The organism is Streptococcus australis (genome assembly GCF_901543175.1).
Classification (GTDB): Bacteria; Bacillota; Bacilli; order Lactobacillales; family Streptococcaceae; genus Streptococcus; species Streptococcus australis_A.
This window is the reverse complement of record NZ_LR594040.1, coordinates 922,744-978,961: the sequence shown is the minus strand read 5'-3', so window position 1 is coordinate 978,961 and position 56,218 is coordinate 922,744. Positions and strand designations below refer to the sequence as shown.

Annotated in this window: 76 protein-coding genes and 3 pseudogenes (2 of these 79 running past the window's edge); 3 read left to right on the top strand and 76 right to left on the bottom strand. The window is 37.2% G+C overall.

The genetic code is table 11. The annotated features are described in order from the left end of the window. Positions 1-524, bottom strand: partial view of a TraX family protein gene (locus FGK98_RS04915; RefSeq protein WP_138100292.1) — the 5' portion only. Its footprint begins 214 nt before the window's first position; the window shows 524 of its 738 coding nt (coding positions 1-524); it begins with the start codon at positions 522-524; its stop codon lies beyond the left edge, outside the window. Positions 525-985: 461 nt separating this feature from the next. Between FGK98_RS04915 and FGK98_RS04905 the strand changes: the two are divergent. Both FGK98_RS04905 and FGK98_RS04900 read left to right on the top strand, forming a co-directional pair. After that, a pseudogene (locus FGK98_RS04905) lies at positions 986-2,364 on the top strand (YobI family P-loop NTPase). Then, positions 2,357-3,928, top strand: a complete 1,572-nt coding sequence (locus FGK98_RS04900) for a hypothetical protein (RefSeq protein WP_138100289.1) — start codon at positions 2,357-2,359, stop codon at positions 3,926-3,928. The pseudogene FGK98_RS04905 and the gene FGK98_RS04900 overlap by 8 nt, the downstream one beginning before the upstream one ends. A gap of 119 nt (positions 3,929-4,047) precedes the next feature. Here the strand turns inward: FGK98_RS04900 and FGK98_RS04895 are convergent, their stop codons facing one another. From FGK98_RS04895 to FGK98_RS04840, 12 genes are all read right to left on the bottom strand, one after another. Beyond that, positions 4,048-5,805, bottom strand: a complete 1,758-nt coding sequence (locus tag FGK98_RS04895; RefSeq protein WP_138101042.1) for a glycoside hydrolase family 13 protein — start codon at positions 5,803-5,805, stop codon at positions 4,048-4,050. Between the two features lie 174 nt (positions 5,806-5,979). Then, positions 5,980-6,471 (bottom strand): phosphoribosylanthranilate isomerase, encoded by a 492-nt coding sequence (locus tag FGK98_RS04890; protein ID WP_138100288.1) that lies wholly within the window; start codon positions 6,469-6,471, stop codon positions 5,980-5,982. 63 nt (positions 6,472-6,534) lie between these two features. After that, the gene (locus FGK98_RS04885; protein WP_138100287.1) at positions 6,535-7,416 is read right to left on the bottom strand and encodes a diacylglycerol/lipid kinase family protein; all 882 of its coding nucleotides are present in this window, start codon (positions 7,414-7,416) and stop codon (positions 6,535-6,537) included. Positions 7,417-7,636: 220 nt separating this feature from the next. After that, positions 7,637-8,026 carry a DUF7668 domain-containing protein gene (locus FGK98_RS04880; RefSeq protein ID WP_138100286.1) on the bottom strand — a complete coding sequence of 130 codons (390 nt, stop codon included), beginning with the start codon at positions 8,024-8,026 and terminating at the stop codon, positions 7,637-7,639. Between the two features lie 29 nt (positions 8,027-8,055). Continuing rightward, a complete protein-coding gene (locus tag FGK98_RS04875; protein WP_138100285.1) occupies positions 8,056-8,910 on the bottom strand; it encodes an ADP-ribosylglycohydrolase family protein in 855 nt (284 codons plus the stop codon). 11 nt (positions 8,911-8,921) lie between these two features. Further along, positions 8,922-9,728 (bottom strand): alpha/beta fold hydrolase, encoded by an 807-nt coding sequence (locus FGK98_RS04870; protein ID WP_138100284.1) that lies wholly within the window; start codon positions 9,726-9,728, stop codon positions 8,922-8,924. 167 nt (positions 9,729-9,895) lie between these two features. Next, entirely contained in the window at positions 9,896-10,297 is a 402-nt protein-coding gene (locus FGK98_RS10010) for a hypothetical protein (RefSeq protein ID WP_197733258.1), read from the bottom strand. Further along, positions 10,279-11,037, bottom strand: a complete 759-nt coding sequence (locus FGK98_RS04865; protein ID WP_197733257.1) for a hypothetical protein — start codon at positions 11,035-11,037, stop codon at positions 10,279-10,281. The genes FGK98_RS10010 and FGK98_RS04865 overlap by 19 nt, the downstream gene beginning before the upstream one ends. 101 nt (positions 11,038-11,138) lie before the next feature. Beyond that, positions 11,139-11,327, bottom strand: a complete 189-nt coding sequence (locus FGK98_RS04860; protein WP_138100283.1) for a hypothetical protein — start codon at positions 11,325-11,327, stop codon at positions 11,139-11,141. A gap of 54 nt (positions 11,328-11,381) precedes the next feature. Next, positions 11,382-11,969, bottom strand: coding sequence for a hypothetical protein (locus FGK98_RS10120; RefSeq protein WP_241993344.1), 588 nt, complete (start codon positions 11,967-11,969; stop codon positions 11,382-11,384). 130 nt (positions 11,970-12,099) lie between these two features. After that, positions 12,100-12,471, bottom strand: coding sequence for an immunity 22 family protein (locus tag FGK98_RS04845; RefSeq protein ID WP_138100282.1), 372 nt, complete (start codon positions 12,469-12,471; stop codon positions 12,100-12,102). A gap of 2 nt (positions 12,472-12,473) precedes the next feature. Continuing rightward, positions 12,474-12,698 (bottom strand): hypothetical protein, encoded by a 225-nt coding sequence (locus FGK98_RS04840; protein WP_197733256.1) that lies wholly within the window; start codon positions 12,696-12,698, stop codon positions 12,474-12,476. Between the two features lie 200 nt (positions 12,699-12,898). On the opposite strand from FGK98_RS04840, the pseudogene FGK98_RS10115 reads away from it, so the two are divergent. Beyond that, a pseudogene (locus FGK98_RS10115) lies at positions 12,899-13,317 on the top strand (transposase family protein); the annotation flags it as partial. 60 nt (positions 13,318-13,377) lie between these two features. Here FGK98_RS10115 and FGK98_RS04830 read toward each other — a convergent pair. From FGK98_RS04830 to FGK98_RS04485, 63 genes and pseudogenes are all read right to left on the bottom strand, one after another. Next, positions 13,378-13,860 (bottom strand): DUF6985 domain-containing protein, encoded by a 483-nt coding sequence (locus FGK98_RS04830; protein ID WP_138100281.1) that lies wholly within the window; start codon positions 13,858-13,860, stop codon positions 13,378-13,380. Positions 13,861-13,875: 15 nt separating this feature from the next. Next, entirely contained in the window at positions 13,876-14,025 is a 150-nt protein-coding gene (locus FGK98_RS10255) for an HNH endonuclease (protein WP_197733260.1), read from the bottom strand. A 3-nt stretch (positions 14,026-14,028) separates the two neighbouring features. Continuing rightward, positions 14,029-14,457: a hypothetical protein gene (locus FGK98_RS10110; protein WP_241993343.1), complete on the bottom strand. Its 429-nt coding sequence runs from the start codon at positions 14,455-14,457 to the stop codon at positions 14,029-14,031. A gap of 159 nt (positions 14,458-14,616) precedes the next feature. Then, positions 14,617-15,069: a YrhA family protein gene (locus FGK98_RS04815; protein WP_138100280.1), complete on the bottom strand. Its 453-nt coding sequence runs from the start codon at positions 15,067-15,069 to the stop codon at positions 14,617-14,619. A gap of 19 nt (positions 15,070-15,088) precedes the next feature. Next, positions 15,089-16,231 (bottom strand): HNH endonuclease, encoded by a 1,143-nt coding sequence (locus FGK98_RS09920; RefSeq protein ID WP_171011115.1) that lies wholly within the window; start codon positions 16,229-16,231, stop codon positions 15,089-15,091. 234 nt (positions 16,232-16,465) lie between these two features. Further along, a complete protein-coding gene (locus FGK98_RS04805; protein WP_000782943.1) occupies positions 16,466-16,807 on the bottom strand; it encodes an immunity protein Imm33 domain-containing protein in 342 nt (113 codons plus the stop codon). A 93-nt stretch (positions 16,808-16,900) separates the two neighbouring features. Continuing rightward, on the bottom strand, positions 16,901-17,167 hold the full coding sequence (locus FGK98_RS04795; RefSeq protein ID WP_138100279.1) for a disulfide bond formation protein: 267 nt from the start codon (positions 17,165-17,167) through the stop codon (positions 16,901-16,903). 33 nt (positions 17,168-17,200) lie between these two features. Continuing rightward, positions 17,201-17,482, bottom strand: coding sequence for a hypothetical protein (locus FGK98_RS04790; RefSeq protein ID WP_138100278.1), 282 nt, complete (start codon positions 17,480-17,482; stop codon positions 17,201-17,203). After that, the gene (locus FGK98_RS04785) at positions 17,449-18,054 is read right to left on the bottom strand and encodes a DUF4176 domain-containing protein (RefSeq protein ID WP_241993342.1); all 606 of its coding nucleotides are present in this window, start codon (positions 18,052-18,054) and stop codon (positions 17,449-17,451) included. The genes FGK98_RS04790 and FGK98_RS04785 overlap by 34 nt, the downstream gene beginning before the upstream one ends. A gap of 68 nt (positions 18,055-18,122) precedes the next feature. Next, positions 18,123-18,458 carry an SMI1/KNR4 family protein gene (locus FGK98_RS04780; protein WP_241993341.1) on the bottom strand — a complete coding sequence of 112 codons (336 nt, stop codon included), beginning with the start codon at positions 18,456-18,458 and terminating at the stop codon, positions 18,123-18,125. 153 nt (positions 18,459-18,611) lie between these two features. Then, positions 18,612-18,995, bottom strand: coding sequence for an Imm48 family immunity protein (gene imm48 / locus FGK98_RS04775; RefSeq protein WP_138100277.1), 384 nt, complete (start codon positions 18,993-18,995; stop codon positions 18,612-18,614). 181 nt (positions 18,996-19,176) lie between these two features. Continuing rightward, positions 19,177-19,485, bottom strand: a complete 309-nt coding sequence (locus FGK98_RS04770) for a hypothetical protein (RefSeq protein WP_241993340.1) — start codon at positions 19,483-19,485, stop codon at positions 19,177-19,179. 255 nt (positions 19,486-19,740) lie between these two features. Further along, positions 19,741-20,184: a hypothetical protein gene (locus FGK98_RS04765; protein ID WP_138100276.1), complete on the bottom strand. Its 444-nt coding sequence runs from the start codon at positions 20,182-20,184 to the stop codon at positions 19,741-19,743. Between the two features lie 160 nt (positions 20,185-20,344). Then, complete coding sequence (locus FGK98_RS04760) at positions 20,345-20,671, bottom strand: Imm59 family immunity protein (protein ID WP_138100275.1); 327 nt, start codon at positions 20,669-20,671, stop codon at positions 20,345-20,347. Then, a complete protein-coding gene (locus FGK98_RS04755; protein WP_171011149.1) occupies positions 20,668-21,066 on the bottom strand; it encodes a TNT domain-containing protein in 399 nt (132 codons plus the stop codon). The genes FGK98_RS04760 and FGK98_RS04755 overlap by 4 nt, the downstream gene beginning before the upstream one ends. A 45-nt stretch (positions 21,067-21,111) precedes the next feature. Continuing rightward, positions 21,112-21,441 (bottom strand): hypothetical protein, encoded by a 330-nt coding sequence (locus FGK98_RS10105; protein WP_241993338.1) that lies wholly within the window; start codon positions 21,439-21,441, stop codon positions 21,112-21,114. Next, positions 21,399-22,091, bottom strand: a complete 693-nt coding sequence (locus FGK98_RS10100) for a hypothetical protein (protein WP_241993337.1) — start codon at positions 22,089-22,091, stop codon at positions 21,399-21,401. Before FGK98_RS10100 ends, FGK98_RS10105 begins: the two co-directional genes overlap by 43 nt. A gap of 216 nt (positions 22,092-22,307) precedes the next feature. Next, complete coding sequence (locus FGK98_RS04740; RefSeq protein ID WP_138100274.1) at positions 22,308-23,000, bottom strand: hypothetical protein; 693 nt, start codon at positions 22,998-23,000, stop codon at positions 22,308-22,310. A 19-nt stretch (positions 23,001-23,019) separates the two neighbouring features. Next, complete coding sequence (locus FGK98_RS10095; RefSeq protein WP_241993336.1) at positions 23,020-24,261, bottom strand: hypothetical protein; 1,242 nt, start codon at positions 24,259-24,261, stop codon at positions 23,020-23,022. A gap of 130 nt (positions 24,262-24,391) precedes the next feature. Next, positions 24,392-24,769, bottom strand: a complete 378-nt coding sequence (locus FGK98_RS04720; protein WP_138100273.1) for an immunity 22 family protein — start codon at positions 24,767-24,769, stop codon at positions 24,392-24,394. Positions 24,770-25,333: 564 nt separating this feature from the next. Then, positions 25,334-25,723: a hypothetical protein gene (locus tag FGK98_RS04710; protein ID WP_000656834.1), complete on the bottom strand. Its 390-nt coding sequence runs from the start codon at positions 25,721-25,723 to the stop codon at positions 25,334-25,336. Continuing rightward, a complete protein-coding gene (locus tag FGK98_RS10090) occupies positions 25,720-26,493 on the bottom strand; it encodes a hypothetical protein (protein WP_241993335.1) in 774 nt (257 codons plus the stop codon). The genes FGK98_RS04710 and FGK98_RS10090 overlap by 4 nt, the downstream gene beginning before the upstream one ends. A gap of 153 nt (positions 26,494-26,646) precedes the next feature. Then, positions 26,647-27,186, bottom strand: a complete 540-nt coding sequence (locus tag FGK98_RS04695; protein WP_004263621.1) for a T6SS immunity protein Tdi1 domain-containing protein — start codon at positions 27,184-27,186, stop codon at positions 26,647-26,649. Positions 27,187-27,190: 4 nt separating this feature from the next. Next, positions 27,191-29,341, bottom strand: coding sequence for a polymorphic toxin type 15 domain-containing protein (locus FGK98_RS04690; RefSeq protein WP_138100272.1), 2,151 nt, complete (start codon positions 29,339-29,341; stop codon positions 27,191-27,193). A gap of 49 nt (positions 29,342-29,390) precedes the next feature. Beyond that, positions 29,391-29,789: a hypothetical protein gene (locus FGK98_RS04685; RefSeq protein ID WP_138100271.1), complete on the bottom strand. Its 399-nt coding sequence runs from the start codon at positions 29,787-29,789 to the stop codon at positions 29,391-29,393. Continuing rightward, entirely contained in the window at positions 29,786-31,690 is a 1,905-nt protein-coding gene (locus FGK98_RS10085) for a T7SS effector LXG polymorphic toxin (protein WP_241993334.1), read from the bottom strand. Before FGK98_RS10085 ends, FGK98_RS04685 begins: the two co-directional genes overlap by 4 nt. A 140-nt stretch (positions 31,691-31,830) precedes the next feature. Next, entirely contained in the window at positions 31,831-31,917 is an 87-nt protein-coding gene (locus tag FGK98_RS10250; RefSeq protein WP_455164709.1) for a hypothetical protein, read from the bottom strand. A gap of 44 nt (positions 31,918-31,961) precedes the next feature. Beyond that, positions 31,962-32,627: an enhanced serine sensitivity protein SseB C-terminal domain-containing protein gene (locus FGK98_RS04660; protein ID WP_138100270.1), complete on the bottom strand. Its 666-nt coding sequence runs from the start codon at positions 32,625-32,627 to the stop codon at positions 31,962-31,964. After that, complete coding sequence (locus FGK98_RS04655) at positions 32,611-32,877, bottom strand: hypothetical protein (RefSeq protein ID WP_000062142.1); 267 nt, start codon at positions 32,875-32,877, stop codon at positions 32,611-32,613. The genes FGK98_RS04660 and FGK98_RS04655 overlap by 17 nt, the downstream gene beginning before the upstream one ends. A 10-nt stretch (positions 32,878-32,887) precedes the next feature. Then, complete coding sequence (locus FGK98_RS10080; RefSeq protein ID WP_241993333.1) at positions 32,888-33,871, bottom strand: hypothetical protein; 984 nt, start codon at positions 33,869-33,871, stop codon at positions 32,888-32,890. 16 nt (positions 33,872-33,887) lie between these two features. Continuing rightward, entirely contained in the window at positions 33,888-34,451 is a 564-nt protein-coding gene (locus tag FGK98_RS04645) for a suppressor of fused domain protein (RefSeq protein ID WP_138100269.1), read from the bottom strand. A gap of 21 nt (positions 34,452-34,472) precedes the next feature. After that, a complete protein-coding gene (locus tag FGK98_RS10150; protein ID WP_138100268.1) occupies positions 34,473-36,431 on the bottom strand; it encodes a GH-E family nuclease in 1,959 nt (652 codons plus the stop codon). After that, the gene (locus tag FGK98_RS04635) at positions 36,431-37,135 is read right to left on the bottom strand and encodes a DUF4176 domain-containing protein (RefSeq protein ID WP_138100267.1); all 705 of its coding nucleotides are present in this window, start codon (positions 37,133-37,135) and stop codon (positions 36,431-36,433) included. Before FGK98_RS04635 ends, FGK98_RS10150 begins: the two co-directional genes overlap by 1 nt. Beyond that, positions 37,135-37,428, bottom strand: coding sequence for a hypothetical protein (locus FGK98_RS04630; RefSeq protein ID WP_000357787.1), 294 nt, complete (start codon positions 37,426-37,428; stop codon positions 37,135-37,137). Before FGK98_RS04630 ends, FGK98_RS04635 begins: the two co-directional genes overlap by 1 nt. A 12-nt stretch (positions 37,429-37,440) precedes the next feature. Beyond that, positions 37,441-37,869 carry a DUF5082 domain-containing protein gene (locus FGK98_RS04625; protein WP_138100266.1) on the bottom strand — a complete coding sequence of 143 codons (429 nt, stop codon included), beginning with the start codon at positions 37,867-37,869 and terminating at the stop codon, positions 37,441-37,443. Positions 37,870-38,106: 237 nt separating this feature from the next. Beyond that, a complete protein-coding gene (locus FGK98_RS04620) occupies positions 38,107-38,400 on the bottom strand; it encodes a DUF4176 domain-containing protein (RefSeq protein ID WP_084948591.1) in 294 nt (97 codons plus the stop codon). A gap of 1 nt (position 38,401) precedes the next feature. Continuing rightward, positions 38,402-39,082 (bottom strand): hypothetical protein, encoded by a 681-nt coding sequence (locus tag FGK98_RS04615; protein WP_138100265.1) that lies wholly within the window; start codon positions 39,080-39,082, stop codon positions 38,402-38,404. After that, positions 39,082-39,675: a hypothetical protein gene (locus FGK98_RS10065; RefSeq protein ID WP_241993332.1), complete on the bottom strand. Its 594-nt coding sequence runs from the start codon at positions 39,673-39,675 to the stop codon at positions 39,082-39,084. Before FGK98_RS10065 ends, FGK98_RS04615 begins: the two co-directional genes overlap by 1 nt. 134 nt (positions 39,676-39,809) lie before the next feature. Further along, positions 39,810-40,004, bottom strand: a pseudogene (locus FGK98_RS04605) (DUF4176 domain-containing protein); the annotation flags it as partial. Further along, a complete protein-coding gene (locus FGK98_RS04600) occupies positions 39,997-40,578 on the bottom strand; it encodes a hypothetical protein (protein ID WP_241993331.1) in 582 nt (193 codons plus the stop codon). The gene FGK98_RS04600 and the pseudogene FGK98_RS04605, both read right to left, overlap by 8 nt. A 279-nt stretch (positions 40,579-40,857) precedes the next feature. Next, positions 40,858-41,166, bottom strand: a complete 309-nt coding sequence (locus FGK98_RS04595; protein WP_138100263.1) for a DUF4176 domain-containing protein — start codon at positions 41,164-41,166, stop codon at positions 40,858-40,860. After that, the gene (locus FGK98_RS04590; protein WP_138100262.1) at positions 41,167-41,814 is read right to left on the bottom strand and encodes a hypothetical protein; all 648 of its coding nucleotides are present in this window, start codon (positions 41,812-41,814) and stop codon (positions 41,167-41,169) included. Between the two features lie 6 nt (positions 41,815-41,820). Further along, complete coding sequence (locus FGK98_RS10060; protein WP_138100261.1) at positions 41,821-42,969, bottom strand: T7SS effector LXG polymorphic toxin; 1,149 nt, start codon at positions 42,967-42,969, stop codon at positions 41,821-41,823. 474 nt (positions 42,970-43,443) lie between these two features. Further along, entirely contained in the window at positions 43,444-44,103 is a 660-nt protein-coding gene (locus FGK98_RS04580; RefSeq protein WP_241993329.1) for a hypothetical protein, read from the bottom strand. Positions 44,104-44,177: 74 nt separating this feature from the next. Continuing rightward, a complete protein-coding gene (locus FGK98_RS04575; protein WP_138100260.1) occupies positions 44,178-44,678 on the bottom strand; it encodes an SMI1/KNR4 family protein in 501 nt (166 codons plus the stop codon). Positions 44,679-44,754: 76 nt separating this feature from the next. Next, on the bottom strand, positions 44,755-45,249 hold the full coding sequence (locus tag FGK98_RS04570; protein ID WP_138100259.1) for an SMI1/KNR4 family protein: 495 nt from the start codon (positions 45,247-45,249) through the stop codon (positions 44,755-44,757). A gap of 109 nt (positions 45,250-45,358) precedes the next feature. Continuing rightward, positions 45,359-46,357 carry an HNH endonuclease signature motif containing protein gene (locus FGK98_RS04565; RefSeq protein WP_241993328.1) on the bottom strand — a complete coding sequence of 333 codons (999 nt, stop codon included), beginning with the start codon at positions 46,355-46,357 and terminating at the stop codon, positions 45,359-45,361. A gap of 112 nt (positions 46,358-46,469) precedes the next feature. Further along, entirely contained in the window at positions 46,470-46,793 is a 324-nt protein-coding gene (locus FGK98_RS04560) for an Imm59 family immunity protein (protein WP_138100258.1), read from the bottom strand. A gap of 2 nt (positions 46,794-46,795) precedes the next feature. After that, a complete protein-coding gene (locus tag FGK98_RS04555; protein WP_171011113.1) occupies positions 46,796-47,017 on the bottom strand; it encodes a hypothetical protein in 222 nt (73 codons plus the stop codon). 131 nt (positions 47,018-47,148) lie between these two features. Next, the gene (locus tag FGK98_RS04550) at positions 47,149-47,451 is read right to left on the bottom strand and encodes an Imm59 family immunity protein (RefSeq protein WP_277871364.1); all 303 of its coding nucleotides are present in this window, start codon (positions 47,449-47,451) and stop codon (positions 47,149-47,151) included. A 29-nt stretch (positions 47,452-47,480) separates the two neighbouring features. Continuing rightward, positions 47,481-47,669 carry a hypothetical protein gene (locus FGK98_RS09985; RefSeq protein ID WP_197733262.1) on the bottom strand — a complete coding sequence of 63 codons (189 nt, stop codon included), beginning with the start codon at positions 47,667-47,669 and terminating at the stop codon, positions 47,481-47,483. Between the two features lie 161 nt (positions 47,670-47,830). Further along, positions 47,831-48,217, bottom strand: a complete 387-nt coding sequence (locus FGK98_RS04540) for a hypothetical protein (protein WP_138100254.1) — start codon at positions 48,215-48,217, stop codon at positions 47,831-47,833. A gap of 45 nt (positions 48,218-48,262) precedes the next feature. Beyond that, positions 48,263-48,691 (bottom strand): hypothetical protein, encoded by a 429-nt coding sequence (locus FGK98_RS04535; protein ID WP_004263618.1) that lies wholly within the window; start codon positions 48,689-48,691, stop codon positions 48,263-48,265. Further along, positions 48,673-50,901 carry a T7SS effector LXG polymorphic toxin gene (locus FGK98_RS04530; RefSeq protein WP_138100253.1) on the bottom strand — a complete coding sequence of 743 codons (2,229 nt, stop codon included), beginning with the start codon at positions 50,899-50,901 and terminating at the stop codon, positions 48,673-48,675. The genes FGK98_RS04535 and FGK98_RS04530 overlap by 19 nt, the downstream gene beginning before the upstream one ends. Beyond that, positions 50,901-51,605 carry a DUF4176 domain-containing protein gene (locus FGK98_RS04525; protein WP_138100252.1) on the bottom strand — a complete coding sequence of 235 codons (705 nt, stop codon included), beginning with the start codon at positions 51,603-51,605 and terminating at the stop codon, positions 50,901-50,903. Before FGK98_RS04525 ends, FGK98_RS04530 begins: the two co-directional genes overlap by 1 nt. Next, the gene (locus FGK98_RS04520; protein ID WP_084972345.1) at positions 51,605-51,898 is read right to left on the bottom strand and encodes a type VII secretion protein; all 294 of its coding nucleotides are present in this window, start codon (positions 51,896-51,898) and stop codon (positions 51,605-51,607) included. The genes FGK98_RS04525 and FGK98_RS04520 overlap by 1 nt, the downstream gene beginning before the upstream one ends. 12 nt (positions 51,899-51,910) lie before the next feature. Beyond that, positions 51,911-52,339 carry a DUF5082 domain-containing protein gene (locus FGK98_RS04515; RefSeq protein ID WP_138100251.1) on the bottom strand — a complete coding sequence of 143 codons (429 nt, stop codon included), beginning with the start codon at positions 52,337-52,339 and terminating at the stop codon, positions 51,911-51,913. A gap of 225 nt (positions 52,340-52,564) precedes the next feature. Further along, positions 52,565-52,858, bottom strand: coding sequence for a DUF4176 domain-containing protein (locus FGK98_RS04510; RefSeq protein ID WP_084948591.1), 294 nt, complete (start codon positions 52,856-52,858; stop codon positions 52,565-52,567). Position 52,859: 1 nt separating this feature from the next. Beyond that, positions 52,860-53,546 carry a hypothetical protein gene (locus FGK98_RS04505; protein ID WP_138100250.1) on the bottom strand — a complete coding sequence of 229 codons (687 nt, stop codon included), beginning with the start codon at positions 53,544-53,546 and terminating at the stop codon, positions 52,860-52,862. Beyond that, on the bottom strand, positions 53,546-54,988 hold the full coding sequence (locus FGK98_RS04500; RefSeq protein ID WP_138100249.1) for a T7SS effector LXG polymorphic toxin: 1,443 nt from the start codon (positions 54,986-54,988) through the stop codon (positions 53,546-53,548). Before FGK98_RS04500 ends, FGK98_RS04505 begins: the two co-directional genes overlap by 1 nt. Further along, entirely contained in the window at positions 54,972-55,628 is a 657-nt protein-coding gene (locus FGK98_RS04495) for a DUF4176 domain-containing protein (RefSeq protein ID WP_138100248.1), read from the bottom strand. Before FGK98_RS04495 ends, FGK98_RS04500 begins: the two co-directional genes overlap by 17 nt. Beyond that, entirely contained in the window at positions 55,625-55,918 is a 294-nt protein-coding gene (locus FGK98_RS04490; RefSeq protein ID WP_138100247.1) for a penicillin-binding protein, read from the bottom strand. Before FGK98_RS04490 ends, FGK98_RS04495 begins: the two co-directional genes overlap by 4 nt. A 1-nt stretch (position 55,919) precedes the next feature. Then, a protein-coding gene (locus FGK98_RS04485) for a YwqH-like family protein (RefSeq protein ID WP_138100246.1) crosses the window boundary here: on the bottom strand, positions 55,920-56,218 show its 3' portion. Its footprint extends 103 nt past the window's final position; 299 of the gene's 402 nt are visible here — the last part of the coding sequence; its start codon lies beyond the right edge, outside the window; its stop codon occupies positions 55,920-55,922.

The window sequence follows — 56,218 nt, the reverse complement described above, 5'->3', positions numbered from 1 at the left end:
AGGAAAGCCCAAAGTAGAGTATAGAGGAGATTTCGCAATCCCTTGCGATTTCGACAAGAGTAACTAATCAAGAGAAATGGTAGCATGGTGATACCACCCTCAGTAAAAAGACAACCGAAAATCAAAAGCCCAGCAACTCCAATCCAACGCCACAACTTCTCTTTTTGATCCAACTCTTTTCGAGGAAAACCAATCCAAAGCATGGTGACACCGATAGCCAAAGTCAGAAAAATGTTATTAGTGACCATTACTCCTTTAGATGCAAATAGGGTATTGAGGAGGCTATTGCCTGCGAACATGATAAGCGCCCAACTCCAGAGGCGGATGAGATAGTCTTTCAGATTTCGAGTATGGATAAAACCTTCCATAGCCATATACGCAAACCAAACTCCCACGCAACGTGTCATAGCGTGGAAAATACCTTCCCACAGAGGAGAAACAATCCCTGTGATATGAGGGATATGGTCTAGAACCATTACTGCCGCCATCAGATACTTCAACTGCGTTGCATTCCATTTTTTCATAATAAACCTCTTTCTTTTTGATCTACATAGAGTATAGCATATATTTCCACGCATAATCGTACACCTATCTTACATTTAAAAAGCCTATCTTACATTTTTGTAAGACAGGCGTGAATATCAAAAAATGATATCAAGAAATAATAGAAAACAGAAAAAATCAAGTTTGAATTGAAACTGCTTTAATATTAACATTATTTCAGAACTATAAATTAATTTTATTAAACAGACACAATTCTCAACGAAACTAGTTCGACAATCTATTGTCATCTTCATGTTTTAGGAACTTATGGATTTAAATCCACTTTTCACCTAATTATATACCGTTTATAGAATAATCATAAGCATTAAACTGTTGATTATCTTTGATTTAAAATCATTATTATAAACTTTAATTTAGGTATCTTTAGCAACTTACAATATGATATAATTAACTATAAGAATATTAGTTAAGGACAACATAAATGGAAAATCATTTGCTCAATAGTTTAGCTTCTCTATTACATATAAATAAATCTTCTAACGAGAATTCGAATGTAAAACTTGAAAGTCTAGCTCCAATAGACTACACTCAAATTGCTTCTGATGAATTTGAAACAAATTACTATAAAATTTATAAAGATGTATTGAATAATGTAACTCAAGATAAGCTTATAAAAAATGTTGGGGTAACTGGTGGATATGGAACTGGAAAAAGCTCAATAATTCATAGTTATTTTAATGAATTAAAGAGTAAAACAAGTATTTATATCTCATTAGCACATTTTGATAGTTTAGCAGGAAATACTATTCCTACTTCCCAAGATGATAAAGCAATAAATAGTCAGATAGATAACATTTTAGAGATGAAAATTGTCAACCAATTAGTAAATCAAATCAAACCAAATAAAATACCAAAAGCAAACTTTTTGACTAAAAAAATATCAAAAATTATAAAATTTTCTTTTATTTATTATTAATTATTTATTTAATCCTTTATTATAAATTTTTATTACCAGTTATAACTGAAAAAATTACATATGGCATTAAAAATTTCCCACCTAATCTTGAATCTAATGATTACATTCTCATCTTTATATCTGTCATAGCTATGATTATCTTATATTACCTTTTATCAAATACAATTAAGAAAATAATATATAAAGGAAATTGGTCAAAACTGACAATAAATACCATGGGAATTAACGTAAACATGGAAAATAGAGACTTTTCTACAGTCTCATATTTTGATAATTTTCTATCTGATGTTATTTATCTTTTTGATGAATCTGATGCAGATTTTGTAATTTTTGAAGACTTAGATAGATTTAACGACCATTCAATATTCGAAAAATTAAGAGAAATTAACTTAATGGTAAACCAAAGAAGGAATTCTTCAAACGATAAGAAATTGATGTTTTTCTATGTAATAAGTGATGAAGTATTTTCTGAAAAAAATGTTGATCCTACAAATAACAGTAAAAATATTTCAGCAACAGAGAAAACAAAATTTTTTGATGTAATTATTCCAATCATCCCTATTATAAACAATACAAATTCATTTGATTATCTAAAATCAAGGTTGCTAGGAGACATAGAAAATACAGATAAAAATGAATTCGAGACTTTTTTATATCAAATTTCCATATTTATTGATGACCTTAGAGTTCTTAAAAATATAGTAAATGAATTTAAAATTTACAAAAAAATTCATAAAAATAATATTAAAAAAATAGATTACAAACAACTACTTGCACTGATAATATATAAAACACTAAACTCCAGTGATTTTAATGACCTAGTTAAATCTAAAGGAGACTTGTACACTCAAATAAAAAATTCATTGGAGGATAACGATGAGTGAGATTGCAAAATTTTTGATAAAAAATAATCTTATTAATGAAACATATACAGATTACTTAGTTAGACAATCCCCAGATGGTCTTCGTGAAGATGAAAAAAAATTTTTTATGTCTGTATTATTAAAGGATAGGGAGGAATTAAAGAAAATAAAAGTTCTTAAACAGGATAAAATTTATGAAATATTCTTAAAATTATCCGATCATCACTTTTCTGTTGATAATTTTTTTAATGAAGCAATTTATGATTATTTTAATAAAGCATTTGCTGATAACAATGAAAATATTATTAAAGGTATAGAAGATTACTTTAAAAAAATAATCTTCCTTCAAGATGTAAATGACCCCCAAAAAATTACACTAAATATAAATAGCATATCTAGAATACTTTATAATAAATTGGTAAATCCACAAGAAGATCATCTCTTCACCAAAATGAAGAGCTATGTTTTAGAGAGTCAAATAAGCGATAATATAAATGATGATGTAAAATTACTACTATTAATTCTAGATAAAAAAATAAATTTAGACGTCATTGTTAATACTTTTAATTTAGACGACAGTGTTAATATTCTTAATTTAGACGTCAGTGTTAATACTCTTCTTGAAAAAATACAGAATATTTCCAAGGAAGCAGATAAACAGACTCTAGAAAAGGAATTATTATATTTAATTAGTAAAAAAATAAATAATAAAATACCAATAATAATGTTTGATCCCTCTGATTTCCAAAAAGTTAGATCGGAGCAAAAGGAATTTTACAAGACTTTGTGGGAGAAGGAAAAGATTTCATTAAATTCTTCAACTTTATTAGCTATTTTATCCATTTTTGAAGATAAACAAATCGATAGCTATGAAAATATTTATGATAAACTAAACACTCTTGATGCAAAAAAGACTATAATAAAATTATTAAATTATATAGATTCTAATATTTTCAGCAATATCGAAATTTACTCACATGAATCAAATAACTTGTACATTACCTCTAATATTAATTCTTTCAGATCTATAATCCGGACCTACATGAATCACGAGGATAAAAAGATCCCATTTAATCTTTTCAACCCTACCATTTTATGGCAAGAACTAACTAATGTTCAAAGTAAGATTTCTAGAAAACATTATAAAGAAATACTTAACACTTTAGATAAAGATTTTATCACCGAACAACTGAATAAATCTTCCATTTCTTTACCAACCTTTGAAGAACTAATAGAAAACTACAAAGATTCATTTACCAATAAAATTAATATCAAAACTTTAGAAATTGGTGAGATGAAATCTCTAGTTCGAAGACCAAATAGAAAACCTGATAATAGAAACGATAAACAGAAGAAATTAGCAGAATACATTAATCAGCATTCTAACATTGATGATATTAAAGAGAAAGTTATCAACCAATATAAAGTAAGAGACTTACTGAGTATAAAAAACTCAATAAACAACAAAGAAATATATATAGATATTCTGAATAAAAGAAAACTTTCTGCTAAAAACAGTAAAAATAAAATAGAGCAGCTAATAGCAGAATTAGAAACTAAAAATGAACTACCTTCAAACATGTAAGTAATTTATTAAGTCAATAAATCATATAAAGTATATACAGAAAACCTTAACCCTTTCACTTCAAACCAGTTATCCTTAACTACTTTTGACATAAGAATCCCTCTTATTCAGACACCAAACTAATCCCGAGACTTTTCTCGATAGACCACAAACCCTTTTGGAGAAATCACAAGCTGATTTTCCAATTCTTGGCAATGACTTGCTAGCGCTACAGAATCACGATCTACAAGATAGTTTTCACTTGATTGGTTAAAAATAACTTGGACTCTGTGTCCATCATAATCCCATGCTAGGGACACTACATCTGGCTTGATTTCTTTGAGAATAAATTTTCCATACTGAATAATATCTGAAACATCCTTGCGAAGCTGAATCAATTTCTTCATGAAATGAAGCATCTCATTACTGTCGGAAACACGTTCCCAAGGCATAACACGACGACAATCTGGATCTGGACCTCCGTCTAATTCTAACTCGGTTCCATAGTAAAAACACGGCGTCCCCCTTTGTAGAAAGAGGCAAGCAAGGGCAGACTTAACAAGTTGGACATCTCCCTTGGCAGTAGCCAAAATACGCTCCGTATCGTGAGAATCCAGAAGATTAAACATCACTTCCGAAATCTGCTGTCTGTAATACATAGACTGGCTATTGATTTCATCGATAAATTGATGAGGTTTCTTAACCCCACGCAAGAAATAATCCTTGATACTGTCAGAGAGAGGATAGTTCATGACCGCGTGGAATTCATCGCCATTTAACCAAGGCTGAGACGTGTGCCAGACTTCTCCAAGAATATAAAGGTCAGGCTTTTTAGCTAGGACAGCCTTCCGGAAATCTCGCCAAAATTGGTGGTCGACTTCATTGGCCACATCCAAGCGCCAAGCATCGATATCAAACTCTTCAATCCAGTAAGTCGCGACTCTTAGCAAATAGTCTCTAACTTGAGGATTTGCCGTATTGAGCTTGGGCATATAGCTCTCAAAGGCAAAGGTATGGTAAGGGAGCTTTCTTGGATTTGCAAGCTTATCCTTTGTCACTGGGAACTCTTGAACATGGAACCAGTCTTTATAAACAGAATTTTCACCGTGTTTGAGGACATCCTGCCACTGTGGCGACTGGTCTCCGATATGGTTGAAAACGGCATCCAGCATGATCTTCATGCCTCTCTGATGGGCCTGGTCAACCAGTTTACGGAAGGTTTTCTTGTCTCCAAAATGACGGTCAATTTCGAAATAATCCGTCGTATTGTACTTGTGATTGCTTGGAGATTCAAAAATCGGACAGAGATAAAGTCCTGTAATACCCAGGTCTTGCAAGTAATCCAGATGGTCAATAATACCTTGTAAATCACCACCAAAGAAATCGCTCGTCTTTGGTTTGATAGAGGAATCCCAAGCTAGCGAACCTTCTGGAGAAATCTCAGGATTGCCGTTGGCAAAACGTTCTGGGAAAATCTGATACCATACCGTCTCAGCCACCCAGTCAGGAACATGGCAAGCATCAATTTCATGAATGTAAGGAATTTTAAAACCATTTCCTTCGTAATGGAGGTTTTCTAGCGTATTTTCAACACAACCCTTATCGCCATATAAGATTTTTTGACCTTGCTTATCCCTGAGTTCAAAGAGATACTGGAGTCGTGCATAGCCCACCGTAACATCCACTTGCCAGTAATCAAACAAAGCATCGGAGGTAATTTTGGTCATCTCCTTGATTGCTTCATAACGGTCCTCTATAAAAATAAAAGGATCTCCATAATGTAAGTTGATGCTTTCAATATCATCTTTCTTGGTCCGGATACGAATGTGCATTGTCTTGTCTTTATAAAGATAAGCGTACTCCGACTCTGGTCTGTGGTAAATGGCTGTTAATTCCATTGTGCTGGCTCCTAATTTACTTTGATTCATTTAAAACGCAAACGTTTTCATAATCGTGATTCTAGTATACTACTTTAAAATTTTATTTTCAAGACTTGTCCGTAGTTTCGAGTGGATTGTTTTACAAAATAAAAAGCAGTAAGTCTTAATACCTACTACTTTCTGATTGATGATTTACAAATGTCTTTCCAGCCACTCTATCTTTTTAAAATCCTTATTGTTATTGTGGTTATTTCGATAGGAATCTTGGGAAGAAGCCTTGTAAATACTTAAATACTGTTCTAGGTTTGGAACACGAAATGTGATGTCATCGAGATGAATCAGCTCAATATCCGATTCCGATACCCCTGCAAAATCAGGTAAAGAATCGATACTTCCAAACTCAACACTCAGACCATCCTTTTGGAATTCATGCTCGTGAATATCTACCAAGGTATAGCCTAAGCGGTTCATCACTTTCATTATCTTGTCCCAGTCATAAATTCGGAGATGATCAGGTGCTTCCCAACCTCTAGGGTCACCAGGAACATGAATGTCAATGTCAGACGGCCACCATTCTTCATTTGAGCGGTATTCAAAACCCAAAGACCCCATGAGAGTTGGTATGATTCCGACTTGGTTTAAATGAGAACAAATTGTTCGAAATTCATCAAATAGAGAATTCATTACTCCTCCTATCGTTAAAATAGAACTCGATTTCGCAGCGAAAGATAAACTAATTTTTATCTTCTACTCTTTCGGTTCTGAAAATACTTCTACTCTCTGTGCTAGGACTTTGATTTCTACAGGTAGGTTATCCGATTTATCGCCGTCAACATCTGACTCCAATTCACTATCTGAAGAGATCTTAATATTACGCGCTCTGATATACTCAATATTATCATTGCCGACAACATCTCCTTTTAGTAAATCAGGAATGACGGATAATTTTGAGAATATAGAAGCATCTTTTAGAATCAAAATATTAGCATAGCCATCTTTGTCTTCTTCAAAGATTTTTTTGTCAGCGAAGTAATTTGTCAAGAGAACCAAAACATGACTAGCTTCACCGACATAATTTCCATTTTCTGTCTCAACCTTAATGTTAAAGACCTGATCTGTCATGACAGACTTCATGGTATTTACAGCATAGGCTAAAATACCGAATTTTGTCTTGTCCTCGATTTCAACATTGTGAATCGCCTCAGGCAGAGAACCGATACTAAAGATATAACCAAAATAGTTATCATTCGCTTTACCGATATCAATCTTGTTGGTTAAGTTAAAATCGAGTTCATCAATCGCGCCATCGATGTCTTGATTGATTTCCAAAAGTTTCGTAATGAGGTTACCCGTACCGCCAGGGATAATCCCTAACTTAGGAATGTAGTCTCTCTCAGCAATACCAGAAATGACTTCATTAACTGTCCCATCTCCACCGAACACAACCACTGCATCGTACTTCTCACGTGAAGCCTCCTCAGCAAAATGTGTCGCATCTAACGCTTTTTCAGTAATTTTGGTTTCCACGTGCTCAAAATAATCTTTGGCTTTATTCTCTAGCTTTTCTTTGTAATCCAAAGCCTTCTCGCCACCAGAAGTAGGGTTGATAATTAACATTGCTTTTTTCATTGATAATACTCCTTAAATAGTTACAAAATTATTAGTAACTAATTATATCACTTGAGTTATGTAAACACCATCCAAATGCTTGAAAATCGGACCACTAACTAGATAAGAAACTTGATAGTTTTAAAAGGTTTAACCTTACTCTTGCTCAAAAAAGACATTCAAGAAAAACTCAAATGTCTGTATAAATAGAGGATTAAGGATATTACTTGTTAAACTTCTCCTAATCAGAATCGACATTAAGAAATCTTACTGTATAGCCATTATCGGTATATAGAAACTCTACTTGCAACACCATATCTACTAATTCAGAATTTGAAGTCAAATCATAATCAACAGCAAACCCAGTCTGGTCATCATAATCATAAATTTCCAATTGAGAATACTCATAGGGCGGATGAAAATTACACCCCACACCATACTCATCAATCGTGTCAAAATCATTCAATTCCAATGTCTTTTCAACATAACCAAAGAATTCATTTAAATCATCAATCTCTGATTCGTCAACATAATTTTTTATGTCTTCATATTTTTTCAGGTGAATGGCATTTAAAATATTTGAGACAACTTCTATAACCTTTTCCTTTTTATACTTATCAAATAATCCCATAAGCGCCTCCTTTCTAATCAGCTATATAATCATTTACTTGCTATGTAAAGCTCCCATCGCCTAATAACATCCTTTAAGGATTCATCCAAGTAAGAATAGGCCTTATCCTTTATCCAATCAGGAATTCCGTAAGCTGCCTCAGCTATACTTCCTGTGATTGCGGCCAGTGTATCACTATCGCCACCAAGTGAGATGGCATTTCTTATCGCATCTTCGAAGTCTCTACTTTCAAGAAAGGCGATAATGGCTTGAGGGACAGTTTCCTGACATGTTTCGTTAAAACGATAGTTAGAGCGGATTTCATCTAAAGTTTGAGATAGATTGTAGCCGTATTCCTTCTCTATATAATCCTTAATCCGTCTTTTACACTCTGTTGGATTGTCCTTAATTGGTTGCTCGTATTCTCTACAATAACCCCCATAGTAAAAACGACACAGAAAGATAGCATCAGCTGTAGCCATAGCCCCCTTGACACCTTCTGGATGATTATGAGTTACCTCTGCAGAAAGACTCGCAAGTCTTCTAGATGATGGCCACATACCAGTTCTCGCACAAAAACCACAGCCTATGACCCAAGCACATGGAGAAACACGCATAGCTGATCCATTCCCAAAGCTATTATAAGGTTCACGGTTATCGCTGTTTAGCCATTCATTAAACCGAGCACCGTAATCAGCATTTGGATACAGTCTGCCATATTTCTTCATCGCGTCAATGAAGTCGTCTTTTTGTCCCCCATTCATAATCGCTTCTGCAACAGCACAGGTCATAACCGTGTCATCTGTAAAAAAGCAGTCCTTCCGAAATAAAGGAAAGTCCTTTGTTTTGATATTGTTCCATTCGTAAACAGAACCGACAATATCTCCAATAATTGCTCCTAGCATATGATACCTCCTTACATCATTTCAGTTTCATCACACATTTTAAATGAATCACTCTTTAAAAATGGTAGCACCAAATCAACCCACTCTTGAGGCAGGTAAGCTGATAAATAGCCGTGATTATAACCCTTTGCTTCATACAAAATCGTATTTGGATGTAGTTGCCGAAATAATTTCGCCGATGCTTTCACACAGTTTAATTCTTTTTCACCATAGATATACAAAACCTGAGCTTTGCTAGCAGAAACCATATCTTTCAGCTTGTAACACCCCATATAGTTTTTGTAAATGGTCACCATTGTTTTGACAGGCGTCCTTGGCAGATCCTCCAAATAATAAGCTTTTATTTCCTCTGGATAAGCCAGTTTAGGATAGAGTTTGTTCATCATGCTTAACTGAAGTTTGCAAAAGAATTTATTGAACATCAGTTTACCAAATAGAGACACTAGAAAGATGCTGATTTTAGCTAACCTTGGTTGAGGAATACAGAGGCTTCCGTCTATGATGGCCTTCTCAGCAATTTCACTGTCTAAAGACAAAAGCTCCATGGCAATTTGACCACCAAGTGAAACACCACCGATTGCATACAATTTCCCACCACAGTTTGCTTTGATATAGTCTAGAATCTCCAAAGCAGAATCTTCAGTAGAAACATAATCAAGTTGATATTCCTCGCCGTGACCATTCAAAGTGGGCAGAATAACACGGTATTCTTCTGACAAGATTCGTGCTTGACGAAGATAATTCCACCAAGAACTGCCACCACCATGTATCAGTAAGATAGGAGGAAAATTCTTATCACCAAATTCATGGAATTTCATGTTTAAACTCCTTACTTTAGGACTTTCACTAGTTACATCCTTGTTTATTCAGCTCGTACAAGCAAAGCTACACACTCCACGTGTCTTGATAGGACAAACCAATACTCTGAAATGCCGCATTTCTTTTAGAACTTTAATTATATACTCCGAAACGATTTCTAAAAGGACTATTGATGGCCATTGCTTATTAAATCAATTGATTTTAGTAAATTATAAGAGTAACGCCTTAATGATTCACTGGGGTATGGGCAAATAGGTAAACGAGCCATCACCAAAGCAATACAGGCTTTTACAAGCAAGAGATAAGCACCATTTATTTTTAGATTGTTGTATAGAGTTTCAGTCATAATAATATTTTGCGAGGCATCTAACAACAAAAACTCGATGAGTTTATTGAATTCTCTCTTATCGTATTTATTGTACAGTTTTTCGAGATTCTCGATAACAACTTTCATTGAATCTACAGATTCATTAGGCGTTAATACACAAAAATATGCAGTTTGTAATGATTTATCAGGAATAATGGCATAGATTGATTGAAGTGGATTCTCTAACCTTTGAGGATCCATGGAAAAAATATACTTCCACTAGCAAAAAAATTAGGAAGGAATCCTAAATCATAATACTTCAATTCGAAATACTTGCAAAAATCAGAATAATTTGGCGTTTCCTTTCCAAGAAATATGGCATCAAATTTATTTTTTATGATATCAGAGTTATGGAAGTTCGCATTTTCGCTTATTAGCTTCGTTGAGAGTTCCTGCTCGAATAAATATCGTATCTCGTCTTCTTTTGATATTTTTTTAGAGTAAGGTCTATCAATGTTGATTTTTCTATTTACGCTCGGATTGTGAACTTCCGATTCCAACTGATAATCGTATATATAAGATCGATACAGAAATAAACATAGATAAGTTTCAAGGTTCGTATTAATATTTTTTACTTCGATTGCTTTAAATATGTCAGCATCATGTTTCTTGCAAAATAATGGTTGAATTCCAGATTTCTTAATATGAGTATCCTTTACCAAATCTGACACTCCTACATCATAACTATTCCCCACAATATGCTTTATATCAGTTGCAAAGACCTTGTTTCCACCTGCTATTTTTCTCAAAAATGATTTTGGATATGTGTGAGAATCTATCGCAACATCACCACAACCTGGAAAATGACATAACGTTCCAGATTTATTTTCTTCATAATACTCAACTTCGTTAAGCCTTAGAAATATATTACTTTTCTGTTTATTGTTCTTCTGAATATAATTGTTCAGAAAATCATCTACTATTTTTAACTCAGAATTCAAAGTAACACCTCTATTTAAAACAAATTAATTTAGAAATTAGTTTACAATTCTTATTATACCAAAAAAGCACAGAACTTACCTGCGCCTTTTATTGCCTTCTATCAAAATGTCACGTCAGTTCCATCCACAAATCGGACAACTACTTGCTCTCCAACATCAATTTTCTCAAGTAGCCCAACCATCCACTCTGGATTCAATTCATTGCTATTGTCCCCAAGTGCTTCTTGTAAGAGCAATGCTTTATATCTTTCTAATGGAGTTCCTATTTCAATCGACTTTTGCCACTTCATTTCACATTCCTGCCTATGGACTGATAGCTCATGCATAGCCATCAAGAAGGCTTTCTACAATGTCTCCTCATCAATGTGTGAGTTGGTGCAACCTAACTCACCTTTTTTCTTATACCTTGAACCCCATTTTTCAACATTTGCGAGAATTCTTGCCTTGGTACTGTTCTTGGCTAACTGGATCATCTCAGCTGCCTTGGCTCCTAGCTTGGTACCCTTAGCCATCTTACCTACAGCTGCTGGACCAACAAAAAGACTCGCAATCTCAAAGGTCAAGCCTCCCGCATCATAGGCATCCATATGGGTGACCTTATCCCAGAGGGCTTTTCCGGTCTGCTGAGCACGATAAGCCGCCTTATCCGCATAGCTGGCATTGGGATCCTGACCACGCTGAGCCGCTCCTGGATCCGTCAGAGCAGTGTAAGTTCCTACTCCTAACTCCGCAAGGCTAGACAGGTTATCTGTCGTTCCTTGCAAGTCCCGCTTCATCCACTCTGGAGTTTGACCGCCTGTTAGGCGATTGACGCCATCAATACTGGCAATACCAATGATCTGAGTCAAATCTACAGCTCCGATGGCAGTCTCTGAAACCATACTTCCAGCTGCACCAATAAAACCTTCCGCAAACAGGAGTGTATCTTTCATCCCTTGAGGAAGCGGTAGATTTCGTGTGCCCTCAACGACATCGCACCACCAGGAACCAATCTCATTCGAGCGATCCTTCAGCCAGGCTTGGATGGGGTGATGATGTGCCAGAATTCCTTATATGCTACGCTTAGTAATCGTATTCTGCGATACCAATAAACCCTAATGTCCCAGAACCATTGTTACTTACTTTTAATTCTTCTTTAGAATAATCAAAATCATAAATCAAAACAATTGTATTATAGGTTGATGATATTTTAGGAAACTGCATAATAATCTCTTCATCGTATGAGAAACCTTCAAGCAAAACATCAATATTATTTTCAGAAACATCAACCCAATCTTTTTCTACGAAATCTCTATCGTAGTACGGCAAATGAAAGTCTGTCTCAAATTCTGATGAAACGCTATCCCCATCCTCTTTATATGAAATTTTGAAGTATTCTTGAAATTCTTCTTGACTGGCAAAATTACCAAGCCATAACGATACTTTTTGTTTCATTTTTAATACCTTCTCAATCCTTCTGGTAAATCTAAAATTCCATTTTTTATTCTTCGACTTGCCCATTCATTTAATCTGTGTACAAATTCCTCATAATCATATGACGAATCAATAATTTTTAATATCTCATTATGAGCTTTTGTAGAGCCCCGTCCTCCATGTACTCCACGAGGATTTATAAACTGCACATCTTCAATTAAACATCTCATTTCTTTGATATCAACCATGGAAACTCCCCATTTTTTAAATTGAGGAGTCCGAGAAACAAAATGCCATTCATGGTAGCCGCCTGGTCTTCTTATTCTATCTTCGATTTTTCGGTTCTATAATTTATAGGGTTGATGGAGAAGATCCACCAACCCTATTTTAAGGGCTTCATCCCTTATATTAAAAGCGTCCAAACTATTTAAGAGGAGATGAAAACCCTATGACTAATATACAAGAAGTTGTGCTACAAATCAAAGATAAAAATGTAAAATGGGAAAATAATGTGGAGGAAGTGTATTTTAAGAAGAAAAAAGCCTATTTATCTTCGCTACCTATACCTATTGCCCAGATGCTTGCCCTAACTGTGGTTGTGTAAAGCGTGATTTTTCTATCGTTAAAAACAGTACTCGTACTTCTAGAATTACTCTTAATCCGGTTTCTGGATTGCCTGCTTTTCTTAAATTAAGAAAACAGCGTTTCTTCTGCCGTGAATGTTCCCATAGTTTTACTGCTGATACAACTAGTATCGTTGACCTTAATGCTTTTATTTCTAAAAATGTAAAAAATGAAATTAAAGCCAAAGCTTGCGAAACAGTTTCTGAATCTCATATCGCTAAAGAAATGAATGTTTCTGTTCATATTAAAGCACTAAAAAGCTGCTCCGTACTACTGGGTGAGGTCCGCTGAACATAACTTCAATTATAGCAAAATGTCTTGAAATCCTATTTCTGATATTTGTTCATTAATATATTTTATTCCAACACCGTTTTCAATATCCCATTCACAATAACAAATGAAGCCTGCTTCGCGTGTATTATCATCAAAATTCATCGGAATCATAATTTGTTTTACTGTCAAAAATTTAAAGATTTCACTCGGATTATCTTTAGCATTTAATAACTTCTGACCAAAATTAGAATCTGAATCCAGTCTATCAATTACCTCATCAATTATTGAATTATAATATCCAACAATACCATTCTCGGCTTGGGTAACACAGTTCTGAATATCACTGAAAAAAAATTCAAAAGCTTTGATTTGATTTTCATCGAACACCGCATCTTCATCTGCATCAATATTTATTTCAACAGAAAATTCCTTTTTAAAAATATTTAATTTAATACTCTTAGTCCAACCATTATTAAATGTCAATTCCCCAAAAACAGGATGTACTATCTTCATTTCACACCTCTTTTTCTACTGCAATAATTCCAACAACTTTTTAACTTCTGAAACACCGCCTAAATGCCCAAATTTACTATTTATGATACTCGGAACTAGTTGCATACTTGTTATGTCATTAAGTTCGTGCCGCGTTAGTTTATTTTCTTTTCTAAACTTAACAATTTCTCAACGAGTTTTCCCTAATTCTCTACCAAGGAGCTCATCAGCTTGTCTAAAGTTAGCATTTCTGTCAATACCCATATCTGTAATTTTCACTTCACCTTTAGAGACAGGTGAAAAATCTGGTATAGCATTTTCATACTCTATACCTTCTAGATTTACATCATCTAAAATTTTTCTAACTTCATCTTTGTTTGAAACAAATGTAGACTCTCCTCTTTCACCTGTCCAATGACCTTCATTTACAGGAGTCTGATTCAATCTTTCTTGGTAAGTTCTGAGAGGCTCTCCTTTTTTCGCTTTTTCCAATACAGCTTCAAGATTTCTCTCCGTCCTACCAGAACCACCTACTCCTCGTACTGCATCATCCGCATGTTTGCTAGAGAAGCACATCACATCACGCAGAGTCTTACTCTCAACGCTGAAGTCAGGCATGGTTCCCATACCTCCCGCAAAGGCAACTCCCTCTTTACGAATGCCAATCGGGATTCGGATGTCTAATAATTTCTCTCCAAATTGCCTAATGACATTATTGCTCTTCGCTAAGACATTGTCAACCTTTGAACCCCATTTTTCTAGAGTTAACTACTAATGCTAGTTCAATGCTGTTTTTAAAACAGATTCCAATAAGTCGTCTAGAGTACTATACTTGTTAACTAGATCTCCTGAAGGTAAATCTAACTCCTTATAGACTCTATCAAAAGTATCATAGACATACCAACTCATACCACTCTCACCTAAAAAGAAATAGCTGTTGTTACTAGATTCCTCATGCCAAATAATATTCATTTCAAATATATCATAGACATCTTCATCTATAATATCTGGGTTTGTTTTTTGAGAAACACCATACAAAATGAAACCATTAAAATCAATTCCATTTACTTGAGAAAGAAATCTTTTATAATCTTCCATTACTTCATCATTCGGCCAAACGTTATGTTTCTTCATAAGAGCTGAAAAAACAGCATTTGGAACTCCACTATTAACAGAATCTCCGTACTTTTCTTCAATTTCTGAAATTTTTGAAATAAAATTCATCCACATTTTTTATATCTCCTCTATTCTAATTTGGATAAATATTATCTGTAAAGAATGGCCAATCAACTAATTTAGAGTCTCCAACTTCCATACCTTTAACAATATGCCGTTGATAATTAGTTACCACTTTATGATAAGGATCATTCTTTATTAAGACAAGATTCTCAAAACTATTTGTTCCACTATCATCTAATGGCAACTGATGATGAACTTGGTAACCTTTAGGAACTAAACCATCTGCTAATTTTTGTATATCGGACTCACTGAATCCCAACTCTCGTAATTTATCAGTATCTTTGGAAATATCCTTTAAAAATTCTTTTCGAACAGTTAAGTCAAATTCTCTTCTTAATTTTTGATATTCTTCTCTAGCTCTTTTAGCATACTCGATTTCTTTCAAGGAAATATTGGGTATCTCAACATTTTCTCCACGTAGAGTCCAAGAAAATCCTCCTCTGGAGCTCGAAAGTTTTGAATAAACATCCCGAGCTTTATCCTTAAAATACTGAATGGCCTCACCGACTGTTGGCTGATGACCTACTCTACCTACACCAGCTAAAACTTCGCTTCCTACTGAGAAAGGAAGCTCTTTCTTCAGTAGATTTTTGGTGAAACGCTTGATGACATCATCGCCCTTCGCAAGAATCCTGTCAACCTTTGAACTCCATTTTTCGACATTTGCGAGAATTCTTGCTTTGGTACTGTTCTTGGCTAACTGAATCATCTCAGCTGCCTTAGCTCCTAACTTGGTCCCCTTAGCCATCTTACCTACAGCTGCTGGGCCGACAAAAAGACTCGCAATCTCAAAGGTCAAGCCTCCTGCATCATAGGCATCCATATGGGTGACCTTATCCCAGAGGGCTTTTCCGGTCTGCTGAGCACGATAAGCTGCCTTATCCACATAGCTAGCATTGGGATACTGGCCACGCTGAGCCGCACCTGGACCCGTCAGAGCAGTGTAAGTTCCTACTCCTAACTCCGCAAGGCTAGACAGGTTATCTGCCGTCCCTTTCAAGTCCCGCTTCATCCACTCTGGAGTTTGATCTCCTGTTAGGCGATTGACGCCATAAATACTGGCAATGCTAATGATCTGAGTCAAATCTACAGCTTCGATGGCAGTCTCTGGAACCATACTTCTAGCTGCACCAATAAAACCTTCCGCAAACAAGAGAGAATCTTTCAAGTCCTGTGGAATAGGTAGATATCGTGTGCCCTCAACGACATCTACCCACCATGAACCAACCTCATTCGAGCGATCCTTCAGTCAGGCTTGGATGGGGTGATGACGGCGATATGAAGCTTCTAGCTCAGCTCCTTCTTGTTCTGCCTTGCGTTTAGCAGCCTCAATCGCTTCTGCCTTGGCTTAAGTTGGACTCCTTCAGGATAATACTACTATATATAACTAATCTAAAATTTCAGATATTTTTACCTCTTTTTCCTCATTTAAATCATAGAAACCAACATGAACCCCCTCCTCGTATAGCCACGCTAAATTCGTCCCATACTTCGCTTCAAAAATTTCTTCCATCACGGGTGCAATAGAAAACATGGTTTTTGCTGATACAATTTCAAAATTTTGGGGATTATTTACGTATTCCTCATCATCGGAACTAGAATAAATGGTCCATCCATTTAATTGTAACAGTCGAGATTTTTCTCTGTAAGTATACGCAATAGGTAATCCATTTTTTACATTCCTTGATAGAACAAATCCTCCATAATTATCACTTACTTTCATTTTCATACTTCTCCAAAATATTTAAAAAATCATTTTTCCAAGATAACTCTTTAGCGTAGTCTAACGCAGATTTACCCGCTCGATGAAAAATGTTGTAAACTATCTTTTATGTTCATTCTTTTTCAATTCCTTATCTAAATCTTGAAGTAAGTAAATGATCTCACTTTGATAATGCGTTGTCTCATCTGCAAACATTCTAACTAGACTTTTAAGATTTATGTTTTTTGCTACTTCTCCACTTTCTACAATTTCACTTGCTAATTGATAAATACTTTGAATTGAGCCTGTAACACTTTTTTGTTTGGGGTACTCTTCTTCAATAATAAAAACAATTTTTTCAGCAATTCGCTTTAAACTACTTGTCATATCTCATTTCTCCCTCAATATATTGATAATCCATCATTTAGGAACTATTCTGAAATCCGAAATCCATTCTAATGGCCAGTCTTGCGGTAATAATATTGGGTCAGCACCACCTTTCAGCACAGTCTCTGATGAAGAAATCTTCTGTGGCGCAACTTTTCCAATACTCAGTGTTTCTCCTTTAGGAATTTGAATCTCTACTTTATACATTCGAGTATTTTTCCATTCGGGAAGTAATTCAGTATCAATCTTCGCTTGAATTCTATTTTGCGCAGGGCTGAAAGTTACAAAACCTCCTCTGTGAACTGACTTCCCCATTCGTCACTGTAACCTTCAAAACGAAGTCGCTCAATCATCATGTTACTAACGAAAAAAGCATCCATTCCAGGCATCTCACCCAAGGGACAGATGCGAGCCAAGTAGTCTACCACATAGTCATCAAATCCCTCTTGAAGAGGCATCTTGCGACCTGAAATCGTAACGAGTGGTCCTGGCCCCTCCGCTAAGCTTTTCTGGAGTTCCTCTGGTAAGAGCTCCAAATCTAGCTCAACAACAGAACCTAAAGGATAAATAGGACTGTAGACACTGTCCACAATCCCCATGAAATCCTGTAAATCCGTGATGGAGGATAGTTGATCTAGTTGATTATAATGGATCTGAGCTTCCTGCTTTTCATAATCAAAATGACAAGTAAAAGTTGCACCAAAACTGGGCACATACTCATAGACATCCTCCAGTTTCCTCAGAGCCTTATAGAGTCCCTTCAATATCTGCGGACGCATTCCTAATTGTTGACCAAGTTGAATCAAGGTATCATCTACTTCGAATGTCTCTCTCGTACGGCTAGTAATAATACTTGTAAAAATCTTATTCTTATCGTATTGAACCATTACTTAAACCTCACATTGGCTGATTCAAGGAATTTATAACTCATAAATAGGATTCCCCTTTTGTATTTCTATGGTTCAGAAATATATAACTTTTCTATAAAATTAGTAAAATTATCTGCCAAAAAGTATACATTTGAATCTACCGACGACTGATCAAATATAAATGTATGGTCCCAAAAATAAATTCCTCTATCTTCTCCACTCACAATCATAACAAATAACCCTCCTCCATATTCCGTTCCAAAGACAAATGAATCGTATGGAAGTTCCATTTGGTATTCTGAGTTCCAATCCGTTAGACTAAAGTTTTTATTCTCTGAAATACCTAACATTGTCCCCAAAATCACTTCTTCATTTAAATCATCAATAAAAAACGATAAGTACAGCTCTTTAGGAATACCCACATTAACTTTTAATAGAAATTCCTTATAGTCTTCTGGAAGTATTACATTTATTTTTTTCTATCTCTGATAGTTCTGAATTTGAGATAGGTCTCTCTAACGATTTAAAATAATACATTCTTTCCTCTCTTATTTTCTTCTTAAAGCAAACCTACATTATTTTATGGATGTCATTATACTATCAAAATCCTCTTTTAGTTGCTCGTATTTCTCATTACTATTGAGATAAAACGCCTCTATTCCTCTATGTATTATTGCATATACAGTTGGATGGAAATTCTTATCTGTGGCATCGATAACAAATTGCGTCATTTGAGTAGCTGCCTCTGGACTATAGCCCAATGCTTCTATTCCAACACGAATCATTGTAACTTGAACATCAATTGGAGAAATGGACTCTTGAATTGCTTTAGCATTTAAAACACCAAATATATAGGAAGCTAAAATTTGCCTATTCATTTCGTCCTTTAGATCAATTTTAACCAATTGGATAATATCATTTGCTATTCTTAATGACTCGCTTACATATTGCTTTTCCATTTATTTCTCCTTATCTCTCCCTATAATACTTTATATTTCCCTTTAGCATAGCCACAGGGAATATAACCCAATCGATATAAAATATATAAATCATCAAAAAACGGTGAATTTACATTCATACATTCATTCTTTATAGTTAAACATATCGAAATATTAATTATATCAAATCTAATTTGGGGTATCATTGATTCAAATATTTTTTTTCTTCAACTAAAGCAAACAGTTGTTTTGTAATAATAGGAATAATTCTTTCTTTTGCATCCCTACTCAATTCATTCCATTTTTTGAAAATTTCTCTCTCATTTTTTAATAAATATGCGGTTAGATCACCACGTTGTTCAAGAACAAAATTTTCCCATTTTAAACTTGTGATATTTTTTTCCGCAATGGATAACTTATCTAGCTCTATTATAGGAATATTAGTTTTTCGAGAATTCACTAATAGTTTTATACTAGTTAAATTATCAACTACTTCTGAAATTATTTTCATTTTAAATACACACCTTACTACTTACTTAGGAAGATAAATTTTATTAGGTATACGAGGTACAAAATCATCAACCATTAAACCATAGGATTCCTGCTGTCTAATTGCTTGAGAGACCGTTTGTTTTGCCTGACATGGAAAATAGTTGTTCTAGTTGATTGTAATGAATCTGAGCTTCCTGATTTTCATAACTATATGATAATGGAGTAGGAACTAAGTTCAAAGTGCTTGACTACTTGTAAATCCATTATCTTATCTTCAAATATTATTTTCTACTTTCACCGTATCATACCAGTTATTGAATAATTCTAATTCTGAAGTATCATCTGAAATGGGCGAATAACTATATTTAGATTTGAGACTATTGCTGCTCTTACTATAAATAATTTTGATTTCGGTAGGTACTTCTTTTTTATTATTCTCAAACAAAATCTCGATTTTTTCCAAAACATCAATTCCTAATTCTAGAAGTTGTATCTGTCTATCACGTGAATCGTCTATTTTCTCATTTTCACTCAAAAAATCATTAATCTGATTGAGTCTGATTATCTCCCCATTTTTCTTAAAAAATAAATTGAAAAAATAACTACCTTCTTCGATATAACCATACAAATAAATTTCATCAATTTGACTATTCGAATATTCTAATCCTAAAGACACCAAATCAGATTGAATTTTCATTAATAAATCTTCAAATATCATTTACTTCACTCCATATTACTTCTTGTCAAATCATGTATCACCTCATATTTATGATAACCTTGATATCCTCACTACGCATAAAGGAGGTCGATACTTGTTGCTGGGAGAGCTCGATAAAATTCAAAGAAAATTTCACTGCGTTGCTTTTCTAAATTTATCATTATTGTTTATCCCAAAGAGGTGAAAAATACATATAGCTTCCTCTGTTAGATATGTCCCTTCGACCCTCACGTACTATAAAGTCCAATACATTAAAGAATTTTTTTTCAGCCTCAGAAAAATTATCAAATTCAAATGTTCTTCCAATTACATAAGCCCTCTCATCTCTGCTATTCACCATGAATAAATCATCTTTGTTAAATATATGTACAGCAAATGGTGTTCTATTTGTTTCATCGAAAAGAACATACCGTAAAGATATATAATTTTTTTCTTTTATAATACATTCTATTTCTTGTTTGAATTTTTCAATTTGTTCCGAATTCATTTTATCACCTCTTTTAATAAACCTAAATCTTCATAATACTTCAAAGAATTCCCTAGTTGTATCTGAGTTCCTCCACCTGCTCCAAAGACTTTTGCAATTTCTCCTTGTTGAATATTAGCCAGATCTGACAAAGAAAATCCCCGGTTTTCCATTGCATCAATTAAGCTTTCTTTAACTTCTGATGAAGCTGTTTTAAAAGCATTTATTATATTTTCTTCTGTCAAATCATGCATTACTCTATATTGGTGGTAATCTTGGTAGCCTTCTGGATAAGGTAAACCACGTTTGTTAAACGCGATAATCTCTTCCTCCCTCACCGGACTAGTAAATTTTCCATATGGATGACCATAACGATCTATAATATCACCTGCTTTTAAATTTGCAGGTTGAGTAATGGGATTCCCTACACTATCCAGTACAAAACCATCACCTTTTTCCGGCTACTTAATATGTCCTTCGCTACCCACATAACTTCGTGATCTGACAGGAGTTTTTCTTCCATCGAAACCATCATCTGCCGATAGATAAGCACGCTTGCCATTTGGCATTTCAACACGCTCTGGGAAATAGTGTCCCTTAGCTTCATACTCTCTGCGAAGATAGGCACCAAACTTCGAACTTTCCCGTGCAAGTCGACTTTGCCTAAGATTTTCAAGAATCCGCTCTTTATCAAAGGGCTTCTCTGCCACTCTCACTACATCATCCGCATGTTTGCTAGAGAAGCGCATTACCTCACGCAGAGTCTTACTCTCAACGCTGAAGGTAGGCATTGAGCCATACCTCCCGCAAAGGCAACTGCCTCTTTACGAATGCCGACTGGGATTCGGGTATCTAATAATTTCTCCCCAAATTTCCCAATGACATTATTGCTCTTCGCTAGGATATTGTCAACCTTTGATCCCCATTTTTCAACATTTGCGAGAATTCTTGCTTTGGTACTGTTCTTGGCTAAGCTAATCATCTCAGCTGCCTTAGCTCCGAGTTTCGTGCCCTTAGCCATCTTACCTACAGCTGCTGGACCGACAAAAAGACTCGCAATCTCAAAGGTCAAGCCTCCTGCATCATAGGCATCCATATGGGTGACCTTATCCCAGAGGGCTTTTCCTGTCTCTTGAGCACGATAAGCCGCCTTATCCGCATAGCTGGCATTGGGATCCTGGCCACGCTGAGCCGCACCTGGATCCGTCAGAGCAGTGTAAGTTCCCACTCCTAACTCCGCAAGGCTAGACAGGTTATCTGCCGTTCCTTGCAAGTCCCGCTTCATCCACTCTGGAGTTTGACCTCCTGTTAGGCGATTGACGCCATCAATACTGGCAATACCAATGATCTGAGTCAAATCTACAGCTCCGATAGCAGTCTCTGAAACCATACTTCCAGCTGCACCAATAAAACCTTCCGCAAACAGGAGGGAATCTTTCAAGTCTTTGACGGTAAAATCATCTAGTGCTTTATAGGATATCGAAGATAAAGTGTAAGATCTAACTTTTATTTCATCTCTATGAAGCTAGATATAAGATTTCAACTTATTAAATAGCTCATTATAAAAAGTTTTTTCAATAAATAACTCAAGGAATTTATCACTCATAAATAGAACTCCTCCATTAAACTTTCTGATACTCTTAGCCTCTATAAAAACTTACTCAAAACCAATTACTGTCCACTCATCGATATAATTCCAAAAATTTAAACCTCTTTCAGGCAAATCCATTTTAGACCATAAATAAGCTCCGTTTTCTAATTTAGAATCTATATCCAATACGATATAGTCTCCCATACCATTACTAAAAAATGTAAATAATGCTTCAAGATTAAAATCTATTTGCTTGATATATTCCCATTCATACAAGGATACTGGCTCTATATTTTTGACGGGATCCAATCCCATACTTTTACTTCTATAATCATAAAAACCATTATGAATATTTGTGTAAAAGTTTACTATTGAGCTGTCCAATGACACAAATAAATCTCCGAATTTTTTCCTTAATTCATCGACTGAGACTGGGTTCTTACCTTCATACAGAAGTACATCTTTATTATCATAGGATGAAATTGTATATAGTATAGAGTATTCACCGTTGTAGAAAATCAAGTCAAGCCGAAGCAAGTATTCATCTAGATAGGAAATTGTATTAGATAATTCTGCTGATACAAATTTCTTCCATTCTGTAAGAAGTATGCTTTTTCTTTCTTTAAAGTCATCAGAAAGAAAGATTTCTTTCCAAAATTGCGGAATATCTGCCGATAAGATTTTAGAGGTTTCCTCTATAATCTCCACTTCAGAATTTGATAGTGTATACTGGGCCAAAATATTTGATAAATTATCCATAATTACTAACCTCTATTATTTAATTAAAAGAATCAATTAAATTTTGCAAAACAACTTCCAACTCTCTTTCCTTGGCTATCATAGTACTTTTAAAATCTGCAGAAATAGGTATATTTTCTTTTACATATCTAGTCCACTCGCTATAACTCTTCGAACCTTTAGATGTGTTTGCTGTTTTGCTCAATCCGATAAAATTCTTTTCATAATTTAGAACATCAAGTTTTTGTTTTAGCGTCATTTTTTCGAAGCCTTCCATTTTTGTAATCCTATCCATTGAAACAATATGGTCGGCTTCTAATCTTTCTCCAATTTCTATAATCTTACCAGGAATAGCTGGATCGGGCATCGGTAACTGGATGTCTTTATTCACATTATTTCTAATATTTCTGGATGGTGTCATTTTCCTCAATTTTGCGTATTCTTCATCAGAAATTTTCCGTTCACCATATCTAGCTTTGCCTTTAGATTTTGCTCCTTCTAAGACACTATCTCTAAGCTTACTTGTAGTCCTACCAGAACCACCTACTCCTCGTACTGCATCATCCGCATATTTACTAGAGAAGTGCATCACCTCACGCAGAGTCTTGCTCTCAACGCTGAAGGTAGGCATGGTTCCCATACCTCCCGCAAAGGCAACTGCCTCTTTACGAATGCCGACTGGAATTCGGCTAACTAATAATTTCTCCCCAAATTTCCCAATGACATTATTGCTCTTAGACAGGATATTGTCAACCTTTGAACCCCATTTTTCGACATTTGCGAGAATTCTTGCCTTGGTGCTGTTCTTGGCTAAGCTAATCATCTCAGCTGCCTTAGCTCCTAACTTGGTCCCCTTAGCCATCTTACCTACAGCTGCTGGACCGACAAAAAGACTGGCAATCTCAAAGGTCAAGCCTCCTGCATCATAGGCATCCATATGGGTGACCTTATCCCAGAGGGCTTTTCCGGTCTGCTGAGCACGATAAGCTGCCTTATCCGCATAGCTAGCATTGGGATCCTGGCCACGCTGAGCCGCACCTGGATCCGTCAGAGCAGTGTACGTTCCTACTCCTAACTCCGCAAGGCTAGACAGGTTATCTGCCGTTCCTTGCAAGTCCCGCTTCATCCACTCTGGAGTTTGACCGCCTGTTAAGCGATTGACGCCATCAATACTGGCAATACCAATGATCTGAGTCAAATCTACAGCTTCAATGGCAGTCTCTGAAACCATACTCCCAGCTGCACCAATAAAACCTTCCGTAAACAGGAGTGTATCTTTCATCCCTTGAGGAAGCGGTAGATTTCGTGTTCCCTCAACGACATCGCCCCACCAGGAACCAATCTCATTCGAGCGATCCTTCAGCCAGGCTTGGATGGGGTGATGACGGCGATAAGACTCCTAAGTTATTGTTTTATCTATAATCTACACTCGTAATGAAATTTAAATAATCTGAGGATTTTACAGAGCCATCATAAGCATAGTTATAGAGTAGTACAACTGCATTGCCTTTATTTATAGTCAGACTCTCTAATGCGTTCAATTCACACAACAACTGTTCCTCATAGGAAGCAGTGCGCAAAATAATAGATATATCGTTTATTTCATTTGGCAAAACTGCTTTTTCAATTAAATCTTCATCTATATCATTAATATCTATCTTAAAATCGTTGAAAAAATCAGAAACAACGATCTCTCCCTCATCATCATAAGTTAGATCAATATAATTTTCTAACTCAGTTAAATTTTTGAAATTACCTATCCAAATAGATACCGTATTGTCTGTTTCCATTTTATTAAATCCTTTCTATTAGCTATGGGATTCTTAGCCCCTTAGGTAATACCTGAACTCCTCTCTCAAGATGATAATTAGCCCAGATATTTAATCTTCTCACAAACATATCATAATCTTTCGACGAATCAATAATTTCCAGCAATTCATTATGTGCTTTTGTAGAACCTTAACCACCATGGACTCCTTCAGGGTTAATAAACTTTACATCTGAAATTGCAGTACGTAACTCTCTAATTTTTTCGGCAGTTATATCCCAATACTTGAATTGCGGAGTCCTTGAAACTAAATGCCACTCATGCATTCCACCAGGATATCTTAATTGACGTTCAATTTTCTTACGTAGTTCCTTTTTCTTCCAAATAAAATCTAACTCTTCTACCGTTAGAGAATTGAAAAATTTTTCAAAATCTCCACTTTTAACTGTTGGAATATCCTTAGCTGTTATATTTTTTATATCATCATAGAAGCGCTCTGCTTTCCCAGAACCACCTACTCCTCGTACTGCATCCTCCTCCGGACAAAATCTTTAATGCGTTTAGAAAAACAATAAATATCTATTCTTTAATTTCCAGATTCATCGTCCTCATCGTCTAAAATTATTTCATCTGAACTGACTAACTCCTCTTTGGTAATTTCTCCCATTTTAAATCTGCGTCTTTTGTTTAGATCAAAAATTATTTCATGCAAATCTGCAAAGTAAGAAGAAAAGTTAGCCATTGAAGACAATAACTCGTAATAGAATTGACTGTATTGCTCATCAGCTATACTTTGATCAATTATTTCTTCCTTGAATGCTGAAATACCTGACATAAGCTCTTGAAAGTCATCAGATAGATTATCATCTATCAATTCTTTAAAATCTTTTAATTTCTTATTTTCTTCTAACGAGTATCCCAACCTCGAATTGAATCGTTTACACACCTCATAAAGTTTATAGATTTCTTCCTTCAATGTAATTTCCTTCCTTTAGCTTTTAATAACTTATCTGTGTTTAAAGTACCATCAAGATTAAGTACAGATTTCAAATTACCACGTTTATCAAAAACTTCAAAATGGTCCATATGTAAACCATCCAAATACAGGTAATCTCCTTTGCGCAAATTTCTATCAACCTTCTTCATCAGTTCATAAACACTCTGCCCGTCATACTTCTTCTTAGTCTTTCTAAGGTTTCCCACAATCTTTTGTCCAAATTCTGTTTCAAAAAACTCCGACATATTATTGACAGCTTGTGCGACTCGCTCCGCCCTACCAGAACCACCTACACCTCTCACTACATCATCCGCATGTTTACTAGAGAAGTGCATCACATCACGTAGAGTCTTACTCTCAACGCTGAAGGCAGGCATGGTTCCCATACCTCCCGCAAAGGCAACTGCCTCTTTACGAATGCCGACTGGGATTCGGGTATCTAATAATTTCTCCCCAAATTTCCCAATGACATTATTGCTCTTCGCTAGGATATTGTCAACCTTTGATCCCCATTTTTCAACATTTGTGAGAATTCTTGCCTTGGTACTGTTTTTGGCTAAGCTAATCATCTCAGCTGCCTTAGCTCCTAGCTTCGTACCCTTAGCCATCTTCCCTACAGCTACTGGGCCGACAAAAAGACTGGCAATACCAATGATCTGAGTCAAATCTACAGCTCCGATGGCAGTCTCTGAAACCATACTTCCAGCTGCACCAATAAAACCTTCCGCAAACAGGAGTGTATCTTTCATCCCTTGAGGAAGCGGTAGATTCCGTGTGCCCTCAACGACATCTCCCCACCAGGAGCCAATCTCATTCGAGCAATCCTTTTTAATTCATCAATTTTATCGACAAATGACATACGGAAATCAGAACGATAAAGAGTTCCTCCGATAAAGGTTCTATCACATCCCAATATTTCCAACAAGCTCCGAAATAATATAAATATGCTCTTTTATTTTTACCTTATCTATATTTTCCACAGTCTTCTGTCCACCTAAACCAAGCAATGGGACAAATCCAAAGCAATAATCATAATCTAAGTCTCCGTATTGTTTCAATGCACTTTTATATAAATCAATTTCAAAATAATCCTTCTGAAAATCTTCATCCTTCAAGAATTTCAAGAAAAATAGAAAGTTTTCCAAAATGATTTCAAATACTCCATCTTTGTACTTTACAAGCCTTAAATATCTATTTTCTTCAAATGTTATAATATCACCGAATGCTGTCACAAATATTGGAACTGCTAAGTCCCCACGGAAGTATGTTGAATCCAACAAATCTCTATATTCCTCAGGATTAATAATTTTTAAATATCCTCCTAAAAAAGTTCCTATACCTTGATTTTGCCAAATTTGAATCAATTCATCTGGTACCATAGTACGGTATTTTTCAACTACATCCTGAGGCATCGCCATAACTTTTATAAAATCATCTAACATAATATCACCTCTGTATATATTCCAATTTAATATTGAGCCTTGTTTTATCCAAATCATCTTTTAAAAGATGTTCAGTTGCTTTACGTATTCGCTGATCCATTTCGCTTATTCTTGAACGCCATTGAGATCCTAGAGAAGAATTAATACGAGTATCTCCCATACCTGTAATTTTAGTAGCATAACCGCCGGCTATCATATCTGGATCATGCAAAGCAGCTTGTGTTTTTATCCAGTCCTCAGCAATGCGCTTAGCTTCTGAACGAGAATTCCCTTGTAGCAACATCTCGTTGTATTTATCTGCTAGAGCATTTTCTCTGGCAGCTTTTTGAGCAGCTTTAGCTTCCGATGAACGTCCGTTTTTGATGTATTCTTTCCTATTTTCAAAATACTCTTTTACAGTTAATTTGTTTAAACCTTCTTCTTGTCCTTTAAATTGACGAATAAACTCGACTTCATCATGTTTCGGATTACGTTTAAATACTACGTTAATCTCCTCAATTCTTTGAATCTCTTTAGTTGATTGTAATAAATCTTCTCCCCTGTTTGCTACTTCTCCAGAACCACCTACACCTCTCACTACATCATCCGCATGTTTGCTTGAGAAGTGCATTACATCACGCAGAGTCCTACTCTCAACGCTGAAGGTAGGCATGATTCCCATACCTCCCGAAAAGGCAACTGCCTCTTTACGAATGCCAACTGGGATTCGAGTGTCTAATAATTTCTCCCCAAATTTCCCAATGACATTATTGCTCTTCGCTAGGATATTGTCAACCTTTGATCCCCATTTTTCAACATTTGCGAGAATTCTTGCTTTGGTACTGTTCTTGGCTAACTGAATCATCTCAGCTGCCTTAGCTCCGAGTTTCGTGCCCTTAGCCATCTTCCCTACAGCTGCTGGACCGACAAAAAGACTGGCAATCTCAAAGGTCAAGCCTCCTGCGTCATAGGCATCCATATGGGTGACTTTATCCCAGAGGGCTTTTCCTGTCTCTTGAGCACGATAAGCCGCCTTATCCGCATAGCTAGCATTGGGATCCTGACCACGCTGAGCCGCTCCTGGATCCGTCAGAGCAGTGTAAGTTCCTACTCCTAACTCCGCAAGGCTAGACAGGTTATCTGTCGTTCCTTGCAAGTCCCGCTTCATCCACTCTGGAGTTTGACCGTCTGTTAAGCGATTGACGCCATCAATACTGGCAATACCAATGATCTGAGTCAAATCTACAGCTCCGATGGCAGTCTCTGAAACCATACTTCCAGCTGCACCAATAAAACCTTCCGCAAACAGGAGTGTATCCTTCATCCCTTGAGGAAGCGGTAGATTTCGTGTTCCCTCAACGACATCGCCCCACCAGGAACCAATCTCATTCGAGCGATCCTTCAGCCAGGCTTGGATGGGGTGATGACGGCGATAAGAAGCTTCTCGCTCAGCGGCTTCTTGTTCTGCCTTGCGTTTAGCAGCCTCAATCGCTTCTGCCTTGGCTTTCGCATACTGCTGATCCAGCTCATAAATCGCTTTCCCGAGCTCTTCATGCGCCACAAAGTCGGTCAAAATAGGATCACTATAACTCAGACTCTTCACTCTTCCAGCAGCCGCCATCTGGCTACTTAAAGCATTAAAAAGTTGCTCAGTACTGCTGGTCGTCATCATCTTATCAAAGGCATTTACCTTATTCTTCGTATCCTGAACATACTTCCGGGCTGTCTGGGTATTGGTATAGAAGGTGCTGCTTAAGGGAGCACTCAGGTGATAGAGACTCGAAGTACCATCATAGATACTCTTGAAGTTAGTATCCATAACCTTGTGTTTCTCATCGGCTTCATTTAGCTTCTTGACCGCATCATCCAAAGTCTCTTCTGCTAGAACTGCGGTTGCAGAGGTTTCGCCAACAAGATTCTGAAAATCCGTGATCGTTTTGGAAAACTCAGAACCTAGAAATTCTAAGCTATTCTTTAAGCCAACAATCACGGGGTTATGAACATTATTGATTTCATTCGTAATCGCTTTCCCAACTTCTCCATGCATGGAATTACTGGTGATGATGGCATTCATCCCATTTTTAGCGGTATCCAACTGACTCTGAGCAGTTGCGACCATCTTCATATAGACCTCTTGGGCTTTTTGAAGCTCCGCAATATCTACATAGAATCCCATTAGCCTTCCTCCTAGTGAACATAAAAAGCGAGGAATCAATATCTATTCTTCAATCTCCAAATTCATTTTCTTCGTCATCCAAGACTACTTCCCATGAACTTTCCCATTCTTCTTTTGTGATTTCGCCACTTTGATACATGAAGTTTTTATTCAATTCAACTAAAATATCATCAAAGTCATCAAAACAATCGATTATCCCCCTAATTCCAGTTAATAGATTATAGAAAGCAATAGTATAATCTGAATTCTCTGAAGAGGAAATTGTAGTAATGTCTATCTTGTTAAACAATCTTAATCCTTCATAAAAACGATCTTCATATTTTTTTAGAAAGATATTTATCGTATTGTCTATATCTCTGATACTTTCTTCTCTAAGTAGCACACCTTTATTATTCTCATTAAGAATAGTCAATCGTTTCATTACATCTTTTAACTCTGAACTAATCATTTAAATCTCCTCCCAGAAGCTAAATTAAATTTTTTACTATTAGAAGTTCCATCAAGATTAAGAACATCCTTTACTTTACCTCTTTTATTGAATACCTCAAAATGATCTTTATGCCGACCATCTAAGTACAACTTATCTCCTTTTTTCAAAATATCATCTATATCTTTAGTCACCTCATAAACACTTTGCCCGTCATATTGTTTCTTCGTCTTTCTAAGACTGCCCCTAATCTTTTTTCCAAAGTCGGTCTCAAAAAACTCAGACATATTATTGACAGCTTGTGTGACTCGCTCCGCTTTCCCAGAACCACCTACACCTCGCGCCACATCATCCGCATGTTTGCTTGAGAAGTGCATTACATCACGCAGAGTCCTACTCTCAACGCTGAAGGTAGGCATTGAGCCCATACCTCCCGCAAAGGCAACTGCCTCTTTACGAATGCCAACTGGGATTCGGGTATCTAATAATTTCTCCCCAAATTTCCCAATGACATTATTGCTCTTCGCTAGGATATTGTCAACCTTTGATCCCCATTTTTCAACATTTGCGAGAATTCTTGCTTTGGTACTGTTCTTGGCTAAGCTAATCATCTCAGCTGCCTTAGCTCCGAGTTTCGTGCCCTTAGCCATCTTACCTACAGCTGCTGGACCGACAAAAAGACTGGCAATCTCAAAGGTCAAGCCTCCTGCATCATAGGCATCCATGTGGGTGACCTTATCCCAGAGGGCTTTTCCTGTCTCTTGAGCACGATAAGCCGCCTTATCCGCATAGCTGGCATTGGGATCCTGGCCACGCTGAGCCGCACCTGGATCCGTCAGAGCAGTGTAAGTTCCCACTCCTAACTCCGCAAGGCTAGACAGGTTATCTGCCGTTCCTTGCAAGTCCCGCTTCATCCACTCTGGAGTTTGACCTCCTGTTAGGCGATTGACGCCATCAATACTGGCAATACCAATGATCTGAGTCAAATCTACAGCTCCGATAGCAGTCTCTGAAACCATACTTCCAGCTGCACCAATAAAACCTTCCGCAAACAGGAGGGAATCCTTTATCCCTTGAGGAAGCGGTAGATTCCGTGTGCCCTCAACGACATCTCCCCACCAGGAACCAATCTCATTCGAGCGATCCTTCAGCCAAGCTTGGATGGGGTGATGACGGCGATAAGAAGCTTCTCGCTCAGCGGCTTCTTGTTCTGCCTTGCGTTTAGCAGCCTCAATCGCTTCTGCCTTGGCTTTCGCATACTGCTGATCCAGCTCATAAATCGCTTTACCGAGTTCTTCATGCGCCACAAAGTTAGTTAAAACAGGATCACTATAACTCAGACTCTTCACTCTTCCAGCAGCTGCCATCTGGCTACTTAAAGTACTAAAAAGTTGCTCCGTACTGCTGGTTGTCATCATCTTATCAAAGGCATTTACCTTATTCTTCGTATCCTGAACATACTTCCGGGCTGTTTGGGTATTGGTATAGAAGGTGCTGCTTAAGGGAGCACTCAGACGATAGAGACTCGAAATACCATCATAGATACTCTTGAAATTGGTATCCATGACCTTGTGTTTCTCATCGGCTTCATTTAGCTTCTTGACCGCATCATCCAAAGTCTCTTCTGCTAGAACTGCGGTTGCAGAGGTTTCGCCAACAAGATTCTGAAAATCCGTGATCGTCTTGGAAAACTCAGAACCTAGAAATTCTAAGCTATTCTTTAAGCCGACAATCACGGGGTTATGAACATTATTGATTTCATTCGTAATCGCTTTCCCAACTTCTCCATGCATGGAATTACTGGTGATGATGGCATTCATCCCATTTTTAGCGGTATCCAACTGACTCTGAGCAGTTGCGACCATCTTCATATAGGCCTCTTGGGCTTTCTGAAGCTCCGCAATATCTACATAAAATCCCATTACCCTTCCTCCGTGTTTAAATACGGCTCATAATACCGAACAAAATCCTCACTGCGCATAAAGGCAGTCGAGACTTGTTGATGGGAGAGCTCGATAAAATTCAAATCAAATTTCACTGTGTTGCTTTTCTAAATTTATCATTATGGTTTGTCCCACAAAGGAGAAGGATATTCTGGTTCCTCGTTAGTCATCACTTGCAACCTGTTATATTTTACAGTTAAATCCAATATCTCAAATAAGCATTGCTCTGCTTCTTCAAAATTTTCAAATATTATAGACTTTCCACACTATAAAAAGGAGCAATCCCTTTAATAATCTCTTTTGAAAAATCTGTCTGTAACGGAAGAATATCAATTATTTCAGAATATTGCTGGCGATTTAAATAATTAAATATACCAATACAATCCTTTTCTTCCCCATCTACAACAATCGTTGCTATAGGTTGATTTTCTCTAACAATCATCAACAAATATGCGCACCTCACATTTGTTTTCCTCTGTAAAAACAAAGTCATCGGCTTTGTTAACCATGAATAGTCCTTACTAGGAATTCCAAATGATACTTGATGGTTTGTTAGATTAGACTGTCCTCGTAGTACAGAAGAAGAAACAGTGACATTATCAGACATTGGATTGATAACAAGTTCTTCTATATCTTGGTTAGATTGAAGTAACTGGATACAATCAGCTAGACGAACAGTCTCTAACCTAAGAGAGTCTTGATCGTGTATAGGTGGCAATTGCTCATCTAAACTTGTCAAAATAGGCAGATAAAAATTTCCCGCCACATCTTGGATATGAAGAACACGAAACGTCTGCTCATCAATCCATCTTACTGGAACAAAAAGTGAACTTTTCTCCAAATTTGAAAGAAGCTGTTCCCTATTTTTTTCTGTTCTATTTGATGAAAAACGTTGTAAACTATCTTTGACGTTCATTCTTTTTTAATTCCTTATCTAAATCTTGAAGTAGGTAGATGATTTCTAAATTATAATTAGCAGTTGCATCTATCAACATACGTGCATGATCCTTAAGATGAACATTCGATGGGATAGTTTCTGTTTCCTTTATTGATCTAATAATGGTATAAAGAGTGTTAATTGCTCCTTTTTCCTGTATTTCTGAAGGATACTGTTCATCCATTATTTCTAAAATTTTATTGGCTATCTCTATTGATTTCATACTCATAATCTACTCCTTAATTAGGGACAGCCCTTACATTCACAATCCAATCCTGCGACCATCCCTGTGGTAATAATATTTGGTCCGCACCGCCTTTTAGAACAGTCCCTGATGAAGATATCATTTGCGGCGCAACTTTTCCAATACCTAATGTTTCTCCCTTAGGAATTCGAATCTCTACTTCGTACATCCGAGTATTCTTCCATTCAGGTAATAAAGCTGTATCAATTTTCGCTTGAATCCTATTTTGAGCAGGAGAAGAGGTTACAAAACTTCCTTCTTGTTTTGCATTCCCTCCAAATGTACGATAAACCGTCACCTCTTCTGTCGTCACTACCGTCCGATATTGCCCATCCTGAAATGAATCCACAATCCATGACGGACGGTCAGCCTTCTCTGTTATTTTTACACTACCATCAATATCTGTAGGATATCTAAATTGATTTTCTTTTCCTAAATACTCCCCGAAATTAGAACTTTCCCGTGCAAGTCGACTTTGCCTAAGATTTTCAAGAATCCGCTCTTTATCAAAGGGCTTCTCTGCCACTCTCACTACATCATCCGCATGTTTGCTTGAGAAGCGCATCACATCACGCAGAGTCTTGCTCTCAACGCTGAAGGCAGGCATTGAGCCCATACCTCCCGCAAAGGAAACTGCCTCTTTACGAATGCCAACTGGGATTCGAGTGTCTAATAATTTCTCCCCAAATTTCCCAATGACATTATTGCTCTTCGCTAGGATATTGTCAACCTTTGATCCCCATTTTTCAACATTTGCGAGAATTCTTGCTTTGGTACTGTTCTTGGCTAAGCTAATCATCTCAGCTGCCTTAGCTCCTAACTTGGTCCCCTTAGCCATCTTCCCCACAGCTGCTGGACCGACAAAAAGACTGGCAATACCAATGATCTGAGTCAAATCTACAGCTCCGATGGCAGTCTCTGAAACCATACTACCAGCTGCACCAATAAAACCTTCCGCAAACAGAAGGGAATCCTTCATCAACGTAAAATATCATCTAAACCACAGGACTACGATTTAAATCATAAATATCTATTTGTTTTTTTTCAAATAACATTTCTAATTTTTGATACCCATTCTCAACAAAAAAATGGTACTCCGACTCAGAAATCGGAACTGCAAACAACCAAGTTACATATTCATGATCAAATTCCAAATCGTGTATCTCCCATAAAAATGGGATAGTCAATAACATGTGCTTCATATTAGAATCTAGATAATAATTATCTATTGCATTTAGAAATACAGTCCCTGGCATACAAGGAGATGATCCATCCATCACTTTAAAAGCACAGTCACTTATTATATTTGGAAACAAATCATTCCTACTATCTGTTGAACCAATAATTTCTGCTCTTAAAGATTTATCATCTATCTTTTTGTTCAAAGTGTAGTCTGATAACCCAACAGTGGAGTAAGAAGATACGTGTTCAATTGGAGAATCATCACCACAAAATATGTCAATTTCTTTTCCAGATTCATCTTTAAATGCATATACTCTTGGAGTACCGCCAACATCATCTAAAAGCTTTCTAGCTATCTCTTTTTTATTATATTCCATAGTAAGTCCCTTTCTTCAAAATCATGGACCAAAATAAAAATCCGTCTTATCTTCACCAATATGACTTCTATTAGATTCTGGTAGCTCTGGTCTATAGCTATTGGGATTATTATATTCATCTAAAAATTGTTTACGAGTTATTTTTCTATCAGCCGCACTTTGTTGGTGTTTTCTAAATTCATGTCCCGGTTTATGCCCCATATCCCAAGGCTCCTCAATATCCATTACCTTTTTAGTAATAGGATCTTTGACAACACCTTGTTCATCCTTAGCTTTATCCCAGACAGTTTCCTTTGCATTCTTCCTATAACCTGATGGACGCTTGTAAAGTTTTTTCTCTGAATCAGATAGCTTACGCGGAACGAGTTGTCTTACTTCTCCAGAACCACCTACTCCTCGTACTGCATCATCCGCATGTTTGCTTGAGAAGTGCATTACATCACGCAGAGTCCTACTCTCAACGCTGAAGGTAGGCATTGAGCCCATACCTCCCGCAAAGGCAACTGCCTCTTTACGAATGCCAACTGGGATTCGGGTATCTAATAATTTCTCCCCAAATTTCCCAATGACATTATTGCTCTTCGCTAGGATATTGTCAACCTTTGATCCCCATTTTTCAACATTTGCGAGAATTCTTGCTTTGGTACTGTTCTTGGCTAACTGAATCATCTCAGCTGCCTTAGCTCCTAGCTTCGTGCCCTTAGCCATCTTACCTACAGCTGCTGGACCGACAAAAAGACTGGCAATCTCAAAGGTCAAGCCTCCTGCATCATAGGCATCCATATGGGTGACCTTATCCCAGAGGGCTTTTCCTGTCTCTTGAGCACGATAAGCCGCCTTATCCGCATAGCTGGCATTGGGATCCTGGCCACGCTGAGCCGCACCTGGATCCGTCAGAGCAGTGTAAGTTCCCACTCCTAACTCCGCAAGGCTAGACAGGTTATCTGCCGTTCCTTGCAAGTCCCGCTTCATCCACTCTGGAGTTTGACCTCCTGTTAGGCGATTGACGCCATCAATACTGGCAATACCAATGATCTGAGTCAAATCTACAGCTCCGATAGCAGTCTCTGAAACCATACTTCCAGCTGCACCAATAAAACCTTCCGCAAACAGGAGGGAATCCTTTATCCCTTGAGGAAGCGGTAGATTCCGTGTGCCCTCAACGACATCTCCCCACCAGGAACCAATCTCATTCGAGCGATCCTTCAGCCAAGCTTGGATGGGGTGATGACGGCGATAAGAAGCTTCTCGCTCAGCGGCTTCTTGTTCTGCCTTGCGTTTAGCAGCCTCAATCGCTTCTGCCTTGGCTTTCGCATACTGCTGATCCAGCTCATAAATCGCTTTACCGAGTTCTTCATGCGCCACAAAGTTAGTTAAAACAGGATCACTATAACTCAGACTCTTCACTCTTCCAGCAGCTGCCATCTGGCTACTTAAAGTACTAAAAAGTTGCTCCGTACTGCTGGTTGTCATCATCTTATCAAAGGCATTTACCTTATTCTTCGTATCCTGAACATACTTCCGGGCTGTCTGGGTATTGGTATAGAAGGTGCTGCTTAAGGGAGCACTCAGGTGATAGAGACTCGAAATACCATCATAGATACTCTTGAAATTGGTATCCATCACCTTGTGTTTCTCATCGGCTTCATTTAGCTTCTTGACTGCATCATCCAAAGTTTCTTCTGCTAGAACTGCGGTTGCGGAGGTTTCGCCGACAAGATTCTGAAAATCCGTGATCGTCTTGGAAAACTCAGAACCTAGAAATTCTAAGCTATTCTTTAAGCCAACAATCACGGGGTTATGAACATTATTGATTTCATTCGTAATCGCTTTCCCAACTTCTCCATGCATGGAATTACTGGTGATGATGGCATTCATCCCATTTTTAGCGGTATCCAACTGACTCTGAGCAGTTGCGACCATCTTCATATAGGCCTCTTGGGCTTTCTGAAGCTCCGCAATATCTACATAAAATCCCATTACCCTTCCTCCGTGTTTAAATACGGCTCATAATACCGAACAAAATCCTCACTGCGCATAAAGGCAGTCGAGACTTGTTGATGGGAGAGCTGAGTCGCACGTAAAACATCCTCTGTAAACTGACTTTCCCAGTCGTCACTATAGCCTTCAAAACGAAGTCGCTCAATCATCATGTTACTAACGAAAAAAGCATCCATTCCAGGCATCTCACCCAAGGGCCAGATGCGAGCCAGATAATCCACTACATAGTCATCGAATCCTTCTTGAAGAGGCATCTTGCGGCCTGAAATCGTAACGAGTGGTCCTGGTCCCTCCGCTAAGCTTTTCTGGAGTTCCTCTGGTAAGAGCTCCAAATCTAGCTCAACAACAGAACCTAAAGGATAAATAGGACTGTAGACACTGTCCACAATCCCCATGAAATCCTGTAAATCCGTGATGGAAAATAGTTGATCTAGTTGATTATAATGAATCTGAGCTTCCTGGTTCTCATAATCAAAATGACAAGTAAAAGTTGCACCGAAACTTGGCACATACTCATAGACATCCTCCAGTTTCCTCAGAGCCTTATAGAGTCCCTTCAAAATCTGCGGACGCATTCCTAATTGTTGACCAAGTTGAATCAAAGTATCATCTACTTCGAATGTCTCTCTCGTACGGCTAGTAATAATACTTGTAAAAATCTTATTCTTATCGTATTGAACCATTACTTAAACCTCACATTGGCTGTATTCTTATCAAACTGACCGGCCATAGCTTTATCATCAGCCACAATCTTCTCACCAACCGTAATCATTTGAGAAGTACGCTCCATTTCAAAATCCTTATAATCACTCAGAATTTTTTTCGCTTGTTCTTGAAGGGTCTCAAAAGATTTCATCCGATTCAAGGTAGTTTTTCCAATCTTTGTCACTTGAATGTCTGATACAGATGCGACCTTAGTCCGTGCTGAGGTAACAACACGTTGCCAAGAAGCCGAACTGATTCCTATTTTATCCATCTATCCTACTCCCTAAAAAATAGCTGCCAAGAAGCTTTCAACCGCATTCCAAGCACTTCCAATAGCACCACCTAAATCGCCTAGCTCCAATTTTCGCTTTGCGATCTCTGCATCCAACTTCGCCAAATTCATTTCATGCTCATTTTGATGCGTATTCATCGTCGTCGTAATTTTCGATAAAGTCTTATCAAATGTATCACGTCTTGTCCCTTTAAAGGTATCTGTAGAAATAGTTGTAGAGTATTGAGAAACTGTATTGCGGAACTCACTATAAGATTGAATTTGCTTAGAGAGTTCTTTTCTAGCAGATTCTAACTTCTCAATCTCTGCTTTTTTCTTATCGTATGCTTTCTGGTACTGATTCGCCAAACTTTCATAGCGACTCGCTTGCGCTCGATTATAAGCATTACTAGCAAGCCGCTTTTCTTCAAAATCACTCATCTTTATACCTCTTTTGACTAAACCTTGCAGTTAATAGAATTATATCAAAAATTCTGATGTTTTACCATAAGGATTGGGAAAGAACCCTAAAAATAAAAGCAAGTCAAATGACTCGCTTTTATTCACTGATAAGTTTGATGCGATAACCATCTCGGCTGGTGAAGTAGTTATACTCATCCACTCCGACAACCGATTCTGTGAAGCTACTCTGGTAAAAATAATAGTATAAAATTGATACTATTTCGTTCTTCCTTTTACCACTTTCTCCTTGTTTTCCTCCAACCACTGTAGATAAAGCTTTGCATAGCGTTCTTCCTCATCGTTACGGTAACCTTCAAATATGACTTCGTCAATATCTTCTTCGTTAAAATAATAAATCTCTTCTGGATTGAGACCGTCTGGAAAAACAGAGCCTGTATAGTCAAAAACAACATCTGCCCCCTCCTGATTAACAATCATTCCACGACCAATAATCACAACTTTCTGGTTGCCGTCTGCTAAGTAAACAATACTCCCTAATGGTAATAACATTTTATGCCTCCTGTTTATTTTTAATTTGAAACTTATATTTGTTTAGAGTTATTTCTATAAAATAAGGGTACAATATCAAAGCATATCCCCCAACAAAAGTGAAGAAGAATAATGTAAAATAATTTGATGTGAGTATTCCGACTATAAAGCAAGCGGATAATCCTAAAACAAAGAAAATAAATTTTGCTAATTTTTCAGGTAAATATGTTTTCTCAGATTTAATTACTGTAGTAGGGCTTATTATTTTATGGTCTAATTGTCCAAGGTCAATGTTTTTATCCAAGCCTAAATTTAAAAAAGTAATAATCAGTAGCAGACCTACAACAAATACAACTAAAATCAGAAGCCAAAACTGAGGGATTTTATCATTATGAGCAAAAGTAGGTGGAAAGAACAATAACCACAATGCTACCACTAAACTGATAAAACTACTAGCATTGATACTTTTAAAAACAGATAACCATTTTGGATTAGACTTAATTTTATATCTATCTGATATATCTGTAACATCATAAATATTATAACTTGAAAAATGTTTTGGAAAAAATCCCCACAAATAATTCCGAACGTCTCTAGGATTAAAATAATCTATTACATAAAGACGGTTATGGACTTCTATTAGATAATAACGGTTATCCAGCCGCCCCACTACACGGGCTACATAGTTAGCTTTTTTCTCCATTATCCAAAAACTCCTTTAATTGCTTTAAGTGGATTGCTAAATGATTTTCCGATATTAGATATTCCTTTTCCTATTCCGTTTAAAAGATCTCCTGCACCATCAACTACAGCTCTAAATGGTTTCACATTTTTATACAGAGCTTTTACACCTACAGAAACAGCTGCCCCCACTGCTACAGCTCCAAATATACCAACAACAACTGGAGCTCCAACCAAAGCTGAACCCACAGCAAGACCGGCTACCCAGCCAGCTGTTCCGGCCGTTAAGCCATAACTAACTGCTCTACCAACATTATGGTGTTCTTGATAATGTTCGCTGCCTTCTGACCACATTCCTAGACCGACAAGTCCTCTTCCACCCCATTTAGCAACATTTCCAAGAACTTTACTGGTAGAATTCGGTATTTTTTTCAGCGTGCTAGTTAGCCAATTTCTCATTTTTGAACTATCTTTTATAAATCTTCCTGCGGCATCCCGCGGTTGCAAAGTCGCCGCCAGTGAACGACCTATATTTTTAGATTCCTCAATAACTTTCCCTTTAACATAATCCAAAAAAGATCCTATAGTTTCTTTAGAAAATTCGCTTCCAACCATGGCCTCCGTAAGGCTACTCTTGATCGATACTACTAAAGCTCAAGTGTCAATCTTGGATATGAGATATTCTTTTTCTCTACTATAAATTTCTCCTGCAACTGTTCCTCTGCTTCATCAATATATCCCTCAAACTAAATCTTGTCAATATTTTCATGATTGAAGAAATAAACTTGATTATCCGTATTTCCAGAAGGATAAAGACAAGCTGAATAGTCAAAATATCCAATTGTTCCTCGATTATTGTAAAGTGGAAACCGATTTATAATCATCACTTTAGTATCACCGTTCTGTAGTTGAACAACACTTCCAATAGTCAAGTAATTACTCATTCTCTAACTCCTTTATCAATTGATTTAAAATAATATATCGTTCTTTCATTTTTGTATTTAAGAATAAACAAAAAGGAAAAAGTAAACCGACGGAAACAAATAAGAATAAAAAGATTGATGTCAGTAAATATAGAATAGCAGAAATTGTAACTATTAGAAATAAAGATATGATAGTTATAATCGCAATCTTAGAATTTCTTTTTTCTTGATGAAGAAATATACCATATGATTCTCTCGACAGGTATAAATCAGATAATTCTATCCCTCTGTACAGCTCTTTAACGTAGATTCGCGAAACAGAAAAAACTGCAATTGTCCCAAATATCAGTATTAAGATATTAAATAATAAAATATTTATAAATAGATATTGATTTAACCATCTAACTATTGGCAACATAAACAGTATAATCACCACTAAGAAAGATTGACTATAGCTGCTTTCTTTTTTATCTATCCTGAGTAGTAATTTTTGACTGCTTTTATCATAAAAAACAGATTGCTTTTGATAGATTCCTACAGGAATAATTTCGTAATTATCTTTCATCATATCACCCAAATACACTTCCCAAACCACTCATCATTCCTGTAAAAGCATCGCCGATATTTTTTCCAGCATCATTGACCGTCTTTCCTATGTCGCAATAAATTCATACTGTAAAACTCCCTCTACACTATAATAATTTTACGCTAGTATAAAAAGATATTGATTTTCTTAAAATTTACTTTTTAAATGTCTATCTAATAAGGTTTGAAGCACTAATTTTCGTTTAGGAATTTGAGTAATTCAAAAAACAGGAGAGCCTTAAAGGCATCTTCACATAAAGCGGTGCATCATCTAGATTTATAAGCTAATTCATTCTTCCACACTTCCCTTAATCAAATTCGACTGTTCTATCAATTTATCATAATGATTTGCAAATTCAATCTCATCTTCATTTACAAAACCCTTAAAAATAATTTCTTTAATATTTTCATGGTTAAAGAAATAAACATTTTCCGGATTGGACATACCTTGTGGTATCAACACCGCTCCGTAGTCAAAATATACTTCTTTTCTCCATCCTTGTTTTACAATACTGCCTCTTGCAATAATTAACAACTGTGTCCCATCACCATTTTTCAGACACACAACACTCCCAAGCGGTAATATTTTTTGATTCATTTAATTACTCCATTTTATCTTTCTTTTTTGATAGTTTTCAACAATACGCATCCAACGAATGATATTATTTTGCCAAAGTAGAAAAACACTCATTCCCGGTAACAACCCCAAGAGACTTATTGCAATAATTTCACTACCTATAGTTTTGCCAATCATGTTAAATACAAAAGCCCCAACAATTAAACTCGCTATAGAAAAAAATACAATGCAAAGAGTCACTATCCAAGCCCATAATTTCTTGCTTTTAGTTATTTTCTTGTTGCTAAAATTATTCCAAATGATATTCCCATACAAGGCTCCTCTAAAAGCCTGCTTTGTAGTCGGAGTAACGGACTTTATGTTTTTATATAAAATTTTCTCCATTATGATTGGGAAACCAACTCCAGCTCCCACCCAAACTATTATCAAATAAACTATAGTTGCTACACTATACTTTTCATGAAAAGGATCCAAAATCGGAAAAATTCTGTACATTATACGAATCAAGATAAGAATCAAAATAATACAAACAATATATTTCCAACTATATTTGGAGTTTTGTGTATTCAACAGTGAGCTTTTAGATGCCGCTAACGGTACCTGCTCTTCTGTATCAAAGTATATGGCTTGATTATTAAATTCCCCAATATAAATAATTTTTCTAAACATTTTAAATTACCAAAGTTTAAAATTATCCCAATTCCATTTCCCATGAGCAAATCCATCATAAAGAGTATTTGCAATTCCACCAACCAGATATCCAGTTGCCGCTCCTGCTAATGCCCCAACTACGGGAACTGGAATAAAATTTCCCACTGCAGCTCCTACATAAATAGACCCTATAGATGTTGTCGTATGTGCGACACCATCTATAGTAGCACTTGTTTCACCATACTCATCTTTTCTTTCAAGATAAGTTAAACCACCATCCAGTACAGCCAGACTTCCTCCTAGAATACCTACGCTTTTAGCTACACCTTTTATACCTGTTCCTCGTACAACAGTACCTGTACCATTAGCTAATTCATCTAATCGTTTTGCATTCTGAACAGCTTTATAGCGACTCACATCTCCATTGACTTGTTTCCATGTTTTATATCCAGAAGTTGTACTTTTTACTCTTTTGCCATACCATGTACCATTCTTAATCTTATGATAACTTGCAATAGCTTCCCTACTAGCTAAATGTCCTGTAATACCATAACTAATAAAACTTATTGAATTTTTAAATGTTTCTAGATATTCCAAATATCGTTCATCACTCTTATCTCCGGTAGTAACTGTTTTCTTGGTCACCTCCCTCGCAAGAGCCTGCAATTCCTCAATCCCTGCCTTGTCCTTGTCAAATGCAACGCCTGGATGATTCTTCTGGAAGTAAGCCCTTGCTAGACTATCCACTTTCTGGTGATAGCGGTTTGCCGCCTTCTTGAAATGAGGATTACGATAGATATCAAGCGCTTCAGAATTACGATAAGGGCTGGCCATGGTAACCGTCCCACTCACCTTCGTTAAGCCCTTATTTTGATTGTTTAAAATCGCATCTAACTCACTTGTGGCCTGCTTGCCATTGAAGGCAACCAGGCGCTTCTCCGTCTCTGAAAGCGACTGTTTCGACGCCGCAATCGCTCGAGCTAGCTTATCCTTGCTGGGAGCTTTCAGTGAGATCAAGTCAGAAATTTCCGTATAATATTTATTCGTCGCATCCATATCCCGGACAATGGAGGAATGGAGACGATCCACACTCTGCTTCAAGCTAGTTAAGGCCTCACTGTTGATGACAGCTGTTGCGCTTTTCTCACCGACTGTTGATTCAAAGTCAGAAATCAGATTGTCAAAAATTCTTTAAATCTAGGGTTGATTGCATTGAGCACACAAGCATTCTTGAAAGAAATAGTAAAAGTTTGACCTCTATTTAAGGCTTCAACTTTTTACAGCAAGTCGGGATACTTGGAAGAATTCTGATAAATCATCAATAATCTGCTCAAACATTAGAGCTTTTTCTCTTGTTCAAACTCTAGCGAATATTTGACAAAGAATTCTTGAACCATTTGTTTCATTGTACGCCGGGGCATGAGAATTCGTGGGGCTATATTATTGGCCTGCTACTCCATAAAATCATAAGCTGTCCATTTTTCTGAGCTTCTATGGTTTATCTCCACTCGACTACTGCTTCTCCTATGACTTTTATCCTGCAGCATACGGTACTCATTATGTAGTCGGTGAAGAAGCCAGTGAACTGATTCATGAACAATCGTATTATGATAGCTCCCTTGACTTCGTAAACGGATTACTTCTGGATCAACCAGAATAGTTCCTTTCAGCCAATTCTTTAGGAGTATCTTCATCATACAACGTGACAGTTGTATCTTTAAAAATCATCTCTCCAAAAACGAAACTATCAGGAGTCAATTTCCTTTCAACTTTTGTCAGACCGATATTTGAAAGATACTCATCAATAGGTAGAGCCATCGGAGTCTGTAACGCCTCTGGATAGTATCTTCTCACTATTCCTTCCGCAACTTGTTCCATATCCCTAGCATAGATATAGGGAACAAACTCCAGAGTAAAATCTGGAGTTTGTTTCATCTCTTTATTAGTAGCATCATACTCTGTGATATTCCCTACGGAGAAATGATGAAGTCCATTATTCAATTGGTAAGAAACCGTTACATCTAGCCATATTTCAGCATTATCTACTTCATATCCATATTTAGAGTGTCCTTTTATTTCTAATATCGCTACTACAAGCAAATAAGATTCTATCATATCACCAACCATATTTCGTGTTAAAACACTCTTGACGCTAAAATCATCTAGCGCTTTATAGGATATCGAAGATAAAGTGTAGAATCTAACTTTTATTTCATCTCTATGAAGGTAGATATAAGATTTCAACTTACTAAATAGCTCATTATAAAAAGTTTTTTTAATAAATAACTCAAGGAATTTATCCCCCATAAATAGGACTCCTGCATTATATTTTGTGCATTACTCTTAACATATACTCAAAAGCATGATTCCGTAACCAAATACTAGCTATTTGCAATATCATCTTCAGAATATAGCATTCCTAAAAAGTCTTCAAATGTATCCGTGATAAAAGTTGTGGATGGATTAAGTTCATAAGAAGATTCATGATGCCATATGCACACACTAGGATTCTCCCTTCTCTGACTATAATCTAAGCAAACAAAGTCTCCGCCAAATAAAGCCGCTACAGGTAGTAATTCTACTCCTAAAATATCTTCAGAATACAGTAAGCGTTCATCTAATTGCGTTAGAATTACATCTATATCATACATACCCAAAGTATGATTTTGAGTATCATGTAAAATACACAAAAAACGTTCTATTATACGTTCCTGATCTTGAGGTAACTTTCCGCTAAAGATATTCTTCTTAGGAATCAACCCACTATATTGTTTAAAAAATTCCTTAGCAGATGCTGGGAGTGAAACCCTCCATATCTTTTCTTCTTCATTCAGTAACTGTTCGTCAGGTAATGGTGTTATTATCGTATTTTTATATTCCATTATTAAACATTAAATCCTTCCTATTTATCTTATAGCGTCGGCCCAATGACCTAAAGCATGATTCCGTAATCAAATACTAGCTATTTGCAATATCATCTTCAGAATATAGCATTCCTAAAAAGTCTTCAAATGTTTCTGAAACAAACTCTACACTAGGATGCCATTCGTATGAATCCTCGCGCTTCCAATAACATACCTTAGGGTTCTGGGGCCCTTCTCTATAATCTAAACAAATAAAATCACCACCGAACAGTGTTGCTACTGGTAATAGTTCTACACCAACAGAATCTGGATCCACACTTAAAATTTCTAGTATTGGACTCCATATAACATCAATATCGTACATTCCTAGGGAATTCTCTTCAAAATCATCTAAAATACAAAGGAATCTTTCTATAACATACTCTTTATCATCACTGATTTTAAAAAGATTCTTTTTAGGAATTATCCCATTATATCTGGTTATGAATTCCTTAAAGGAGCTCGGTAACTCAATGCACCATTCTTCCTCCTTTTCCTTAACTAATTCAATACTAGGCAAAGGGAGGATTACCGTTCTAATATCTTCCACTTTCTAATTTTTTCCTTTCTTTTTATCTTTAGAATGAATACCACATTCAATATATTTTAGCAGCGCTATACAAGAATTACATACACCTCATAAAAAATCAATATCAGAATCATCTTGGTGCATATGCCCAAAGACCCGCTGATCTGCCACCATTATGCAATGTTATATTATGTATGCCATAAGGAACTAGCTCCATTTTTCCTGGTACTTCTGTGTGATGCCAAGTCAGCCCTTCTCTAAATCCAGCGATCTTTTCATTTAACCACTTAAATTGTTCTCTATCAGTCTTTAACCAAAGTTCTTTGGGGAGCTGAACAGTTTCTTGCACTAGATTTGCTCCCTCAAAATCTGCAAATCCATACCTCATTCCTTCAGCCGGTGTTACTTTTACTTTAGGTATATAACCTTCCTGTATAGCAAGATTTTTAATTAATTGCTTTTGTCCCTTAGTAATTTTATTGCTATTAACAAAATTTTTAGACCAGGTCCATTTTTCATTATTATTTACTAATTCAGCATACTCTTTAGCATAGTCTGATAAGACATCATCAAAGGATAATTCTCCTTTTCCAAATGCTTCAAATCTCTTATTTTTAGCAATGCCTTCAAAGAAGTCCTTTTCTTTAGCCACATACTCTTTAAAGTTTGATGATTCTCTCGCCAGTAGGCTCTCTTTAAGATTCTGAAGTAATCGCTCTTTATCAAAGGGCTTCTCTGCCACTCTCACCACATCATCCGCATGTTTGCTTGAGAAGTGCATCACATCACGCAGAGTCTTACTCTCAACGCTGAAGGTAGGCTTGGTTCCCATACCACCCGCAAAGGCAAATGCTTCTTGACGGATACTGACTGGGATTCGGGTATCTAATAATTTCTCCCCAAATTTCCCAATGACATTATTGCTCTTCGCTAGGATATTGTCAACCTTTGATCCCCATTTTTCGACATTTGCGAGAATTCTTACCTTGGTACTGTTCTTGGCTAACTGAATCATCTCAGATGCCTTAGCTCCTAGCTTGGTCCCCTTAGCCATCTTACCCACAGCTGCTGGACCGACAAAAAGACTCGCAACTTCAAAGGTCAAGCCTCCTGCATCATAGGCATCCATATGAGTGACCTTATCCCAGAGGGCTTTTCCGGTCTCTTGAGCACGATAAGCTGCCTTATCCGCATAGCTGCACCTGGATCCGTCAGAGCAGTGTAAGTAATAGATTGAACAATTACTTATCCCATAATGGAGATGAATAGGGATGAGAAAATCCTAATAAATTAGCCAAATTCTCTGCTTCTACTGTATCTTTAAGTATTTCTATAAACTTCTTAACTGCATCATCAAAATTATTAAATGTCCAAGTTTTCCCCACGACATAAGAACGTTCGTCTCTACTATTTACTTGGAATACACCATTCTTATAAAATAGGTGTGTTGCCCAAGGTAATCTCTTTGATTCATCAAAGAGCACGTAATGTAGAGTCTGAAAATTATTCAATTTGATTCTCAATTCAATCTCTAACACATATTGTTTTTCTAGTTCTGCTCGCATTATTAAAGCTCCTTTAACAAGTTCAAGGCTTTGTAATATTCAAGATTCGAGCCTAATTGTATCTGTGTTCCTCCACCTGCTCCGAAAACCATAGCTATCTCTCCCTTTCGAATATTTGAAAGAACATCTATAGGATTACCATATTTAGAAAGACTCTTAGTTAAATATTTCCGTAACTCAGGTGAAGCATTATTGAAAGCCACTTCTATATTACTTCTTTCCAAATCATGTATCACCTCATATTTATGATAATCTTGACATCCTCACTGCGCATAAAGGTAGTCGAGACTTGTTGATGGGAGAGCTCGATAAAATTCAAATCAAATTTCACTGCGTTGCTTTTCTAATTTTATCATTATGGTTTGTCCCACAAAGGAGAAGGATATTCTGGTTCCTCGTTAGTCATCACTTGCAACCTGTTATATTTTACAGTTAAATCCAATATCTCAAATAAGCATTGCTCTGCTTCTTCAAAATTTCCAAATGTTCTAATCTTTCCTATAATACTTGCCCTATCTCCTAAAGAATAAACTAAGTATACTTTTTCCCCCTCATCATATTCTATTCGCGTTTGCCAATCTTCTCTCCCTTTATTCCTGCCATTAAATACGGAGACTCTTAGCGTAGTATAATTCAACTCTTCAATTTTCTGTTGAATTATTTTTTTTCATGCATCAATTTATCCATTTATTTTATCTTCTTTAATAGTCCCATTTTTTCGTACCAGCTAACAGATATTCCAAGTTTAATCTGCGTTCCACCACCAGCTCCAAAAACTTTTGCAATTTCACCTTTTGCAGGAGTAGCTAAATCTGAAAACGATATCCCTCGTTTTTGCATTATAATAGAAAGTTTTTCTTGATCCACATCAGACATAGAAAGAAAACCTTCTTCAAGATTTTTAAGATTTATATCTTTAACTACTTCATATTGATGATAGTCTTGATATCCCTCTGGATAAGGTAATCCGCGTTTATTAAAAGCTATAATTTTTCCATCTTCAACGTTAATACACTGTTTACCATATCAAATCCATATTAACTCTCACTACTTGCTAGAATTTTTGACCCTTCTGGTAATAATTCTTCTAGCTCTTGACGAGTAAAATGCCTTTGTGCTGCGGCATTATTTTTTAAAACCTCAATGTGTTTTCGCCAAAAAAGCTTATTTGCTTCCTCTTGTGACATATTAGGTGGCCAAGCATCATTTTTTAGCCTAAAATGTAACTCTACTAAATTCTTTTCTCCACTCTCAATCAACTGAAACAACTCTAGTGGCAATTCATACACCACTCGTTGTTCCGCAATACCTCCTTCATCCACGACAAGATAATATTGTTCGCCGTGTTTCCAGATATGCTGACCATACCCTGCGACTTCCTCAAACTTGATAACTTCTTCCCATGTAATATTGGTAATCCCCATCTTAGTATCCTCCTAATGATCTAGAGGTTATCAAAAGCGAAATGGTTAATCTTTATCTAGCGGTGACACGTAGTTATCTGGGAGTTTACCCTTCCAATCAATCCATTTTTGTTCTGCTAGAGGGATTAATTTTTCGAGTTCTTCTTGAGTAAAGTATTCTCTACTTTTAGGATTAGCTATAAGAGGGGTAAGTCCCTCCTCAATCCATTTTTTTTCACTAGCCTTTCTTTCTTCTTCGGTTGAAGGCCATTCATCATTTTGTAGCTTATAATGAATATCAACCATAGTTTTTGTCCCACTATCAAGCAACTGAAACAGCTCTAGAGGCAACTCATACACCACTCGTTGTTCCGCAATACCTCCTTCATCTGCGACAAGATAATACTGGCCATTATGCCTCCAAATCTGTTGACCGTAGCCTTTTATTTCCTCAAACTTGATAACTTCTTCCCATGTTAATTTACTGCGTTCCATGTGACATCTCCTTCCTTTATACTGATACCGTCCATGACACCCTCCGGCATGTCTCCTGGATAGGTTCTTCCCCCTGGTCGCCACCAACCATTCGCACCGTCTTCCCTACCACTTGGGATTGAGATCCCTTTTTCAGAGACAACTTCCGGTGCTACATCCAAGCGATAAAGTGGATTGTCACCTAAGTACCCTTCGTCAAAGCCCAGTAAGGTTTCATAGAGGCGATTATCACCTTTGGCGACATCTTGAATAACATCCGCATGGTCTTTACTCAACCAAAAACTTGTGCCATCTTTACCTCCAATAATTCCTTCTTGATAATTAGGATCTGGCTTAAATTTTTGAAATCTAGTAGCACCATTCTCAAATTGTTGTCTATGAGCCTCAATATAGTCTGGACTATAAGTATTTTCCACACTAGGACGATCATTTTTTGGAGTTCCCAGTATTCTATCTGGTGAGTAATCTGGCTGATACTCAACCTTAGGTGCCTTTTCCGAGATTTCCAACACTCTCACGCGGTCTTCTGGACTAAGGCCGGCCTCCGCATACTTGTTCCACTGGCTATAACGTTGAGCGTCCCCTGCCGACATACCGTCAATGAAAGTTCTCGCCTTTGCTCCACTCTCCACCACATCATCCGCATGTTTGCTTGAGAAGTGCATCACATCACGTAGTGTCTTACTCTCAACGCTGAAGGTAGGCATTGAGCCCATACCTCCCGCAAAGGCAACTGCCTCTTTACGAATGCCAACTGGGATTCGAGTGTCTAATAATTTCTCCCCAAATTTCCCAATGACATTATTGCTCTTCGCTAGGATATTGTCAACCTTTGATCCCCATTTTTCAACATTTGCGAGAATTCTTGCTTTGGTACTGTTCTTGGCTAAGCTAATCATCTCAGCTGCCTTAGCTCCGAGTTTCGTGCCCTTAGCCATCTTACCTACAGCTGCTGGACCGACAAAAAGACTCGCAATCTCAAAGGTCAAGCCTCCTGCATCATAGGCATCCATATGGGTGACCTTATCCCAGAGGGCTTTTCCTGTCTCTTGAGCACGATAAGCCGCCTTATCCGCATAGCTGGCATTGGGATCCTGGCCACGCTGAGCCGCACCTGGATCCGTCAGAGCAGTGTAAGTTCCCACTCCTAACTCCGCAAGGCTAGACAGGTTATCTGCCGTCCCTTTCAAGTCCCGCTTCATCCACTCTGGAGTTTGACCTCCTGTTAAGCGATTGACGCCATCAATACTGGCAATACCAATGATCTGAGTCAAATCTACGGCTCCGATAGCAGTCTCTGAAACCATACTTCCAGCTGCACCAATAAAACCTTCCGCAAACAGGAGTGTATCTTTTATCCCTTGAGGAAGCGGTAGATTTCGTGTGCCCTCAACGACATCTCCCCACCAGGAACCAATCTCATTCGAGCGATCCTTCAGCCAAGCTTGGATGGGGTGATGACGGCGATAAGAGGCTTCTCGCTCAGCGGCTTCTTGTTCTGCCTTGCGTTTAGCAGCCTCAATCGCTTCGGCCTTGGCTTTCGCATACTGCTGATCCATCTCATAAATCGCTTTACCGAGGTCGTCATGGGCCACAAAGTTAGTTAAAACAGGATCACTATAACTCAGACTCTTCACTCTTCCAGCAGCTGCCATTTGGCTACTTAAAGCACTAAAAAGCTGTTCAGTACTGCTGGTTGTCGTCATCTTATCAAAGGCATTGACCTTATTCTTCGTATCTTGAACATACTTCCGGGCTGTCTGGGTATTGGTATAGAAGGTACTGCTTAAGGGAGCACTCAGGTGATAGAGACTCGAAATACCATCATAGATACTCTTGAAATTGGTGTCCATGACCTTGTGTTTCTCATCGGCTTCATTTAGCTTCTTGACCGCATCATCCAAAGTTTCTTCTGCTAGAACTGCGGTTGCGGAGGTTTCGCCAACAAGATTCTGAAAATCCGTGATCGTCTTGGAAAACTCAGAACCTAGAAATTCTAAGCTATTCTTTAAGCCAACAATCACGGGGTTATGAACATTATTGATTTCATTCGTAATCGCTTTCCCAACTTCTCCATGCATGGAATTACTGGTGATGATGGCATTCATCCCATTTTTAGCGGTATCCAACTGACTCTGAGCAGTCGCGACCATCTTCATATAGGCCTCTTGGGCTTTCTGAAGCTCCGCAATATCGACATAAAATCCCATTAGCCTTCCTCCGTGTTTAAATACGGCTCATAATACCGAACAAAATCCTCACTGCGCATAAAGGCAGTCGATACTTGTTGCTGGGAGAGCTGAGTCGCACGTAAAACATCCTCTGTAAACTGACTTTCCCAGTCGTCACTGTAACCTTCAAAACGAAGTCGCTCAATCATCATGTTACTTACGAAAAAAGCATCCATTCCAGGCATCTCACCCAAGGGCCAGATGCGAGCCAAATAGTCTACCACATAGTCATCAAATCCTTCTTGAAGAGGCATCTTGCGGCCTGAAATCGTAACGAGTGGTCCTGGCCCCTCCGCTAAGCTTTTCTGGAGTTCCTCTGGTAAGAGCTCCAAATCTAGCTCAACAACAGAACCTAAAGGATAAATAGGACTGTAGACACTGTCCACAATCCCCATGAAATCCTGTAAATCAGTGATGGAAAATAGTTGATCTAGTTGATTATAATGGATCTGAGCTTCCTGATTCTCATAATCAAAATGACAAGTAAAAGTTGCACCGAAACTTGGCACATACTCATAGACATCCTCTAATTTTCTCAGAGCCTTATAGAGTCCCTTCAAAATCTGCGGACGCATTCCTAATTGTTGACCAAGTTGAATCAAAGTATCATCTACTTCGAATGTCTCTCTCGTACGGCTAGTAATAATACTTGTAAAAATCTTATTCTTATCGTATTGAACCATTACTTAAACCTCACATTGGCTGTATTCTTATCAAACTGACCGGCCATGGCTTTATCATCAGCCACAATCTTCTCACCAACCGTAATCATTTGAGAAGTACGCTCCATTTCAAAATCCTTATAATCACTCAGAATTTTTTTCGCTTGTTCTTGAAGGGTCTCAAAAGATTTCATCCGATTCAAGGTAGTTTTTCCAATCTTTGTCACTTGAATGTCTGATACAGATGCGACCTTAGTCCGTGCTGAGGTAACAACACTTTGCCAAGAAGCTGAACTGATTCCTATTTTATCCATCTATCCTACTCCCTAAAAAATAGCTGCCAAGAAGCTTTCAACCGCATTCCAAGCACTTCCAATAGCACCACCTAAATCGCCTAGCTCCAATTTTCGCTTTGCGATCTCTGCATCCAACTTCGCCAAATTCATTTCATGCTCATTTTGATGCGTATTCATCGTCGTCGCAATTTTCGATAAAGTCTTATCAAATGTATCGCGTCTTGTCCCTTTAAAGGTATCTGTAGAAATAGTTGTAGAGTATTGAGAAACTGCATTGCGGAACTCACTATAGGATTGAATTTGCTTAGAAAGTTCTTTTCTAGCAGATTCTAACTTCTCAATCTCTGCTTTTTTCTTATCGTATGCTTTCTGGTACTGATTCGCCAAACTTTCATAGCGACTCGCTTGCGCTCGATTATAAGCATTACTAGCAAGCCGCTTTTCTTCAAAATCACTCATCTTTATACCTCTTTTAACTAAATCTTACAGTTAATAGAATTATATCAAAAATTCTGATGTTTTACCATAAGGAATGGAAAATAAAAGCAAGTCAAATGACTCGCTTTTATTCACTGATAAGCTTAATACGATAGCCTTCTCGGCTGGTGAAGTAGTTGTACTCATCCACTCCGACAACGGACTCTGTAAAGCTACTCTGGTAAAAATAATAGTATAAAAATGATATTATTTCGTTCTTCCTTTTACCACTTTCTCCTTGTTTTCCTCCAACCACTGTAGATAAAGCTTTGCATAGCGTTCTTCCTCATCGTTACGGTAACCTTCAAATATGACTTCGTCAATATCTTCTTCGTTAAAATAATAAATCTCTTCTGGATTGAGACCGTCTGGAAAAACAGAGCCTGTATAGTCAAAAACAACATCTGCCCCCTCCTGATTAACAATCATTCCACGACCAATAATCACAACTTTCTGGTTGCCGTCTGCTAAGTAAACAATACTCCCTAATGGTAATAACATTTTATGCCTCCTGTTTATTTTTAATAATATGAAATTTAAAACGATTTAAATTATATTGTATTGATATAGCATAGATAAATAAAATTGAATAACCTCCAATAAAGGTAAATAATAGCAGAGTGAGATAATTTGAATTGAAAATCCCAATGAAAAGACACCCTGAGAAAAGCAATATAAAAGTTATTAAATGTTGAATAACCTTAAAAAATGAGGAATTAGATCCTTTCTTATTTCCTTTTATTGTAGCTCGTAATAATAATGCATCCTGAAAATTAAATTTAAGAGTTTTATCCATTCCTAAATTTAAAACTAGAAAAATTAGCAAAGCTCCGATAAAAAATAAAATAAGAATAATTCGCCATGAAGAAAAAATCATGGGATTATTTGCGAATTTTGGAGGAAGGAATAAGAGCCAAAATACCAAAGCAATAGACACAATATCAAATACTTTCCTAAAATTTTCTAACCATGTATTAAATGGCTTTACTTCATACTGTTCAACTTGTTCCGTCACATCATAAATTAAGTATTCCGTATTATTATACGCATTAAATCTCCACAAATAATTTCGGATGTCCTTTGGATTAAAATAATCTATTACATAAAGACGGTTATGGACTTCTATTAGATAATAACGGTTATCCAGCCGCCCCACTACACGGGCTACATAGTTAGCTTTTTTCTCCATTATCCAAAAACTCCTTTAATTGCTTTAAGTGGATTGCTAAATGATTTTCCGATATTAGATATTCCTTTTCCTATTCCGTTTAAAAGATCTCCTGCACCATCAACTACAGCTCTAAATGGTTTCACATTTTTATACAGAGCTTTTACACCTACAGAAACAGCTGCCCCCACTGCTACAGCTCCAAATATACCAACAACAACTGGAGCTCCAACCAAAGCTGAACCCACAGCAAGACCGGCTACCCAGCCAGCTGTTCCGGCCGTTAAGCCATAACTAACTGCTCTACCAACATTATGGTGTTCTTGATAATGTTCGCTGCCTTCTGACCACATTCCTAGACCGACAAGTCCTCTTCCACCCCATTTAGCAACATTTCCAAGAACTTTACTGGTAGAATTCGGTATTTTTTTCAGCGTGCTAGTTAGCCAATTTCTCATTTTTGAACTATCTTTTATAAATCTTCCTGCGGCATCACGCGGTTGCAAAGTCGCCGCCAGTGAACGACCTATATTTTTAGATTCCTCAATAACTTTCCCTTTAACATGATCCAAAAAAGATCCTATAGTTTCTTTAGAAAATTCGCTTGGCGTCAAGCCTTCAGCGAAATCTTTCACGGCTTCCTCTAACGTATAAGTTTGATTTTTTCCTCCCCCTCCATACTCCGCCTTCTTGGTCACCTCCCTCGCAAGAGCCTGCAAGTCCTCAATCCCTGCCTTGTCCTTGTCAAATGCAACGCCTGGATGATTCTTCTGGAAGTAAGCCCTTGCTAGACTATCCACTTTCTGGTGATAGCGGTTTGCCGCCTTCTTGAAATGAGGGTTGCGATAGATAGAAAGGGCTTCAGGATTACGATAAGGATTCGTCATTTTGACAGTACCACTTATCATCGTCAGACCCTTATTTTGATTGTTTAAAATCGCCTCTAGCTCACTTGTGACCTGCTTCCCATTGAAGGCAGCCAGTCGCTTCTCCGTCTCGGAAAGCGACTGCTTCGATGCCGCAATCGCTCGAGCTAGCTTATCCTTGCTGGGAGCTTTCAGTGAAATCAAGTCCGCAATATCCGTATAATACTTGTTGGTCCCATCCATATCCTTGACAATAGAAGTATGAAGGCAGTCTAGATTCTGCTTCAAGCTAGTTAAGGCCTCACTGTTGATGACAGCTGTTGCGCTTTTCTCGCCGACCGTTGATTCAAAGTCAGAAATCAGATTGTCAAACTCAGTGTAAAGCAGATTAGAATAGTCCACATAGCCCTGAAGAAGGGGAAGGTTGTAATAGTTCAACTCATGGTTAATCGCAGTCTTGACATCGCCACGCAGCGCTTGACTGGAGGTGAGACTCTGTGCAGCTGATCTAGCCTCAACCAGATCAGCCTCGAAAGCTTGGGTCTGCTTATACAGAAAATCTTTTAAACTCTCCAACTCACTACGCTTGATTTTCATCGTCTAACTCCTCCTGTAATCGTAGATAAAAGTGGGAAGGAATAGCTGTTTTCATTAATATTTCCCGTAATTGACCCACATAGGAACTTTCTTTTTCAGATTCCACATAACCTAAAGCGATGATTCGTTTGATCATGGTCTTATGAATCGCCATCGGTGGAAGGTCTGCTTGAAACCCAAGAGGCCAGAACTGTGCTAAATAATCCACATAAGCTCCGTCGAAAACGACTTTTCGCCCCATAATCATGACATAAAGTGGCTCATCGCCTAAAAGTGACGCTACTAGCTCTTGAGATAGCTGCTCCTTATCAATCTCAACCAATGTACCCAAGGGAAGAATATCGCTATAAACCTTATCAACCCCATCTAAAAAATGGACAAACTCACTTTTAGATAACGTAATCTCAGTCTCGTTCCGACAAATATACACTTCTTTCGGTAAAAAAGTCACTTCAATATCAGCGCCAATCCGCGGATGATAAATATAGTTTGGCTTTTTATCCAAAAAAGCTTTTACGATTGCGTCCAGTACTTCTGGACGATTTTTTAAAACAAAAGCGATCTGATGTGAAAAATCAGTAGCGGGAAATGCCGTATTACCGTCACAATACTCTTTCCAAATTTGTTCTGCTGTCTTCATTTTAGTAGAATCCCATCTTGAAATCCATCTGCTCCTGAACGATCATCCAACAACTTATTCTCAGAAACCCTAAGTATATTAGAGGATTGAGAATTCACATAAGTTCGATATTTTATGACAGATGTATTTAAATTCTGAATGGCTTGATTAAAGTTCTTAAAAGGAGATAAATCTGTATAGGAAAAAGGAAGAGTAGATAGTGGACGAACAGAGGCAACACCCGAATGATAATGTCCGACCTGTCCAGCCCATTCTTCTGTTTGGACATATATTTCTACTTGACCTGACATACTAGTCCTCCTCCCTATTCAAGCGATGATAGTATTCAATCTGGCTATTCAGACTATTAATTTTGGTCTGGCAATCTTCAATATTCCCATTATATTCTGATATTTTAAAGCGAATACTCTTACGATTCATTTCTGTATCTGTCAACCAAGTTGTAATCGCATCGGAAATTCCTGCTAAAGTTTTATCAAAATCTTCCCGACGAGTCCCTTGAAAATCAGTTGTAGAGTGCTTATTCAAATCACTCGCAGAAGTCTTGTTTTTACTAACAACATCCATCTGACTCTGGATACAATCATTCG

Coding starts and splice junctions, on each gene's coding strand:
- FGK98_RS04900 (WP_138100289.1), top strand. CDS start 2,357: ATGAGTGAGATTGCAAAATTTTTGATAAAAAATAATCTTATTAATGAA.
- FGK98_RS04895 (WP_138101042.1), bottom strand. CDS start 5,805: ATGGAATTAACAGCCATTTACCACAGACCAGAGTCGGAGTACGCTTAT.
- FGK98_RS04890 (WP_138100288.1), bottom strand. CDS start 6,471: ATGAATTCTCTATTTGATGAATTTCGAACAATTTGTTCTCATTTAAAC.
- FGK98_RS04885 (WP_138100287.1), bottom strand. CDS start 7,416: ATGAAAAAAGCAATGTTAATTATCAACCCTACTTCTGGTGGCGAGAAG.
- FGK98_RS04880 (WP_138100286.1), bottom strand. CDS start 8,026: ATGGGATTATTTGATAAGTATAAAAAGGAAAAGGTTATAGAAGTTGTC.
- FGK98_RS04875 (WP_138100285.1), bottom strand. CDS start 8,910: ATGCTAGGAGCAATTATTGGAGATATTGTCGGTTCTGTTTACGAATGG.
- FGK98_RS04870 (WP_138100284.1), bottom strand. CDS start 9,728: ATGAAATTCCATGAATTTGGTGATAAGAATTTTCCTCCTATCTTACTG.
- FGK98_RS10010 (WP_197733258.1), bottom strand. CDS start 10,297: ATGGATCCTCAAAGGTTAGAGAATCCACTTCAATCAATCTATGCCATT.
- FGK98_RS04860 (WP_138100283.1), bottom strand. CDS start 11,327: ATGAAGTGGCAAAAGTCGATTGAAATAGGAACTCCATTAGAAAGATAT.
- FGK98_RS10120 (WP_241993344.1), bottom strand. CDS start 11,969: ATGAAAGATACACTCCTGTTTGCGGAAGGTTTTATTGGTGCAGCTGGA.
- FGK98_RS04845 (WP_138100282.1), bottom strand. CDS start 12,471: ATGAAACAAAAAGTATCGTTATGGCTTGGTAATTTTGCCAGTCAAGAA.
- FGK98_RS04840 (WP_197733256.1), bottom strand. CDS start 12,698: ATGGTTGATATCAAAGAAATGAGATGTTTAATTGAAGATGTGCAGTTT.
- FGK98_RS04830 (WP_138100281.1), bottom strand. CDS start 13,860: ATGAAGATAGTACATCCTGTTTTTGGGGAATTGACATTTAATAATGGT.
- FGK98_RS10110 (WP_241993343.1), bottom strand. CDS start 14,457: ATGCCTGACTTCAGCGTTGAGAGTAAGACTCTGCGTGATGTGATGTGC.
- FGK98_RS04815 (WP_138100280.1), bottom strand. CDS start 15,069: ATGTGGATGAATTTTATTTCAAAAATTTCAGAAATTGAAGAAAAGTAC.
- FGK98_RS04805 (WP_000782943.1), bottom strand. CDS start 16,807: ATGAAAATGAAAGTAAGTGATAATTATGGAGGATTTGTTCTATCAAGG.
- FGK98_RS04795 (WP_138100279.1), bottom strand. CDS start 17,167: ATGACAAGTAGTTTAAAGCGAATTGCTGAAAAAATTGTTTTTATTATT.
- FGK98_RS04790 (WP_138100278.1), bottom strand. CDS start 17,482: ATGGGGAAGTCAGTTCACAGAGGAGGTTTTGTAACTTTCAGCCCTGCG.
- FGK98_RS04785 (WP_241993342.1), bottom strand. CDS start 18,054: ATGGTTCAATACGATAAGAATAAGATTTTTACAAGTATTATTACTAGC.
- imm48 (WP_138100277.1), bottom strand. CDS start 18,995: ATGGAAAAGCAATATGTAAGCGAGTCATTAAGAATAGCAAATGATATT.
- FGK98_RS04770 (WP_241993340.1), bottom strand. CDS start 19,485: ATGAAAATAATTTCAGAAGTAGTTGATAATTTAACTAGTATAAAACTA.
- FGK98_RS04765 (WP_138100276.1), bottom strand. CDS start 20,184: ATGATATTTGAAGATTTATTAATGAAAATTCAATCTGATTTGGTGTCT.
- FGK98_RS04760 (WP_138100275.1), bottom strand. CDS start 20,671: ATGAATTCGGAACAAATTGAAAAATTCAAACAAGAAATAGAATGTATT.
- FGK98_RS10105 (WP_241993338.1), bottom strand. CDS start 21,441: ATGCCTACCTTCAGCGTTGAGAGTAAGACTCTGCGTGAGGTAATGCGC.
- FGK98_RS04740 (WP_138100274.1), bottom strand. CDS start 23,000: ATGGATAATTTATCAAATATTTTGGCCCAGTATACACTATCAAATTCT.
- FGK98_RS10095 (WP_241993336.1), bottom strand. CDS start 24,261: ATGAAAGATACACTCCTGTTTACGGAAGGTTTTATTGGTGCAGCTGGG.
- FGK98_RS04720 (WP_138100273.1), bottom strand. CDS start 24,769: ATGGAAACAGACAATACGGTATCTATTTGGATAGGTAATTTCAAAAAT.
- FGK98_RS10090 (WP_241993335.1), bottom strand. CDS start 26,493: ATGAAAGATACACTCCTGTTTGCGGAAGGTTTTATTGGTGCAGCTGGA.
- FGK98_RS04695 (WP_004263621.1), bottom strand. CDS start 27,186: ATGTTAGATGATTTTATAAAAGTTATGGCGATGCCTCAGGATGTAGTT.
- FGK98_RS04690 (WP_138100272.1), bottom strand. CDS start 29,341: ATGGGATTCTATGTAGATATTGCGGAGCTTCAAAAAGCCCAAGAGGTC.
- FGK98_RS04685 (WP_138100271.1), bottom strand. CDS start 29,789: ATGATTAGTTCAGAGTTAAAAGATGTAATGAAACGATTGACTATTCTT.
- FGK98_RS10085 (WP_241993334.1), bottom strand. CDS start 31,690: ATGGGATTTTATGTAGATATTGCGGAGCTTCAGAAAGCCCAAGAGGCC.
- FGK98_RS04660 (WP_138100270.1), bottom strand. CDS start 32,627: ATGAACGTCAAAGATAGTTTACAACGTTTTTCATCAAATAGAACAGAA.
- FGK98_RS04655 (WP_000062142.1), bottom strand. CDS start 32,877: ATGAGTATGAAATCAATAGAGATAGCCAATAAAATTTTAGAAATAATG.
- FGK98_RS10080 (WP_241993333.1), bottom strand. CDS start 33,871: ATGAAGGATTCCCTTCTGTTTGCGGAAGGTTTTATTGGTGCAGCTGGT.
- FGK98_RS04645 (WP_138100269.1), bottom strand. CDS start 34,451: ATGGAATATAATAAAAAAGAGATAGCTAGAAAGCTTTTAGATGATGTT.
- FGK98_RS10150 (WP_138100268.1), bottom strand. CDS start 36,431: ATGGGATTTTATGTAGATATTGCGGAGCTTCAGAAAGCCCAAGAGGCC.
- FGK98_RS04635 (WP_138100267.1), bottom strand. CDS start 37,135: ATGGTTCAATACGATAAGAATAAGATTTTTACAAGTATTATTACTAGC.
- FGK98_RS04630 (WP_000357787.1), bottom strand. CDS start 37,428: ATGGATAAAATAGGAATCAGTTCGGCTTCTTGGCAACGTGTTGTTACC.
- FGK98_RS04625 (WP_138100266.1), bottom strand. CDS start 37,869: ATGAGTGATTTTGAAGAAAAGCGGCTTGCTAGTAATGCTTATAATCGA.
- FGK98_RS04620 (WP_084948591.1), bottom strand. CDS start 38,400: ATGTTATTACCATTAGGGAGTATTGTTTACTTAGCAGACGGCAACCAG.
- FGK98_RS04615 (WP_138100265.1), bottom strand. CDS start 39,082: ATGGAGAAAAAAGCTAACTATGTAGCCCGTGTAGTGGGGCGGCTGGAT.
- FGK98_RS10065 (WP_241993332.1), bottom strand. CDS start 39,675: ATGGTTGGAAGCGAATTTTCTAAAGAAACTATAGGATCTTTTTTGGAT.
- FGK98_RS04595 (WP_138100263.1), bottom strand. CDS start 41,166: ATGAATCAAAAAATATTACCGCTTGGGAGTGTTGTGTGTCTGAAAAAT.
- FGK98_RS04590 (WP_138100262.1), bottom strand. CDS start 41,814: ATGTTTAGAAAAATTATTTATATTGGGGAATTTAATAATCAAGCCATA.
- FGK98_RS04580 (WP_241993329.1), bottom strand. CDS start 44,103: ATGGGGGATAAATTCCTTGAGTTATTTATTAAAAAAACTTTTTATAAT.
- FGK98_RS04575 (WP_138100260.1), bottom strand. CDS start 44,678: ATGGAATATAAAAATACGATAATAACACCATTACCTGACGAACAGTTA.
- FGK98_RS04565 (WP_241993328.1), bottom strand. CDS start 46,357: ATGGATGCCTATGATGCAGGAGGCTTGACCTTTGAAGTTGCGAGTCTT.
- FGK98_RS04560 (WP_138100258.1), bottom strand. CDS start 46,793: ATGCGAGCAGAACTAGAAAAACAATATGTGTTAGAGATTGAATTGAGA.
- FGK98_RS09985 (WP_197733262.1), bottom strand. CDS start 47,669: ATGTCTGATGTGGATCAAGAAAAACTTTCTATTATAATGCAAAAACGA.
- FGK98_RS04540 (WP_138100254.1), bottom strand. CDS start 48,217: ATGGGGATTACCAATATTACATGGGAAGAAGTTATCAAGTTTGAGGAA.
- FGK98_RS04535 (WP_004263618.1), bottom strand. CDS start 48,691: ATGGAACGCAGTAAATTAACATGGGAAGAAGTTATCAAGTTTGAGGAA.
- FGK98_RS04530 (WP_138100253.1), bottom strand. CDS start 50,901: ATGGGATTTTATGTCGATATTGCGGAGCTTCAGAAAGCCCAAGAGGCC.
- FGK98_RS04525 (WP_138100252.1), bottom strand. CDS start 51,605: ATGGTTCAATACGATAAGAATAAGATTTTTACAAGTATTATTACTAGC.
- FGK98_RS04520 (WP_084972345.1), bottom strand. CDS start 51,898: ATGGATAAAATAGGAATCAGTTCAGCTTCTTGGCAAAGTGTTGTTACC.
- FGK98_RS04515 (WP_138100251.1), bottom strand. CDS start 52,339: ATGAGTGATTTTGAAGAAAAGCGGCTTGCTAGTAATGCTTATAATCGA.
- FGK98_RS04510 (WP_084948591.1), bottom strand. CDS start 52,858: ATGTTATTACCATTAGGGAGTATTGTTTACTTAGCAGACGGCAACCAG.
- FGK98_RS04505 (WP_138100250.1), bottom strand. CDS start 53,546: ATGGAGAAAAAAGCTAACTATGTAGCCCGTGTAGTGGGGCGGCTGGAT.
- FGK98_RS04500 (WP_138100249.1), bottom strand. CDS start 54,988: ATGAAAATCAAGCGTAGTGAGTTGGAGAGTTTAAAAGATTTTCTGTAT.
- FGK98_RS04495 (WP_138100248.1), bottom strand. CDS start 55,628: ATGAAGACAGCAGAACAAATTTGGAAAGAGTATTGTGACGGTAATACG.
- FGK98_RS04490 (WP_138100247.1), bottom strand. CDS start 55,918: ATGTCAGGTCAAGTAGAAATATATGTCCAAACAGAAGAATGGGCTGGA.